The organism is Actinomycetota bacterium, assembly GCA_019347575.1.
In the GTDB taxonomy this organism is placed as follows: domain Bacteria; phylum Actinomycetota; class Nitriliruptoria; order Nitriliruptorales; family Nitriliruptoraceae; genus JAHWKY01.
In genome coordinates this window covers 113330-171000 of record JAHWKY010000003.1, presented here as the reverse complement: position 1 = coordinate 171000, position 57671 = coordinate 113330, and the positions used below count along the sequence as shown (strand labels likewise).

50 protein-coding genes (2 of these 50 running past the window's edge) are annotated in these 57671 nt (G+C 69.9%); 18 read left to right on the top strand and 32 right to left on the bottom strand.

Going from position 1 to position 57671, the window contains the following annotated elements:
• On the bottom strand, window positions 1-382 hold the 5' portion of the coding sequence (locus KY469_03030) for an enoyl-CoA hydratase/isomerase family protein (protein MBW3662049.1). 383 nt of this gene lie to the left of the window's left edge; the window shows 382 of its 765 coding nt (coding positions 1-382); it begins with the start codon at window positions 380-382; its stop codon lies off the left edge, out of view.
• Between the two features lie 76 nt (window positions 383-458).
• Here KY469_03030 and KY469_03025 point away from each other — a divergent pair, with 76 nt between their 5' ends.
• Window positions 459-1277 (top strand): transglutaminase-like domain-containing protein, encoded by an 819-nt coding sequence (locus KY469_03025; GenBank protein MBW3662048.1) that lies wholly within the window; start codon window positions 459-461, stop codon window positions 1275-1277.
• A 110-nt stretch (window positions 1278-1387) separates the two neighbouring features.
• Here KY469_03025 and KY469_03020 read toward each other — a convergent pair whose 3' ends face one another.
• Genes KY469_03020 through KY469_03010 form a run of 3 tightly spaced genes read right to left on the bottom strand, consistent with a single transcriptional unit; the run spans window position 1388 to window position 3788 of the window.
• Window positions 1388-2194 (bottom strand): ABC transporter permease, encoded by an 807-nt coding sequence (locus KY469_03020; GenBank protein ID MBW3662047.1) that lies wholly within the window; start codon window positions 2192-2194, stop codon window positions 1388-1390.
• Complete coding sequence (locus tag KY469_03015; protein ID MBW3662046.1) at window positions 2194-3183, bottom strand: ATP-binding cassette domain-containing protein; 990 nt, start codon at window positions 3181-3183, stop codon at window positions 2194-2196. The genes KY469_03020 and KY469_03015 overlap by 1 nt, the downstream gene beginning before the upstream one ends.
• A gap of 2 nt (window positions 3184-3185) precedes the next feature.
• Window positions 3186-3788, bottom strand: a complete 603-nt coding sequence (locus tag KY469_03010; protein MBW3662045.1) for a TetR/AcrR family transcriptional regulator — start codon at window positions 3786-3788, stop codon at window positions 3186-3188.
• Window positions 3789-3868: 80 nt separating this feature from the next.
• Here KY469_03010 and KY469_03005 point away from each other — a divergent pair, with 80 nt between their 5' ends.
• The 3 genes from KY469_03005 (at window position 3869) to KY469_02995 (ending at window position 6515) form a co-directional block, all read left to right on the top strand.
• Window positions 3869-4498, top strand: a complete 630-nt coding sequence (locus tag KY469_03005) for a CPBP family intramembrane metalloprotease (protein ID MBW3662044.1) — start codon at window positions 3869-3871, stop codon at window positions 4496-4498.
• A 62-nt stretch (window positions 4499-4560) separates the two neighbouring features.
• Window positions 4561-5145, top strand: coding sequence for a helix-turn-helix domain-containing protein (locus KY469_03000; GenBank protein MBW3662043.1), 585 nt, complete (start codon window positions 4561-4563; stop codon window positions 5143-5145).
• On the top strand, window positions 5142-6515 hold the full coding sequence (locus KY469_02995) for an MFS transporter (GenBank protein MBW3662042.1): 1374 nt from the start codon (window positions 5142-5144) through the stop codon (window positions 6513-6515). Before KY469_03000 ends, KY469_02995 begins: the two co-directional genes overlap by 4 nt.
• On the opposite strand, the gene KY469_02990 is transcribed toward KY469_02995, so the two are convergent.
• Complete coding sequence (locus KY469_02990; GenBank protein MBW3662041.1) at window positions 6436-6837, bottom strand: hypothetical protein; 402 nt, start codon at window positions 6835-6837, stop codon at window positions 6436-6438. The two genes, KY469_02995 and KY469_02990, sit on opposite strands and share 80 nt — an antisense overlap.
• 11 nt (window positions 6838-6848) lie before the next feature.
• Window positions 6849-7238, bottom strand: coding sequence for a PaaI family thioesterase (locus KY469_02985; protein ID MBW3662040.1), 390 nt, complete (start codon window positions 7236-7238; stop codon window positions 6849-6851).
• Between the two features lie 139 nt (window positions 7239-7377).
• Between KY469_02985 and KY469_02980 the strand changes: the two genes are divergently transcribed.
• Window positions 7378-8178: a helix-turn-helix transcriptional regulator gene (locus KY469_02980; GenBank protein MBW3662039.1), complete on the top strand. Its 801-nt coding sequence runs from the start codon at window positions 7378-7380 to the stop codon at window positions 8176-8178.
• A 17-nt stretch (window positions 8179-8195) separates the two neighbouring features.
• Here KY469_02980 and KY469_02975 read toward each other — a convergent pair whose 3' ends face one another.
• The 3 genes from KY469_02975 to KY469_02965 form a co-directional block, all read right to left on the bottom strand.
• The gene (locus KY469_02975; GenBank protein ID MBW3662038.1) at window positions 8196-9569 is read right to left on the bottom strand and encodes a PhoH family protein; all 1374 of its coding nucleotides are present in this window, start codon (window positions 9567-9569) and stop codon (window positions 8196-8198) included.
• A gap of 84 nt (window positions 9570-9653) precedes the next feature.
• Window positions 9654-10433: an isoprenyl transferase gene (locus tag KY469_02970; GenBank protein ID MBW3662037.1), complete on the bottom strand. Its 780-nt coding sequence runs from the start codon at window positions 10431-10433 to the stop codon at window positions 9654-9656.
• A gap of 46 nt (window positions 10434-10479) precedes the next feature.
• Window positions 10480-10878 (bottom strand): hypothetical protein, encoded by a 399-nt coding sequence (locus tag KY469_02965; GenBank protein ID MBW3662036.1) that lies wholly within the window; start codon window positions 10876-10878, stop codon window positions 10480-10482.
• Between the two features lie 179 nt (window positions 10879-11057).
• On the opposite strand from KY469_02965, the gene KY469_02960 reads away from it, so the two are divergent.
• Window positions 11058-11519 (top strand): transcription elongation factor GreA, encoded by a 462-nt coding sequence (locus KY469_02960; GenBank protein ID MBW3662035.1) that lies wholly within the window; start codon window positions 11058-11060, stop codon window positions 11517-11519.
• On the opposite strand, the gene KY469_02955 is transcribed toward KY469_02960, so the two are convergent.
• Complete coding sequence (locus KY469_02955) at window positions 11491-13140, bottom strand: hypothetical protein (protein ID MBW3662034.1); 1650 nt, start codon at window positions 13138-13140, stop codon at window positions 11491-11493. The two genes, KY469_02960 and KY469_02955, sit on opposite strands and share 29 nt — an antisense overlap.
• A gap of 220 nt (window positions 13141-13360) precedes the next feature.
• Between KY469_02955 and KY469_02950 the strand changes: the two genes are divergently transcribed.
• Entirely contained in the window at window positions 13361-14047 is a 687-nt protein-coding gene (locus KY469_02950; GenBank protein MBW3662033.1) for a response regulator transcription factor, read from the top strand.
• On the opposite strand, the gene KY469_02945 is transcribed toward KY469_02950, so the two are convergent.
• Complete coding sequence (locus KY469_02945) at window positions 14044-14436, bottom strand: hypothetical protein (GenBank protein ID MBW3662032.1); 393 nt, start codon at window positions 14434-14436, stop codon at window positions 14044-14046. The genes KY469_02950 and KY469_02945 overlap by 4 nt on opposite strands.
• 1 nt (window position 14437) lies before the next feature.
• Entirely contained in the window at window positions 14438-15658 is a 1221-nt protein-coding gene (locus KY469_02940) for an acetyl-CoA C-acetyltransferase (protein MBW3662031.1), read from the bottom strand.
• A 177-nt stretch (window positions 15659-15835) separates the two neighbouring features.
• On the opposite strand from KY469_02940, the gene KY469_02935 reads away from it, so the two are divergent.
• Window positions 15836-17089, top strand: coding sequence for an MFS transporter (locus tag KY469_02935; GenBank protein MBW3662030.1), 1254 nt, complete (start codon window positions 15836-15838; stop codon window positions 17087-17089).
• A 223-nt stretch (window positions 17090-17312) separates the two neighbouring features.
• The gene (locus KY469_02930; GenBank protein ID MBW3662029.1) at window positions 17313-17933 is read left to right on the top strand and encodes a site-specific integrase; all 621 of its coding nucleotides are present in this window, start codon (window positions 17313-17315) and stop codon (window positions 17931-17933) included.
• A gap of 350 nt (window positions 17934-18283) precedes the next feature.
• On the opposite strand, the gene KY469_02925 is transcribed toward KY469_02930, so the two are convergent.
• The 6 genes from KY469_02925 to KY469_02900 form a co-directional block, all read right to left on the bottom strand.
• The gene (locus KY469_02925) at window positions 18284-19030 is read right to left on the bottom strand and encodes a hypothetical protein (protein ID MBW3662028.1); all 747 of its coding nucleotides are present in this window, start codon (window positions 19028-19030) and stop codon (window positions 18284-18286) included.
• 112 nt (window positions 19031-19142) lie between these two features.
• Window positions 19143-20801: a DUF5060 domain-containing protein gene (locus KY469_02920; protein ID MBW3662027.1), complete on the bottom strand. Its 1659-nt coding sequence runs from the start codon at window positions 20799-20801 to the stop codon at window positions 19143-19145.
• A gap of 528 nt (window positions 20802-21329) precedes the next feature.
• Window positions 21330-21878 carry a hypothetical protein gene (locus KY469_02915; GenBank protein MBW3662026.1) on the bottom strand — a complete coding sequence of 183 codons (549 nt, stop codon included), beginning with the start codon at window positions 21876-21878 and terminating at the stop codon, window positions 21330-21332.
• Between the two features lie 58 nt (window positions 21879-21936).
• On the bottom strand, window positions 21937-23139 hold the full coding sequence (locus KY469_02910) for an arginine deiminase (GenBank protein ID MBW3662025.1): 1203 nt from the start codon (window positions 23137-23139) through the stop codon (window positions 21937-21939).
• The gene (locus KY469_02905) at window positions 23136-25673 is read right to left on the bottom strand and encodes a cell wall-binding repeat-containing protein (GenBank protein MBW3662024.1); all 2538 of its coding nucleotides are present in this window, start codon (window positions 25671-25673) and stop codon (window positions 23136-23138) included. The genes KY469_02910 and KY469_02905 overlap by 4 nt, the downstream gene beginning before the upstream one ends.
• A 164-nt stretch (window positions 25674-25837) precedes the next feature.
• Window positions 25838-26431 carry an NYN domain-containing protein gene (locus KY469_02900; protein ID MBW3662023.1) on the bottom strand — a complete coding sequence of 198 codons (594 nt, stop codon included), beginning with the start codon at window positions 26429-26431 and terminating at the stop codon, window positions 25838-25840.
• Between the two features lie 110 nt (window positions 26432-26541).
• Between KY469_02900 and KY469_02895 the strand changes: the two genes are divergently transcribed.
• On the top strand, window positions 26542-27216 hold the full coding sequence (locus KY469_02895) for an O-methyltransferase (protein MBW3662022.1): 675 nt from the start codon (window positions 26542-26544) through the stop codon (window positions 27214-27216).
• A gap of 15 nt (window positions 27217-27231) precedes the next feature.
• Here KY469_02895 and KY469_02890 read toward each other — a convergent pair whose 3' ends face one another.
• Complete coding sequence (locus KY469_02890; GenBank protein MBW3662021.1) at window positions 27232-27678, bottom strand: DMT family transporter; 447 nt, start codon at window positions 27676-27678, stop codon at window positions 27232-27234.
• 43 nt (window positions 27679-27721) lie between these two features.
• Window positions 27722-28699, bottom strand: a complete 978-nt coding sequence (locus KY469_02885) for a peptidoglycan DD-metalloendopeptidase family protein (protein MBW3662020.1) — start codon at window positions 28697-28699, stop codon at window positions 27722-27724.
• 315 nt (window positions 28700-29014) lie between these two features.
• On the opposite strand from KY469_02885, the gene KY469_02880 reads away from it, so the two are divergent.
• The 5 genes from KY469_02880 to KY469_02860 all read left to right on the top strand — a co-directional run bounded on the left by KY469_02880 (window position 29015) and on the right by KY469_02860 (window position 33577).
• Complete coding sequence (locus KY469_02880) at window positions 29015-30940, top strand: protein meaA (GenBank protein ID MBW3662019.1); 1926 nt, start codon at window positions 29015-29017, stop codon at window positions 30938-30940.
• Between the two features lie 85 nt (window positions 30941-31025).
• A complete protein-coding gene (locus tag KY469_02875; GenBank protein MBW3662018.1) occupies window positions 31026-31265 on the top strand; it encodes a hypothetical protein in 240 nt (79 codons plus the stop codon).
• Window positions 31266-31401: 136 nt separating this feature from the next.
• On the top strand, window positions 31402-32151 hold the full coding sequence (locus tag KY469_02870) for a class II aldolase/adducin family protein (GenBank protein ID MBW3662017.1): 750 nt from the start codon (window positions 31402-31404) through the stop codon (window positions 32149-32151).
• On the top strand, window positions 32151-33236 hold the full coding sequence (locus KY469_02865) for an amidohydrolase (protein ID MBW3662016.1): 1086 nt from the start codon (window positions 32151-32153) through the stop codon (window positions 33234-33236). The genes KY469_02870 and KY469_02865 overlap by 1 nt, the downstream gene beginning before the upstream one ends.
• 38 nt (window positions 33237-33274) lie before the next feature.
• Complete coding sequence (locus tag KY469_02860) at window positions 33275-33577, top strand: EthD family reductase (GenBank protein MBW3662015.1); 303 nt, start codon at window positions 33275-33277, stop codon at window positions 33575-33577.
• A gap of 71 nt (window positions 33578-33648) precedes the next feature.
• On the opposite strand, the gene KY469_02855 is transcribed toward KY469_02860, so the two are convergent.
• From KY469_02855 to KY469_02835, 5 genes are all read right to left on the bottom strand, one after another.
• Window positions 33649-41343, bottom strand: coding sequence for a tandem-95 repeat protein (locus KY469_02855; protein MBW3662014.1), 7695 nt, complete (start codon window positions 41341-41343; stop codon window positions 33649-33651).
• A 339-nt stretch (window positions 41344-41682) separates the two neighbouring features.
• Window positions 41683-42192 (bottom strand): hypothetical protein, encoded by a 510-nt coding sequence (locus tag KY469_02850; GenBank protein ID MBW3662013.1) that lies wholly within the window; start codon window positions 42190-42192, stop codon window positions 41683-41685.
• A gap of 355 nt (window positions 42193-42547) precedes the next feature.
• Window positions 42548-44410: a CocE/NonD family hydrolase gene (locus tag KY469_02845; protein MBW3662012.1), complete on the bottom strand. Its 1863-nt coding sequence runs from the start codon at window positions 44408-44410 to the stop codon at window positions 42548-42550.
• 274 nt (window positions 44411-44684) lie between these two features.
• The gene (ilvA, locus tag KY469_02840; GenBank protein MBW3662011.1) at window positions 44685-45836 is read right to left on the bottom strand and encodes a threonine ammonia-lyase; all 1152 of its coding nucleotides are present in this window, start codon (window positions 45834-45836) and stop codon (window positions 44685-44687) included.
• Between the two features lie 59 nt (window positions 45837-45895).
• Window positions 45896-47371 (bottom strand): M20/M25/M40 family metallo-hydrolase, encoded by a 1476-nt coding sequence (locus KY469_02835; GenBank protein ID MBW3662010.1) that lies wholly within the window; start codon window positions 47369-47371, stop codon window positions 45896-45898.
• On the opposite strand from KY469_02835, the gene KY469_02830 reads away from it, so the two are divergent.
• The gene (locus KY469_02830; protein MBW3662009.1) at window positions 47370-48758 is read left to right on the top strand and encodes a class II fumarate hydratase; all 1389 of its coding nucleotides are present in this window, start codon (window positions 47370-47372) and stop codon (window positions 48756-48758) included. The genes KY469_02835 and KY469_02830 overlap by 2 nt on opposite strands.
• A 23-nt stretch (window positions 48759-48781) precedes the next feature.
• Window positions 48782-50059, top strand: a complete 1278-nt coding sequence (locus KY469_02825; protein ID MBW3662008.1) for a hypothetical protein — start codon at window positions 48782-48784, stop codon at window positions 50057-50059.
• Here the strand turns inward: KY469_02825 and glnD are convergent.
• From glnD to KY469_02790, 7 genes are all read right to left on the bottom strand, one after another.
• Window positions 50052-52586, bottom strand: coding sequence for a [protein-PII] uridylyltransferase (gene glnD, locus KY469_02820; GenBank protein MBW3662007.1), 2535 nt, complete (start codon window positions 52584-52586; stop codon window positions 50052-50054). The genes KY469_02825 and glnD overlap by 8 nt on opposite strands.
• A gap of 8 nt (window positions 52587-52594) precedes the next feature.
• The gene (locus tag KY469_02815) at window positions 52595-52933 is read right to left on the bottom strand and encodes a P-II family nitrogen regulator (protein MBW3662006.1); all 339 of its coding nucleotides are present in this window, start codon (window positions 52931-52933) and stop codon (window positions 52595-52597) included.
• 532 nt (window positions 52934-53465) lie between these two features.
• Window positions 53466-53888, bottom strand: coding sequence for a PIN domain nuclease (locus KY469_02810; GenBank protein ID MBW3662005.1), 423 nt, complete (start codon window positions 53886-53888; stop codon window positions 53466-53468).
• Window positions 53885-54103 carry a type II toxin-antitoxin system VapB family antitoxin gene (locus KY469_02805; GenBank protein ID MBW3662004.1) on the bottom strand — a complete coding sequence of 73 codons (219 nt, stop codon included), beginning with the start codon at window positions 54101-54103 and terminating at the stop codon, window positions 53885-53887. Before KY469_02805 ends, KY469_02810 begins: the two co-directional genes overlap by 4 nt.
• 75 nt (window positions 54104-54178) lie before the next feature.
• Window positions 54179-55066 carry a succinate--CoA ligase subunit alpha gene (gene sucD, locus KY469_02800; GenBank protein ID MBW3662003.1) on the bottom strand — a complete coding sequence of 296 codons (888 nt, stop codon included), beginning with the start codon at window positions 55064-55066 and terminating at the stop codon, window positions 54179-54181.
• Window positions 55066-56235 (bottom strand): ADP-forming succinate--CoA ligase subunit beta, encoded by a 1170-nt coding sequence (gene sucC, locus KY469_02795; protein MBW3662002.1) that lies wholly within the window; start codon window positions 56233-56235, stop codon window positions 55066-55068. Before sucC ends, sucD begins: the two co-directional genes overlap by 1 nt.
• A 132-nt stretch (window positions 56236-56367) precedes the next feature.
• A complete protein-coding gene (locus KY469_02790) occupies window positions 56368-56763 on the bottom strand; it encodes a cobalamin B12-binding domain-containing protein (GenBank protein MBW3662001.1) in 396 nt (131 codons plus the stop codon).
• 113 nt (window positions 56764-56876) lie between these two features.
• Between KY469_02790 and KY469_02785 the strand changes: the two genes are divergently transcribed.
• On the top strand, window positions 56877-57671 hold the 5' portion of the coding sequence (locus KY469_02785; protein ID MBW3662000.1) for an acetyl-CoA carboxylase carboxyl transferase subunit beta. 720 nt of this gene lie beyond the right edge of the window; the window shows 795 of its 1515 coding nt (coding positions 1-795); the start codon lies at window positions 56877-56879; its stop codon lies beyond the right edge, outside the window.

Genomic DNA, 57671 nt, shown 5'->3' with positions numbered 1-57671 from the left:
GGGCGGACCGGCCAGCGATGCGGATGTCGCACGCCCCGGCCGCTTCCGCACCGCCCCCGATCGCCGGTCCTTCGACCGCCGCCGCCGTGGGCAGCGGCAGGTTGGACAGCACCTCGTAGAAGACGGTGAACAGCTCCATCCGGCGTACGCCACCGTCGGTGTCGCCCTCGCGAACGTCGGCACCGGCGCTGAAGGTGTCGGCGTCGCCGGTCAGCAGCAGGCCCGTGAGGTCCGCCGCTGCGCTGACGGCATCGAGCGTGTCCAGCAGCTCGGTCAGCATCGCGGTGTTCATGGCGTTGCGAGCCTCGGGACGGTGCATCCGCACGATCCGGACACGACCCTGTTCGTGGTCGCGGTCCTCGACGAGGACGGAAGGGGTCACGCTCGACGCCTCGGATCGGATCGGTGGAGGGGGGGTGTCGGCGAGCCTAGCCATGGCTGCTGGGTAGCCTCGCGGCGTGTCCCGCTCGAGCCGGAACCGCCTCGCGGCCGTCGTCCGCGACCCGAACGCCGACCTCGCCGAGGCCGCACTGCTGTGCGCGACCGAGTCGAACCCCGATCTCGACGTCGACGTCGCGTTGTTGCGTCTCGAGGCGTACGCGGACGATCTGCGGACCCGTGGCTTCCCGGACTCGGACACCGCCGCGCAGGCAGCAGCCGTCGCGGGCTACCTGCACGGCCGACAGGGCTTCGCCGGCGACACCCACGACTACCACGATCCACGCAACTCCCTGCTCGATCACGTGCTCGCGCGCAAGCGTGGACTGCCCATCACGCTGTCGATCGTCTACGTCGCCGTCGCCCGCCGGCTCCGCGTCTCCGCCTTCGGCATCGGCCTGCCCGGGCACTTCGTCGCCGGCATCGGGGACCCCGAGCGTCCGGTCGTCCTCGACCCCTTCCACGGGGGTCGAAGGATCGACGAATCGGAGCTGACGGAGCTGGTCGAGCGCGCCACGGGGGGTCGAGCCCGCTTCGACCTATCCATGCTGCGCCCCGAGACCCCGCCTCGGGTCATCCGGCGTCTGCTCGACAACCTCACGCGGGACCAGGTCACGCGCGGCGACGTGAACGGGGCGCTGCGCACGATCGAGCTGAAGCAGCTCCTGCCCATCCCGGCACCCGAGGACCTTCGCCTGTACGGCGAGCTGCTCATCCAGACCGGCCGCTACCGCGAGGCCGCGACGGTCCTCGACGAGTACATCGCCCGCGCCCCGACCCCCGACGACGCCGAGTCCGCCCGCGTCATCGCCCGACGCGCCCGCGCCAAACTCAATTAGGCATCCAACCAGTCGCCCCGAGTCGCGGCAGGAGGCAGCGGCCGACACCGCGCTGTCGGCCGCGGGTCCCGTTCGATGTCCGGATCGACGACGCGGATGCGGCGTCGCCATTACTGGGAGGCGCGGTGCGTCAGGGCGCGGAAGGCGCCGCCGAGCGTGAGGAAGGCGATGGCGGCGACGGCGACGCCAGCACGTCCCACGGCGGCCCAGTCGTAGTGGCTGGTGGTCAGCGCGCGCATGCCCTCGATGACGTAGGTCACCGGGTTGACCTTGGCGACCCCTTGCAGCCAGCCCGGGAGGAAGTCGAGCGGGACGAACGTCGGGGCAAGGAACACCGTCGGGAAGAAGATGATGAACGAGGCCTGCGTGGCCTCGGCCGACCCCGTCCGGAGCGCGATGATCAGACCCAGCCCGGCGTAGGCCAGGCCGAACGCGAACGCCAGCACCACGACGAGGAGGGCTCCGGGTACGCCGGTCGCGATGCGCGCCCCGATGGCGAGCGCCACGAGCAGGACGATCCCGGCCTGCAGCGCCGCGCGCGTGCCGTCGACCATGAGCCGACTCAGCAGCACGCTGGTGCGGCTGATGGGTGCGAGCAGCAGCTTGTCGAAGTAGCCCGCGTCGATGTCCTGGACCAGCGCCATACCCGACGCGCTGCCGGCGCTCGCCACGGTCATCAGCAGCGAGACCGGCACGAAGAACGCGACGTAGTCCGTCGTCTCGAACACCGGCAGGGCCGTGATGTCGCCCAAGGCCGCGGTGTTCACGACGAGGAAGAACACCGGGATGAACAGCGGTGGGATGACCGCCGAGGGAACCCGGAGCCAGATGCGCATCGACCGCAGGTACAGCGGGAGCAGCTCGTGCCGCAGCAGCGAGCGCGGCTGCTGTGCGGTAGCGGCCGTGGTGGCGGACATCAGGACTCCTTCCCGGATGTGACGAGCTCGGGTGAGGCAGTGACGGACTCGGCACCCTCGAGGCGGTGACCGGTGGCTCGGAGGAAGACGTCGTCGAGGGTCGGCCGGCGCAGGCTGATCTCGGCGACCTCGATGCCGGCCCCGTCGAAGCTACGCACGAGCGCCGGGACCGCGGCCGCACCGTTGCTCACGTAGGCGTCCACCGCGACGGTGTTGCGCTCGATGCGGGTCACGCCGCGGTTGCTCTCGAGCAACTCGACGGCGCGGTCGACGACCGCAGCCTCGGCGAGGGTGACCCGCACGACGTCCTCGGAGATCGTCGCCTTCAGCTCCGACGGCGTACCCGAGGCGACGATGCGGCCGTAGTCGATGATGGCGAGCCGATCGCACAGCGCATCCGCCTCCTCGAGGTACTGGGTGGTGAGGAAGATGGTCGTGCCCGACTCGTTGAGCCGCCGGACCTCGGTCCACACGTTCTTCCGTGACGCCGGGTCCAGTCCGGTCGTCGGCTCGTCGAGGAACAGCAGCTCGGGGTGGTGGACCAGGCCTGCCGCCAGGTCCAGGCGCCGCTTCATACCACCCGAGTAGGTCGCGATCCGTCGGTCGCCAGCGTCGTTGAGACCGACGATGTCGAGCAGCTCCCCCGCGCGCCGCCGGGGCTCGGCAACGGCGTAGAGCATGGCCTGGAGCTCGAGGAACTCGCGCCCCGTGGCCAGCTTGTCGAGGCCAGCCTCCTGCAGCGCGACTCCGATGGCACCGCGGACCGCCGCGGGCTGCTCGACCACGTCGTGACCTGCTACCCGAACGGTCCCAGCGGTGGGACGGAGCAGGGTCGTCATGATGCGGACGGTCGTGGTCTTGCCGGCGCCGTTCGGTCCCAGGAACCCGAAGACCTCGCCGCGGTTGACGTCCAGCGAGATCCCGTCGACGGCGCGGACATCGCCGCGGGCGTAGATCTTGACGAGATCCCGGACCTCGATACTGGTCATGCTCACTCCTCGAGCTGCGGTTCGAGCCCCACCAGGAGGGCGCGGACGCCGCCCCTGACGAGCTGGTCCTGGTCGATGGGTACGAGCTCGGGCGGGAGCCCGAGGGTCAGGAAGGCGTACTGGAAGCAACCGCCGAGGAAGAGCGTGGCGACCGCGGTCGTGTCGATCCGCTTGCGCACGCGGCCCAGGCGCTGCTCCGCCTGCAGGTACTCCGCGACCGCGAGGATCGGCCGGTGGGGCCCGCGCCCGTGCTCCGCCAGTGACTTGAGGTGCCGCGCACGCAGGTCCGGGTCCCCCAGGGTGCTCGCCACCATCGGGGCGATCTCGCGGAAGAAGGCGATGGCCAGCTCAGCGAGTTCGGTGAGGTTGCCGCGCACGGAGCCGGTGCCGGCTCGACCGGGGAGGTCGACGGCGTACTGGATGAACGCCGGGAGCCGTGTGGTCATCACCTCGGCGATCAGGTCCTGCTTGTCCTCGAAGTGGTTGTAGAGGGTCCCTTCGGAGCAGCCGGCCTCGGTCGCGATCGCACGCGTCGTGGCGCCTCCGAGTCCCTCGCGTCTGATCACCCGCTCCGCCGCCGCAAGGAGATCGTCGCGCATGGGCACGGCTAGCCTCCTGGAGGTCGTGAACGAGTGAGCGTTCACTCATTATGAGTGAGCACTCACTCAGATGCCAACGGAGTTCCGTGGACGTCCGCTCCCCGCACGCTCGCGTCCAGGTGGGCACGGCGCTGCTCGCCATCGTCTGGGCGCTGTCGTTCGCGGTGCCCGTCCTCCCGTTCTTCCCCACCGTCCTCGTCGGGGGCGCGATCGCGGGGGCGCTCGGGCTGTGGGTGCGGGCGACGATCGTCAGCCGCCGGCCGCCCTTCACCACGACGCCGACGTGGGTCGTGGTCGGTCTGGTCACAGCCGGCGTCCACTACGTGGTGGGGGTGGCCGCCTTCAGGTTCGTTGCCGCCCGCTGGGACGTCTTCCCCGGCGCCGCAGCCGACATCTACGGGCGCACGGCGGAGGTGCCACTCGCCGCCGCGCTCGTCATGGCGGGTCTGGTCACGGCGCCGTTGGAGGAGGTGTTCTGGCGCGGGGCGGTGCAGCCCGTGGTGACGCGGGCCGATCGGAGCGCGACGAGGCGCATCGTCGGCGGGGCGATCGCCTACGCAGCCTTCCACCTCGTCACGTTCCAGCCAGCCCTCGTCGCCGCCGCACTACTGGGAGGGCTGGTGTGGGGGTGGCTCCTCGAGCGCAGCGGCAGCGTGGCGGTCCCGATGGTGGCGCACGGGGCGTGGACCGCCCTGATGATCGCCTACCCACCCTGATCCGGGCGGGCCCCCGGCCCGTCTCCTCCGCTCCGGTTGCATGATCTCTTTGCAAAGATACTATGCAACTTATGACCGATCCTCGCATCGTCAGGCTCGACCGTGCCTCGCTGCGCTGCCTGGCGCATCCCCTGCGCGCGCGACTGCTGAGCGCCCTGCGGGCCTACGGCCCCGCCACCGCTTCCGGGCTCGCCCAGCGTCTGGGGACCAACAGCGGCGCGACCAGCTACCACCTCCGTCAGCTCGCCGAAGTCGGCCTCATCATCGAGGAGGAACAGCGCGGGACGGCACGTGAGCGCTGGTGGCGGGCGGCCCACGAGATGACGTCGTGGACCGAGACCGACTTCCTCGCCGATCCCGACGACCGCGCGGCCGCCGACTGGCTCGTCGGTCACCACGTCCGGACCAAGACGCGGTGGCTGGAGGACTGGTTGGAGCAGCGCCACGAATGGTCCACCGACTGGCGTGCTGCCGCGGACAGCTCCGACCTGCAGGTCGAGGTGACGCCCGACCAACTGCGCGCCATGAACGACGAGTTGTACGCGGTCATCGAGCGCTACCGCCGGGCGGGGCCGGACGACGACGGGAACGCGCAGAAGGTGATGGTGCTCCTCGACACCTTCCCGCATCCGGAGCCGCGCGTGTGACCGAAGGCGACTCTGATGGTCTACCGCCCTCCGGGCTACTTGAGACCGACGCCCACGCGCTGGACGTCGCCCGAGTGCGTCGCCGCTTCCTCGTCCTACGCGGGTTGCGGTGGCTGCCTACCGGGTTGCTCATCCCGGTGCTCGTCGTGCTGCTGCTCGATCGGGGCCTGTCCCTCGGCGACATCGGTGTGGTGATCGCCGCCCAGGGTCTGCTGGTCCTCGCCCTCGAACTCCCGACCGGCGGACTGGCGGATGCGCTCGGCCGGCGCCCCGTCCTGCTCGCCGCGTCCCTGTTCGACCTGGCGACCATCGCGCTGCTGGTGTTCGCCGACACGGTGCCACTGCTGCTGGTCGCGTTCGGACTCCAAGGTGTCTACCGAGCGCTCGAGAGTGGCCCACTCGACTCGTGGTTCGTCGATACGACGCAGGCGGCGGACGCCGGAGCGAACATCGGATCGGGCCTGGCCGTGGGCGGCACCGTCATCGGGGTCGCCATCTCGGCGGGTTCGCTGTTCAGCAGTGGGCTGGTGGCGCTGGCACCACTTCCCTCCGTCGACCCGCTCATCACCCCGCTGCTGCTCGCAGGCGTGCTGCGCGCGGTCGAGATGGGCGCGATCGCGAAGTTGATGGTCGAGCCCACCGGGTGGCGCACCGTCTCGCTCCGTGCCACGGCGCGCGAGGTGCCGCACGTCATCGCCGCTGCCGCGCGCTCGGTCCGCCGGAGTCGCGCGCTGCTCGCGTTGGCGGTGGTGGAGCTGCTCTGGGGCTTCGGGATGGTGTCCTTCGAGATGTTCACCCCCGCCCGCCTCGAGCAGCTCCTGCCCTCCGCCGGCGCCGCCGCGACGTGGCTGGGGCCGGCCAACACCGCGGCCTGGCTCGCCTCCGCCGTCGGGGCCGCTCTGGTCCCCGCGCTCACCGGCCTGATCGGGCCGGTCCGTGCCGCCGCAGGCCTCCGGGTCGTCCAGGCGGTCACCGTGCTCGGTATCGCTTGGTTCACCGGTCCGGCCACGGTGGTCGCGGCCTACGTCGCGACGCTGGCGGTCCACGGGGCGTCGAACCCGATCCACCAGGGGATGTTGCACCGAGCCGTCACCGACCCACGGCGTCGCGCGACGGTGGTGTCCGCGAACAACATGGCCTCGCAGGTCGGCGGGATGCTCGGGGGTATCGCCCTCGGCGTGCTCGCTGACGCGAGCGGGCTGACGGCGGGGATCGTGGTCGGCGCCGCGGTCCTGGCGGCGGCGGCGCCGCTGTACGTCTTCGCCGGGCCGCCAGCCGCGGAGACGGCAGTCAGCGCGCCGCGCTCCGAACTGGCTCCCGTCGAAGCGACCTCACGCCGAGCAGTTTGGCGATCCCGAACACCGCGCTGAGGTCGGCTACCGCCCCGAGGGTCCAACGGCTCCACGCCTCGGCGGACGTCGGGTCGGCGATCGCGAGCGTCAGCACGACGACCGCGAACGCGAGATCGATCGTGGCCAGCGCCACGACACCGCCAGCGGTTGGTCGTCTGGCCACCAGGAGGTTCTCGAGTCCGTAGGCGACGAGGCCGAGTCCGACCACGACGACCGGCCACGTCGCCGACAGTCCGAGCTGGTCGGCGAGCCAGCCGCTGGCTGCCGTGACGACGGCGCCGGCGAGGACGTTGGCCGCTGCATCCAGGGTCAGGAGTCGTGTCAGGATGTGGCGCTTCACCGTGGCTCCTCTCATCCGAGCTGGTAGGTGACGGTGCCGACGGCGACCGTGTCGCCGTCCACAGTGGCGACCTCGACCTGAACGTTGACGAGCCGCCGACCGCGCCGGAGGACCTGCGCGGTGGCGATCACGTCCTGGCCATCGGCCGGGGCGAGGTAGGTGATCGACAGCGCGACTGTGGCGCCACGTAACTGCTCCGGGACCTCGGCCCCGGCCCACGCGGCGGCCATGGCGGCCGTGTCGATCAGCGTCGCGATCGCGCCCCCGTGGACGACCCGTCCGATCGTGACCACCTCGTCGCGGAAGGGCAGCCTGAGCCGGGCGTGCCCGTCCTCGAGGCGTTCCAGCTCGATCCCGACGTGTCCCACGAACGGGCTGTTCGGCAGGAACTCGCGCATCACGTCGGTTCCGGTCATCTCAGCGGTCGGTGTCATCGGTGCCTCCTCGAGCGGTCGTCCGACACGTTGCCCGGAGACGTGCGCGCGGTCGATTACCTCCGAGGTCATGTCCTGCTTGCACGCGTGGGGTTACCGTTGGGGTATGGACGACACGACCTTCGGCGAGCTGCTGCGGACCTGGCGGGAACGCCGGAAGCTGACCCAGCTCGACCTGTCCGCACACTCCGGGGTCTCGACGCGACACCTGAGCTTCCTCGAGACGGGACGGTCGAAGCCAAGCCGGGACATGGTGCTGGCACTGACCGAGCACCTGCAGATCCCACTGCGCGAGCGCAACGTCCTGCTGACCGCCGCCGGGTTCGCAGCGGTCTACGGGAGGACGCCGCTGGACGCGCCCGAGATGAAGGCCGTTCGCTCCGCGATCGAGCTCGTCCTCAGCGGTCACGAGCCCTACCCGGCACTTGCGGTGGACCGGTACTGGAACATCGTGTCGATGAACCAAGCGGCAGCGTTGCTCGCCGCCGGGATCGCCCCTGAGGTGATGGGATCACCGCCCAACGTCTACCGCATCAGCCTGCATCCTGAGGGTCTCGCCCCGCGCGTCGTGAACTTCGCCGAGTTCGCCCACCACCTCCTGGAGCGGCTCCGCCACGACACGACCGTGTCAGCCGATCCCGAGCTCGCGGCGCTGCTGGAGGAAGTTGAGAGCTACGCGACCGTCCGTGAACTCCCGCGTCCGTCGTTGGAGCACCCCGGCGTCGTGGTGCCCGTGCGCCTGCGCCACCCGCGTGGCGAGCTATCGCTGTTCACCACGATCGCCACGTTCGGTACGCCGGTCGACGTGACCGTGGACGAGCTCGCGCTCGAGACCTTCTTCCCCGCCGACGCCGCCACCGCGCGACGCCTCAACGACCTCGCGGTCGCCAGCGACGGCGCCGCCTGATCGTGACGATCGGGGCGTCAGAGGTAGCGGGCGGCGAGCTCGGCGAGGGGGCTGCGCTGGCCCTTCTCGAGCGTGATGTGGCCGAACAGCTCACGGCCCTTCATGCGCTCGATCATGGCGGCGAGACCGCCGTGTGGTGAGATGTAGGGGTTGTCGACCTGGCTGAGGTCGCCGCAGAACACCAGCTTGCTGCCCTCGCCGATGCGCGTGAGGATCACCTTGAGGGTCGACAGCTCGAGGTTCTGCGCCTCGTCGACGATGACGTACTCGTCGGTGATCGAGCGTCCCCGCAGGTAGGTGATGGCGGCCATCTCGAGCTGGTTGCGATCGACGAGCCCCTGGACCGCCTGCGTGACGCTGCGGTGGCCGTTCCAGCTGCCGCGGCTGTCGCGCCGGAACAGCCCGTAGAGGTTGTCGTACACGGCCGCCATCCAGGGGGCGAGCTTCTCGTCGAGGTCGCCGGGGAGGTAGCCGACCTCCTGGCGCCCGACGGCGACCAGCGGGCGGTAGACCGACAGCCGCCGGTAGCGGTCCTGCTCGAGCACCTGCTCGAGCCCGGCAGCCAGGGCGAGGAAGGTCTTGCCCGTCCCCGCCATGCCCATGAGCGAGACGCACGACACCGAGGGGTCCAGCAGCAGATCGAGCGCGAGCGTCTGCCGGGCATCGCGTGGATGCACCCCGAAGGCGCTGCGGTGGCCGACCTTCGCGATCCGCACGGGGTCGGTGTCGGTGACGCGTCCGAGTCCGCCAGCCGACGGACCGGCGTGCATGACGAGGCACTCGTTGACGAGGTTGTCTCCCGCGGTGAGGGTGACCTGGCTCTCGCGGTGGAACGTGTCGAGGTCGGCGCCCGAGACCTCGAGCTCGCTCACGCCCTCGTAGGCCTCGCTGACGCGGACGGTGTCGCCGCGGTAGTCCTGAGCGGCCACGCCGAGCTGCGCCGCCTTCAGTCTGAGCGCCACGTCCTTGGTGACGAGCGTGGCGCCGATCCCCATGGCCGTGGAGAGGATGCGGTGGTCGGGATGGCGTGGATCGAGGTACGGAGGCAACTCACCATCGACGTGGTTGGTCTCGACCCACAGCCGTCCTCCCTCGGGGAGCGCTACGGGTTCCGCGAGTGTGCCTTCGTTGGCGACGCGCAGCTCCTCGAGCAGTCGGACCGCCTGGCGCGCGTTGGCGCCGACCTCGTCGGCACGGGTCTTCTGCTTGTCCAGTTCCTCGACGACGACGAGCGGGACCACGACGTCGTGCTCGGCGAAGCGGTAGAGCGCCCCGGGATCAGCGAGCAGCACACACGTGTCGAGGACGTACAGGACCGCGGTCTGGGGTGTTGGCGGATCTGCCGGGGTGGTGGTCGTGGATGGCTCGCGTCCGTTCCCCAGCTCGAGCAAGCGGTCGTCTCCGGTCCGTGCCAGCCGCGAGCCTCACGGTACCGGGGGTGCCGACGCGCTCCGAGCACCCGGCACGGAGGCCGATCAGCGGCCGAAGCGTCGGTGCCGCCGCTGGTAGTCCCGCAGCGCGCGGAGGAAGTCGATGCGCCGGAACTCGGGCCAGTACGGGTCGCAGAAGTAGTACTCGCTGTGCGCGCTCTGCCACAGCAGGAACCCCGAGAGCCGTACCTCCCCCGACGTGCGGATGATCAGGTCGGGATCGGGGAAGCCGGTGGTGTAGAGGTGGTCGCCGATGTCCTCGGGCTGCAGGGTCTGGATGATCTCGTCGATGGTGGCACCGGCGCGGGCCTTGGCATCGAGCAGGCTGCGGAGGGCGTCGGTGATCTCCTGGCGGCCGCCGTAGCCGACCGCGAACTGGAGGAAGAAGCGGTCATGGTCGCTGGTGGCTTCCTCGGCGTCCTTGAGCGCGCGCCTCGTCGAGTCCGGGAGCAGGTCGAGCGCCCCGACCGCGGTCACGCGCAGGCTGCGTTCGTGGGTCTTGGGGTGTGCCGCGATGCGGGTCACCGTGTCCTCGATGATCCCGAGCAGCGCCGCGATCTCCTGGCTGTCACGGTCGAGGTTCTCGGTGCTCAGCAGCCACAGCGTGACGTAGGGGATGTTCAGCTCCCAGCACCAGTCCAGGAACTCGTCGATCTTGACCGCTCCCGCAGCGTGGCCCAGTGCCGGGTCGAGCATCCCCATCTGACGGGCGTAGCGGCGGTTGCCGTCCAGGATCACGCCGATGTGGCGCGGCAGCTCGTCGCTGCGGATCTCACGCTCGAGCTGGCGCTCGTAGAGGCGGTAGACGAGGTCGCGGGTGGCCATGGACCGATCGTAACCTCGTCCCGGCCGGTCGGTTCGTGTCGGACGGTCAGCGAAGGGAGCGTTCGCGCCGCGCCTTCCAGTACAGCGCGGCGGTGACGAGCGCGAGCGGCAGATCGGTGGCGACGCCGACGAGGTACCCGCGGCTGCGGGTCCGTCGGTACTGGTCCGCGAGCATGGCGCTGCTGGTCACCTTCGCGGTGACGAGCGCGGGCAACGCCGAGGAGTGGCGCAGCGGATCGCGTGCCGCCACGGCCGCTGTGGTCGCGATGGTCGCCATGTAGGCGACGCTCAGAGCGTTCCACAGCCGTGCGGGTTCGGGGGGGCTGCCACCGACCAGCCCGAGGTCGCGCGCGGTGCCGTCGGGGCGGGCGGCGAAGAGCGCAGCACCGATGGCGTAGGCGATGGCGGACAGGCCCAGGAACCGTCGCAGCTGCCGTTCACCCACCGCACCCTCCGATCCGCGACGCAGACCCCCGCAACCCCACAAGGTAGTCGCGCGCAGCCGCGCGGCTCGGTCTCCGCTGGCCCCGGCGGGTAGCCTCCACGTTCCGACCGACGCATCGCGCACTGCGAAGCACCGCGACGCATCCTCACCCTCATCCCCACCCGAGCAGGAGTCCCGCCGTGGCCGAGACGTGGCTGACCCAGGAGGCCTACGACCGTCTGCAGGCCGAGCTGGCTGAGTTGAAGACGCAGGGCCGCAGCTCGATCACGGCGGCGATCGAGGAGGCTCGCGCCCACGGCGACCTCAAGGAGAACGCCGAGTACCACTCCGCGAAGGAGGAGCAGGGCCGGATGGAGGCCCGCATCCGCCAGCTCGAGGAGCTGCTCCGTGACGCGCGGATCGGCGAGACCCCACCGGCCGACGAGGTCGCCGCGGGGCTGATCGTTACCCTGCTCGTCGAGGGCGACGAGGAGACCTACTTCGTCGGCAGCCGCGAGGACAGCCACGACGAGTACGAGGTGCTGTCGACGTCCTCGCCGATCGGCAAGGCGGTCCTCGGCGCGAAGCCCGGCGACTCCGTGAAAGCCGAGACGCCCGGCGGAGGACTCGACATCACGGTGAAGGATCTGCGCCGCCCGTAGGTGGCGGCTCCGGCCTGAACAGCAGCGGCCGTTCCGCGGCGGCGACGCTGGGCGCGCCTTCCGGCAGAGGTCGGACCGGGGGCACCCGGGGCTGCGATGCTCGCGCCCGTCGTACGGCGCTCGCGATGGCCTGACCGGCGGCCCGGGCCAGCTTGTCGGTCTCGTCGAGACGCGCAGCGAGTTCGGAGGTGCGCGCGGTCAGCTCACGCACCTCGATCGTCAGCGCGCCCTGGGCCCGGACCGACTCCTGCAGCTCGGCCAGTCGCGCCCCAACGCCTTGGGTCTGCTCCACGGCGGCACCGACGCCTCCGGCGAGGGTCGCCAGGTCACGACGGATCGCACCGAGCTTGTCCTCGATCGCTGCGACGCGCGTGTCGTCGACACCGGGCGTGACGGGGTGGTCCATGGCATCGATGCGGGCGGCGAGCTCACGGACCCGTCCGTGCAGGTGGGCGAGACCGGCCGCGGTCTGTTCGTGAGGCGCGATGGCCTCACGCAGCGCGACGACCTCGGCCGTCACGGTCGCGACGCGATCGGTGATGCCGCTGCCGAGTTCCTCCGCCAGCGTCGTGAGGCGCGACTGGGTCGCCTCGAGACGCTTGGTGAGCTCGTCGGCACGGTTGCGGAGCTCCTCGATCGGCCCCTTCGAGCGCGCCGACTCGCTGGCGATCCGCCCGTCGAGCTCGGTGACCCGGGTCGCGAGGTCGTCGGTCTTCATGACCGCTGCGTGGACGGCTTCCTCGCGTGAGACGCGCTCCTCGCGGACCGCTTCACGCGCGGCGGCCGCGTGGTCCTCGACCAGTCGTGCGATCTCGCGTGTCCCCTCGATCCACCGTCGTTCGAGCTCCGCCGCGGCCACGTCGTGCCGCTCGTAGGTCTCCTCCAGTTCGTGGCGCAACGTCTCGACGCTCTCGGTGGCCTCCTGGGCCTTGAGGTTCATCGATGCGCGGAGCTCGCCCGCCGCACCATCGAGCTCACGACGCAGCGCGTCGATCCTCGTCGCCAGGTCGTCGTGCCGCTTCCCGAAGCTGGTCTCGAGTTCGGCGAGCCGCCCGTCGGCGCGCGCCGCGACCTCGGTGAGCGCCGAGTCGAGCGTCTCGTCCCGATCGACCTGCTCGGCGCGCAGCTCCTCGACCGTGTCCTGGAGCGAGGTCCTGGCCTCCGCGACGACGCCTTCGATCGTCGTCACACGACCCTCGAGGTCGTCACGTGCGGCCTGGATCTGTCCGGTGATGCGGGCGACGGTCGTGTCGAGCTCGGCGGTCGCGCGATCGAGCTTGGGGGAGAGGTCGTCACGGACCGTTGTGAGCGCCGAACCGACCGACTCCCGTGTCGCGTCGGCGGCCTCGTCCAGGCGCTCCTCGATCCGTCGCCACATGGAGCTGTGGTCCTCGATGGTCTCGCGCACGAGCTCGAGCGCGTCGTCGACGCGGGCGCGCATGACCTCGAGTTCGCCCGCACGGGCCCGCTCGGCCTCCTCGTTCCTGGTGCCGGCGCGTTCGAGGTCCTGCTCGAGGTCGGCGACCCGGGCCTCCAGACGCGCGACTGCCTCCTCCGCCCCGATCTCGGCCAGCACATCGCTGACGTCGAGTTCCAGGTCGGGTCCGTCCTTGCCGCTCACGCCAACACCTCCAGCCGGGACGTGCGTAGGGTGCCACCCCATCCGTCGACGACGCGGAAGTAGCGTCGCTCGTACTAGTACTAGTTCGAAGTGGCCAGCGTGAGGCCACCGAAACCGTCCTCCTGGGTCGTAGGTCGCGACCGCGTGGCGGGCCACCATCGCAGCACCGGTCTCCCCGCCCCCGCCGGCGGCTGGGCCGACCGCCCGATCGGAGGACCACGTGGCGACAGAGGCACAGCCGGAACGGTTCCAGCGCGTGGCCCAGGCCGCCATCGTCACGACCGTCCTGGCGGCCGACGATCGTCCCCTGATCCACGCCGGCATCCGTGCCATCCTCTCCGGCAGCGAGCACATCGACCTGACCGAGGGTGTGGCCATCAGCGACGCCGTCGCCGCGGTGGAGCGCCACCGCCCCGACGTGCTCATCGTCGCCGTGCGGGAGAACGACCCCGATCCGTTCCACGCCATCGCCACCGCGAAGGCGCTCTCCGAAGATCTGCGGGTACTCGTCCTGGCCGACGGCTCGACCGTGATCGACCTGCGCGAGGCGGTGATCGCCGGGGTGGACAGCTTCCTCCTGACGACAGCCACCGAAGAGGACATCCGTGACGCCGTCGCCCGCACCGCGGCCGGTGAGCGGGTCGTGTCGCCCCAGGTCGCGATGCAGCTGGCAGGTTCGTGGCGTCCCGCGACGGGGGCGGAGGCGCCGGCTTCGGTGCTGACACCGCGCGAGCTCGAGGTTCTCCAGCTCCTCGCCGAGGGCCTGACCAACCAGGGGATCGCCAAGCGGCTCGACCTGTCCGCCAGGACGGTCAAGACGCACGTGCAGAACCTGCTGGCGAAGCTCGACGTTCCCGACCGGACCGGTGCGGTCGCCCGCGGCTTCCGGCTCAACCTGATCCGCTAAGCACCACCGGCAGGGTTGACGTCGGGGTCATCGAGCGGGATGCGCAGCCACGAGATGACCTGACGGAGCTGTTCGTACGCCTCCAGTCGCGCTGCCTCGCTGCCCGCCTCCTCGGCCTGCGCGATCGCCGCGCTCATGCGATCGACGACCGACGGGCCGAGTTCGAGCAGTGCCTCGCTCCCGGCCGCGGCCCACTTCGCCAGCACGTACCGGGCCAGCGCCCCGACCGGCAGGTCGAGGTTGCGCGCCATGTTCCTCAGGGTGAACAGGGGGTCCTGCTGGCTGTAGGCGGCCACCTCACGCTTGAAGTTGGCGTCGGGGTCGTCCGACGCGACCGGTCCATCCCACCGTTCGAGGCGGACCGTCGGATCGTCGGGCCGACCCGGCACGTCAGCTGAGGCGTTCGAAGATCATCGCCATCCCCTGACCACCGCCGACGCACATGGTCTCGAGGCCGATGGTCTTGTCGGTGAAGTCGAGTCCGTTGAGCAACGTCCCGGTGATGCGCGCGCCGGTCATGCCGAAGGGGTGGCCCACCGCGATCGCGCCCCCGTGCACGTTCAGCTTGTCGAAGTCGACGCCGAGGTCGTTCGCCGAGGGGATCACCTGGGCCGCGAATGCCTCGTTGATCTCGACCAGGTCGATGTCGCCGATGGTCATGCTGGCGCGGTCGAGCGCCTGTCGCGACGCCGCGACCGGACCGAGACCCATGATCTCGGGGCTGATGGCGGACACTCCGGAGGACACGATGCGCGCCAACGGCGTGATGCCGAGTTCAGCAGCCTTCGTGTCGCTCATCACGATGACTGCGGCGGCGCCGTCGTTGAGCGGGCACGCGTTGCCGGCGGTGACCGTGCCGTCGGGGCGGAACACCGGTTGCAGCTCGGACATCTTGTCACGCGTGGTGCTCGGGCGCGGTGAGTCGTCCTGGCTCATCGTCTCGCCGTTCGGGAGCTCCACCGGCGTGATCTCGCGCTCCCAGAAGCCGTTGGCCTGGGCCTTGCCGTACCGCATCTGGCTCTCGAACGCGAAGTCGTCCTGCGCCTCACGCGAGACCGCCTTGATCTGTGCCACGTTCTCGGCGGTCTGACCCATCGGGATGTAGATGTCGGGCAGCTGCTTGAGCTCGCGTGGGTTCATCCAGTGGTCGGCGCCCTCCTGGGATCGCTCCTCGGTGCGCGCCTCGGCCTCCGCGAACCTGGGGTTCTTCGTGTCCGGCAGACTGTCGGAGTTCCCCTTCACGTAGCGGCTCACCATCTCGATGCCCGCCGAGACGAAGACGTCGCCCTCTCCGGCCTTGATGGCGTGGAACGCCATCCGCGTCGTCTGCAACGACGACGCGCAGTAGCGGGTGAGGGTCGTTCCCGGCACCTCGTCGAGTCCGAGCATGGTCGCCACGACACGGGCCATGTTGAACCCCTGCTCACCACCCGGCAGGCCACAACCGAGGTGGATGTCCTCGATCAGGTGAGGATCGAGCTCGGGGACCTTGTCGAGCGCGGCCCGGATGATGGTGGTCGCGAGGTCATCGGGGCGCAGCTCGGTCATGGAGCCCTTGAAAGCGCGGCCGATGGGGCTGCGGGCGGTGGCGACGATGACGGCTTCGGGCATGAGGGGCTCCGATCGCGGGTCGGCGAGGCGTAGACACCACAGGCTACTCCCCTCGGTCCTCGCGCCCGTAGCCGACCCCTGACCGCTCAGCGCGCTCCATCCGGGTCGATGACGACACCGCCGGCCGGCGGTGGCAACATCCCGGACTCACGTCCCAGCGCAACCACGAGGGCCGCCGTGCTCGCCGATCCCAACGTGCGACGTCTCGCGCTCGCACGCCTCATCAGCCGTCTCGGAGGATGGGCCGGTTTCTTCGTGGGTATGTGGGGCAAGGCTGCCTACGACCTGCAAGCCACCGCAGGCGAGCTCGCGCTGCTCATGTTCGCCCTCGGTGTCGCGTCGCTGATCGGTTCGCTCATCGCAGGCGTTCTCGTCGACCGGCTCGACCCGCGCCGCGTGCTCCTCTTGGGCGAGGTGGCCTTCGTCCCTGCCGTACTCGCGATCATCCCCGCGCAGTCGATGACGTCGCTGGCGGTGCTCGCACCCACGGCGTGGCTGGCGCACGCCCTCGTCGTCACCGCCGTCGACTCGATGCCTCCGTTCCTCACCGACGACCCCGACGATCTCGCTCGCATCAACGCCACGATCGAGGGCGCCGGCACCGCGGCGTTCATCGCCGGCCCCGCGCTCGGCGGCGTGATCGTGAAGTTCTGGAGCGTCTCGTGGGTCTTCGTCCTGGATGCCGCGACGTCGGTGGTGGCGCTCGGGATCATCTGGGGCATCCACCTGCGCCGGTCCGCGGATCGCGAGCGCGGTCCCGGTCTGCGTCAGCTCCGCGACGGACTCGTCTACGCCTACGGCCACCCATCGATCCGCCTGGTGCTCTTGCTCGGCATGGCCACGTTCGTGTCGTTCGGGGCGTTCGGCGCGCTCGAGCCGCTGTTCTTCCGCGAGGTGCTCCAGACGGGACCCGAGGCGATCGGCTGGGTCAACGGTGTGTTCGGGATCGGTCTCCTCGCTGGCACCGTGACCGTCGAACGCATGGCAGGACGGTGGACGAGCACGCGCGCGATGGTCGTCATCACCGTGCTGAGCGGCTTCGGAGCAGCGCTGTACGCCGGGACCGACGACCTCCGTGTCGTGATCGCCGGGGCGCTGTTGTGGGGCGGGGTGCTCGGGGCGCTGTTCCCGGTCATCCGCACGTTGCTACAGGTCTACACCGAGCCGCGGTTCATCGGGCGCGTCATGGGCGCCCTGAACGTGCACCACCAGGTCGGCGAGATGCTCCCACTAGCGTTCGCGCCGGCCCTCGCCACCGCGTTCGGCGTCCAGCCGGTGCTGGCCGGTGGCGGCTTGGCGCTATCGCTGCTCGCGCTGCTCGCCTGGGTGCCTGCCGGGAGGGTGGACGCGGCGGGGCGCCCCGAACGGCTGGTGCAGGTCGAACCGCTCCACGCCGACGACGCCGCCCCGGTCGCCCAGGGCCCCCTCTAGCTTGTTCCCGTCCAGCAACTCACGCGCGCCGACGTGCAACGCCTCTACCGGACGCTGGCGACATCAGGTCGCGTGCGTGGTCGGGGAGGCCTGTCGCCGTCGTCTGTCCACTCGGTGCACCTCGTCGTGCACTCGGCTCTCGAGTGGGCGGTCGGTCGCCAGCTCGTAGTGCGCAACGTCGCCGACGGCGCCCACCGGCTCTCCGACCTGGCGACCCCGATGCGTGGACGGCCGACGAGCTGTCGACGTTCCTCGACGTCGCTGGGGACGACGAGCTCTTCTCGCACTGTGGCGACTGCTGGCGACGAGCGGGCTGCGCATCGGCGAGGCGCTCGGTCTCCGGTGGCGCGACGTCGACTGGAGCCGCAACCGCATCGTACGACGCACGCGCTCGAAAGGCGTGGAGGGGCGCGTCAGCACCGGCACTCCGAAGACCCAGCGAGGACGGCGGACCGCCGATCTCGACGCCGACACGATGAAGCAGCTCGTCGAGCTGCACGACATCGAGAGACGCAACGCTCCGGGTGACTACGTCTTCCTCGTCCCGGGCACCGACGAGCCACTCCACCGGGACGGCGTAGGAAGTCGGTTCCGCCGTCTCGTGCGTGTCAGTGGCCTGCCGCACCTCTCGCCGCACGGTCGGCGTGATACCCATGCGACGCTACTGCTGCAGCAAGGTGAAGCTCTGCATGTCGTATCGCGTCGGCTGGGTCATGCGAACGAGGCGTTCACCGCTCGGCGCTACGCCGCCGTGCTGCCCGGCCAGCAAGCGGAGGCGGTCGACCGCCTCGCTCGCCGACTCGGCGAGACGTCACCCAACGGACAGAACGGAAACGCTCAATAACGCTCCGAGGTGCACGTAAACGCCGGTTCGTCGTCGCGTCACGTTGGCGCGTTCGACGACGAACTCCGAGACGGTCGTGTGTACGAACGCGGGGGTGGTCCACATGGCTTCGCGAGTCAGACGCGCTCGAGGAAGTCTCGGCTCCGAGTCAGGCGGCGTAGCCCTCAGCAAGAACCGTATGCAGTTGGGGGGGATGCGTGCCTCGAAGTCGGGGATCTCAGACGGGGCGAACGGGCCCTGCTCGCCCCACAAGAACACGAGGTAGCCGAACGAGACGCTGCTCGACGCGTCGGTAACGGTCCTCGTTCACGGCCGACCGGCCAGGAAGGCCGCGCGGGCCGCCCTGCCGCTTATCTGAACGTTCTGAAGGTGACGCGGACGAGTTGGGCGGATGCCTGGGCGTGTTGCGCCGTTCCGTTCGCTGAACGCGCTTCTGCGTGGACGTAGAGCTGGACCCACGCCCGGCCGCTCGTGATGCGTGCGCCGCCCGGGCAGTAGAGCTCCGTGGTGAACTCACCCTTGGTCGGCGGCGTGAGGTCGTTGAAGAAGAGCGAACGGCTCGATGCGACCGGGGATCCGTCGGCGCAACTCGGCCCGCCGGCGCGGACACCACCGTACGCGGTGGCCTGATCGTGTTCGGGGTAGACCCAGACCGATGCGGGGAACGGTACGCGTGCGGCGAAGACTCCTGGGGTGCGAGAGACGTCGATGACCTCGTAGGGCGCGCGTACCTCGATGCGAGCCGACGTGACCGGGATGTCGACGGTGGCGACGACGGTGGCTGTGGCGTTCGCGACCGCGGACGCGATCTGCGATCCGCGTTCGGCGGAGACGTCGACCGCGACCTCGCCCTCAGGAGACCAGCGGTGGCTCGTCGCGGCAGCACCGGTGATGCCTGGTGGACGCTCTCGACAACCGTGGAAGGCGATGACCGGCGACGTGAACGCGTTCGATTCGTTGACGATTGGGACCAGCCCCGTTCCGGCGCACCCGTGTGACCGGCCGGCGAACGTCTCGACCGACTGCTGCTGGCCGGCGTGTGAAGGCGGTGCCAGCGCCACGATGGACAGCACCGCTGCGGCCGTTGCCGAGACCATGAGTCGACTCCTCATACTGACCGACCTCCGATCATGACCAGCGCCCAACGACCGACCTCCGCCGGGCCGCCGCCTGCCGTGGTACTGCTCCGATGAGGCCCCATGGATCGCGTCATCCTCCTGCACGGCGGACCAGGGCGACCCAGTCACGCTGTGGTTCGTCGGGAGGGACACCCAGCCAGAGCCGGTCGCCGACGGCGACAGGGGCGACCGATCCTGGTCGCAGTTGGCCGCCGTTGCGCGGGTCGTACCAGAGCACGTCGAGGTGTTCCGCGGCGGATGGTTCGGTGTCGAGAACGGTGGTGCCGCCCTCCGGTAGGTAGACGGCGTAGATCTCGCCTGGGGATGCGAGGACCCAGGCGTCGTTCCGGTTGATCGCCAGATGGTCGGCATGGGCCATGTCCCAGAACGGCAGGTGCCGTTGGAAGAACTCGAGGGCGTACCGCGTCTGGTCCCACAGTCGGTCTCGGGTGCGGAAGTCCTCCAACGTGAGATCGCCTTCCGGCATCCCTCCGGGGAAGTAGTGCTCCGCTCCGGCACCGCCGGCTACGAGGTTGCCCCAGAGGGTCCGGCTGCGGGGAAGGTGGTGATCGGTGGGATCGACACGGTCGGGCAGCGCTCCGTGCACGCCGAAGCAGCACTCGTCGATGGAGACCGCCCACGGTCGACCGGCCCGTGCCGATGCGTCGATCCACTTGATCGTGACGGGATGCGGCTCGTTCCAGTCCCGTGCCTGGATCGACGCCCCATCGAACGACGGATGACCGAGCAGCGGCCGGTAGATGGTGTCCTGGCTGCCCGGGAACGTGTGGACGACTTGGGGGTGGTCGTACGGGTCGACGGCGCGGAGGTAGTCGGCCATGGCCTTGCGCTGCGCATCGGTCAGTTCGTTGTTCTCCTCGCCGATGTTCCACTGCAGGACCGGATGGTGGGCGAACCGGGCGACGAGCTCGCGCAGGTAGAGCTTCCGGTGGACGCCGGTCTCCCCTCCGTCGAGCAGGTGCACGTTCTCCAGCTCCTGCAGGAACACGTGGAGCTGGACACCGCGTGCGGTCATGTGTGAGAACAGGATCTCCCACTGGTCCAGCTTGCTCACGTCGAACCGGGTGAACTCGGTGGGTGCGGTCCACGGCCACACGTCGTTGCCGTCGCCTGCGACGTTCATGGTGAGGAAGTACTGCGAGTTGGCGCCCTTGCTCGCCAGGTAGTTCACGACACCGATGATCCCTCGACCCTTGCGTCCCTTCCACTGCGGGTCGCCGGGCTTCCAGTCGCGCTCGTGTGGCTGGTACCGGTGGGTGCCGGTCGTGCCGTCGAAGTCCGCGTAGGCGAGGAAGTTCTCCGGGCTGCCGGCCCCACCCTTGAGGAACCGTTCTCCGGTGCCGGCGAAGCGCAGGTATCGCTCGCCCGCGTAGGCCAGCAGACCCTTGCCGCGGAAGTCGCGCCCCGACTTGTCCGATCGAGCGACCACGAAGGACCCCTCAGCGCCGTCGAAGCACAGCGGCCTGCCGCCGGTCAGGCCGATGGCCACACCCTTGCCGGTCCGGAAGGATGCCTGCCAGTGCCACCTCCCGCGCTCCCAGGGTGTGAGGTGCGCACGCCAGACGTTGCCAGCCTCCGCGCTGGTCTGTGCGGCGTGACCGTCGGCGGCGAAGAAGCCGGGGACCGTGATCGACCTGCCCGAGGGTGACTCGAAGCGGACCTCGAGGCGGTAGTCCAGGAACGGGTTGGGCTCTGCCTGTTCGGTTGACGACGGTCCGGCGAAACTCAAGGTGACACGGTGCCACCTCTTCAGCTCACCGGTGACCTCCACGGTCGGCGTCGCCGCGTCCGTCTTGCCGGCGTCACACCGGGCAGCGCGGTGCGGACGGGAGTCCCCCGCTGCGCGGCCGCTCGCCGGAGCACGTCCCTCCGTTGGCTCGCCACCGCCTGCTCCATCAGTCTGCTGCCGACCTGGGGCCTCCACGTCGAGGTCTCCGCCGGGACCGACGTCGCCCCCTTGTGCCTCCCCTTGTGCCTCAGGAACCCCCGGTAGGCTGAGTTCGTTTTCGCCGACACCGGCCGTGGCGCCGGGAGCAACCGTGCCTTGAGGGGCGCCCTGCCTGGCTGCTTGCGTAGTGGAGTCGCATGCGGCAGCGGCAAGGACGACGGTCACGAGGAGCGCGAGCCTTGCTGACGGACGCATTGCTCACTCCTCCGTCGTGGCTCCGCTTCAGCCGCGGGGACCCATACTAACTAGCTAGCTAGCCGCGACCTCCCGGCGTTGAAGCGTTGAGTACGCCACAGCGCACCCAACACTTCAAGCTCGACGCCGGACCCACAGGGCCAGCGCCCCGAACATCGCCAGGGACCCGGTGATGGCGCCCGCCAACGGCAGCCAGCCGTCCACACCGCGCTCGTCGCCGGGGTCAGGGTCGTCCGGTGGCAGCGGGGTCGGGGCGGTCGCGGGCCCGGCCGTGAGGAGTTCGTCCGCGTCGTAGGTCGAACAGAGGTTGCCGTGCCAGCCGGCATCGCCGGGGTAGAGCAGCAAGCCGAGGCGATCGCCCGCGGTGGCGCTGAGTCCACACGATGCGGAGTCGGCGGACGAGTGGACCTCGAGCCGCTCGGGGAGCTGACCGGCGAGGACCGCCTCTACCTCGAGCGCGTAGGTCACGGCAGCGTCGAAGCCCACGCCGGGTCCCTTCGCGACGTCCACGACCGTGCCGACGACGGCCGCGTCAGCGGTCCGGAGCGCCTCCGCCGGCGTCTGCAACGCGCACGAGCAGGCGCGTGCCGGGGCGGGCAGGAGCACGACGAGGGCGAACGCGGCGACCAGGAGCATCGGTAGCGCTGCGGTGAAACGTTCCAAGATCCACCTCCCGAGTACCGTGTGGGACGCCCGTACCGGTGCCGTGGTTCCCCGCCGCCTACAGGGGGTCGCGCAGGATCGGGCACGTCATGCAGCGCGGACCGCCCCGGCCCCGGGGGAGCTCGTAGCTGGGGATGGTCCGGACCGTGATCCCGGCGTCGCTGAGGATGCTGTTGGTCGCGACGTTGCGCTCGTAGGCGACCACCTCCCCGGGGCGGACGGCCAGGGTGTTGTTGGCGTCGTTCCACTGCTCGCGTTCGGCCTGCACCGAACCGAGGGCCGGCTCGATGCCGCGGGCGTGGTCGAGCCCCGCCGCCCAGGCCAGACCCTGTAGCAGCCCGTCGGCTTGCTCGACCCGCAGCGCCTTCTTCGTCGGGGTCACCTGGAAGGTGCGGACCTCCGGGGTGATCGATGGGTAGACGATGAACGCATCGACGTCGACCATCGTGACCACGGTGTCGAGGTGCATGGCTGCGCGGACCTTCGGCAGATCGACGGCGAGGATGCGATCGACCACGTCAGCCTCGAACAGCCGCGTGGCGAGGGCTTCGACCCCCTGCGGCGTCGTGCGCTCCGAGATACCGATGGCGAGCCCACGGTCACCGACGACGAGGACGTCGCCGCCCTCGACCGTCGCGGGGAAGTACTCGCGCCGTTCTCCTCCGAACCACACCGGCGTGTCCACGAAGCGCGGGTGACGGTCGTAGACCAGCCGGAGCAGATCGGCTTCGCGGCGTCGGACGAGCCGGTTCATCGGCGAGAGGAGGACACCCTCACCGACCCAGGCGGAGGAGTCGCGCATGAACACCAGGTTCGGCAGGGGTGCGAGCAGCATCTCGGAGGGGGCCAGGATACGCGCCACCAGGCCGGCTCCCGAGCCGACCTCCTCGACTGAGACACCACCGACGAGGTGGCGGACCAACTCGTCGGTGGGGCCCTCCAGGAGGAAGGAGCGGACCCGTGCCGCGAGTTCGGGCCCGCAGGCGTCATCGGTCACGTGTCGAGCGACCACCTCGGCGGCGAGAGCGTCGTCCTCCAGCACGTCGGTCAGCAGGTCCTGGACGAACAGCACCTCGGCCCCGCTCTCGCGGAGCACGTCGACGAACGCCGCGTGCTCCTCCCTCGCGCGATCGACCCAGAGCAGCTCGTCGAAGAGCAGCTCCTCCTTGTTGGATGGGGTGATCCGCCGCAGCTCGGTACCGGGGCGGTGCACCAGCACCTGACGCAGCGCCCCGACCTCCGAGCGGATCGAGCCGGTCACGGCAACGTGGGGATCGCGGTCGGACTCGGTTCGGGCTGGGGGGCGAAGGGGTCGGGCGCCCACGTCTCGGGATCGTCCTGGTGTGGACCGGCGGACGCGATGATCGAGCCGATGGCATCCACGACCTCGTCGTCGACCGCCTCGGGCCCGCCGCTGATCAGGCCGTGCGCGAGCGTGACCGCGTTGTCGGTGAGCCACTCCTGGACCGCGGCCGAGCGCCCGACCTCGGCGGCGTGGACGAGCAGGAACACGGCGTTGCGACGGTCCGCCGCGGCACCGGCCCCGAGCGCATCGGGCCAGTTGAGCCCGGACGAGAGCACGACCTCGAGGCCGGTCGGGTCGTCGTTGGGGTCGGGACCCTCCTCCTCGATGCGCTCCTGCCACCGCCGCAGGGTCTCCTCGGCGGCGAGTCGGCTGGTGTCGTAGCGGTCGGCGCCTGCGAAGCGGAACACACCCGTCCCGCTGGCCGCGTCCCGGGCGGCGTCCGCGACCGCGGCGCTCACCGCGGCCTCGCCGCCGAACACGCGGATGCCGTCCTCCCACGGCCGGCTGGCGAGGACCTCCCGGGTCCGTGCCGGCAGGAACGTGCCCTGCGTCAGCAGGACCGGAAGGTCGAACTCGGCCCCGAACGCCCCGGCCGAGAGCGCGTCCGGGAAGGCGCGGGTGTCATCAGGGTGCGCACCGAGGGCGAGCAGCACCTCGGTCGGGTCCTCGCGGGCGATGACGGTCTCGGCGACCGCGGCGGCGGTCTCGAACCGGTCGATGCCTGCCCGACGGTGGATCGCATCTGCTGGCACGCGCGTCTCGCGAACGAGCTGTTCCTCGACCTGCTTCGAGATGCGAGCGGTCCCTCCGACGATCCAGGCCTCGTCGGCTCCGAGCCTACGGATCTCCTCGATCACCACCTCGGGCACGACCTTGCGGTCGACGAGCAGCACGGGTCCGCCGAACGAGCCCGCGAGTGGTGTGGCGACCAGTGCATCCGGGTAGGCCGATGCCGCAGCGATGACGACGCGGCGCGCGCTCGGGAAGGCCCACCGTGACAGCTCGACCGCGGTCTCGATGCGCGTCTCGCCACCGCGCCGTTCTGCCGGTGGCGTGACCTCGATCTCGGTCGTGACCGGTGTGATCTCGTCGGTGCCGAGCCGGGCCTGCAGCTCCGCCACGTAGGCGCCCGGTGGGACGGGCGTCCCGGCGGCATCACGCAGATCCCACACCAGGTCCACCTCGGACTGGTGGACACCTCCCGTGGAACGCACGAGCTCGCCGGTCTCCTCGTCCCGGATCGTGAACTGCCAGTCGAGGTCGTCGGTGAAGACCGCCGCGACGTTGGGCCGGTTGCCCACCTGTGGCTGCTCGCGGGCAGCCGGCAGGCCGCCGTAGGCCTTCGGCAGCCCGATGGCCTCGACACGGTCGGCGATCGGGTCGGACCCGATCACGTGGTCGAACAGCCGCTCGCCCGGACAGGTGGTGTGGTTGTTCGTGCGGTGCCCGATGATGGTCGGGAAGGTGACCCGGTCACCGCGGTCGTAGCGGTTGCTCGAGCCTCCGCCGGCGATCTCGGTGGTCTCGCCGTGCGGGTTGATGTGGTGCACATCGAGTTTCCAGGCGAGCAGGCGGTCGAGCGCGTCGAGTGACGCCTGGGTCGGCTCGGTGGAGGTGAAGTCGCCCATCACCGCTACGCCGAACGAGCCCTCGTTCCAGCCGGCGGCGTGCGCCCCGATCACCGCCTCCGTGATGCCCCCGGAGCGCCCTTCGTAGATGGTCCCGTAGCGGTCGATGAGGAAGTTGTAGGCGATGTCGTCCCAGCCGCGACTCTCGACGTGGTAGGAGTAGATCGCTCGCACCACGTCGTCGGCTTCCTCGCGCGAGTAGCTGTTCGAGCCAGCGGTGTGGTGCACGACCGCGAAGCGGGCGTCCCCCGCGTACAGCGGCACGTACTTGCGGATGTCCTCGTTGGCGCCCCACGAGGCGCGGCTGAGGATCTCGGGTTGGGTGGTCGCGGCGTGCGCGGTCCCCGAGCCACGGTGCAGCTGGGGCGGCGTGTACGCCAGCCCGTCTCCGCCGCCCACCTCGACGAGCGTGAGGTCGACCGGCCGCTGCAGCTGACCTCGGACGCGCACCTCGATCTCGTCGGAGGGGCCGAGCCACACCGGGTCGCTGACGGTCGCGCTCACGGCACGTTCCGCCTCGGTGGAACCGGGATCGGGTCCGTGGTCGTCGGGCAGGTGCAGCTCCTGCCAGGGATCCCAGCGCTGGCCCCGACGGGCGCGGACCTCGACCTCGACGTCGTGGTCGCCGCCCCAGTCGGCACCGACGAGGACGGCGTCACCGGCGTCGATGCGCTCCGCGATCGCCCATCGCGCCGCCCCCGTCTGCCCGGGCGGCGCGACGGTGACGTGGCGGGTCCGGGTGCTCGGCGGCTCGCTCGACGAGGGCGCGAGGGGGAGGACCCACGCGACCGCTGTCAGGACGAGCAGGAGCAGGATCGTGGGCGTCCGCGCCCCGACCCCACGCTGCGTTCTCGCACTCACAGACCACCCTCGTGTCATCGTCCCCCACCACCATCGTGCTACCGGCCTTCGGCCTGCTTGAGCACAGGAATCACCGAGCGTCCCTGATGCTCGGTGGAACCGCAACTGTGCCGCACGGAGCGCCTGCGGTCACGTACCTGCGGCGGCAGGAGCCACCCGCGACGTCAGGCGACGTCCTCCCCGACGGCGACACCCAGCGTGCCCGTCGGCTCGAACCAGCGGCCCTCGTCGGGCAGCACCTCGAGGTTGATGCGTGGGAGCGCCTGCTCGAACAGACCGGGGATGTCCTCGAGGTCCACGAAGGTGATGAGATCGCTGGTCGACAGTCCGCCGGCGTACTCGGTGAACCCCAGCGCGTGGACCGCCACCTCGTCGCCTGCGAGCGTCTCGAGCGGCTGGAGGAAGTTCCTGGCGTCGTTCGAGCCCACGTAGACCGCACCGAGGTCGCCATCCGCTGCTCGGGCGTGGATGTGCGCGAGCATGTCCTCGTCCACGTCGCTGTCGCCGACCTTCGGCCTGGCGAACACGCGGTAGCCCTGCTCGAGCAGCCACAGCACCCAGCCGCGCAGGGGCCCGGCGACGTGCGGGGCGACGTTGATGAAGACGCACGCCTCGACATCGCCGCCCGCAGCGCGGTCGACGAGCCACTTGCCGAGGACGTGCAGGTCCGGACGTTCCTTCGAGGTCGGCTTGCCGTCGATGATGTTGGCGACGGTCATGTCGATGTTCGGTGCGTCCCACAGCAGCAGGTGGCGCATGCGCTCCCTCGAGGAGATCTGGCACGAGGGTACGCCCGGGCGGCACGCGCGAGATCCCACTCTGGGTCAGATGCTGGTCGCAACGGCCACAACCCCGACCCGCGGATAGCGTGAGTGACGACCAGGAGGCGACGGTGACCGGGCTACTCGACGAACAGGTCAGCGACTACCTGACCGCTCTCGCAGCGGTACAGCACGGCTCGGACGTGCTCGAGGACATGGAGCAACGGGCCGAGGAGCACGGCTTCCCGATCGTCGGCCGAGCCGTCGGACGTTTCCTCGAGACCCAGGCACGCGCCATCGGGGCCGAACGGGTGATGGAGTTGGGATCGGGGTACGGCTACTCGGCCTACTGGTTCGCCCGCGCCGTCGGGGCGGACGGCGAGGTGGTGTGCACGGACGGCGACCCGGGGAACGCTCGCGACGCCGAGGGCTACCTCACACGCGCGGGTCTGTGGGACCGTGTCCGTTACCACGTGGGTGACGCGCTGGAGTCGTTCGCGACTGAGGATGGCACCTTCGACATCGTGTACTGCGACGTCGACAAGGACGGCTACCCCGACTGCTGGCGCGCGGCGCGGTCGCGCATCCGCATGGGCGGCTTGTACCTGTGCGACAACACGCTCTGGGACGGCCACGTCGTCACCGGCGACGACCGACCGGGCCTCGAGGGCTGGACCGCCGCGATCCAGGAGCACAACCGGCTCGTCACCGAGGACCCCGACTTCGTCTCCAGCATCGTGCCCATCCGCGACGGGGTCCTCGTGGCGCTGCGCGTGGCCTGAGCTCAGCCTGGCGGATCAGCCCTCGCCGCGCCCGAACACCAGCAGCACGCCGACCACGATCAGGCCCGCGCCGAGCACCCGCTGGAGGCTCAGCTCGACCGTGCGTTCGAGGATCCCGGAGGCATCAAGCAGGAGCGCGATGAGCAGCTGCACGCCGGTGAGCACCGCCAGCGTGGTGCCCAGACCGAGGTAGCCCACCACGGCACCGATCGACGCGACGATACCGACGCCGGCCACACCGGCGAGCAACAGCCACGGGGCGCTGCGGAGCTCGGTGATGCCCAGCTCGTAGCGGCCGAAGAGCACGACCGCTCCGGCGAACACCGCCCCGGCGACGTGGACCCACAGCGCCACGACCATGACGTTGCGGACCCGGTCCGAGAACGGGCCGAGCAGCGCCCCCTGCGTCGCGATGAGCGCGCCCCCAACCGCCGCGAGGACAACCGCGAGCGGTGTCGTCACCGGTGGCGTCCCGATCGATAGCGCGGTTGCGCCTTCGCCAAGATCAGAAGCACGCGGGGCTGAGCCACGGGTAGGGATTCACGGCACCGCCACCACCGGGGTGGATCTCGAAGTGGATGTGCGGGGCGCCACCGCGCGCGTTGCCGGTGTTGCCGTTCAGTGCGATCCACTGCCCAGCCTCGACGCGCATGCCGACGTGGACGCCCGGGGCGTAGCCGTTGAGGTGGGTGTAGAAGTATTCGACGTCGTCGTCGCCCCACAGGTACACCGAGATGCCGCCGAGGCCGCCGTTGCTCAGCCGCGAGATGCGGCCGTGGGTGAAGGCGTAGACCTGGGCGTTCATCTGGCCCATCACGTCGGTGCCCTTGTGTCGACGTCCACCCGACCGGGGATGTCCCCAGGTGTCGCGGAAGTGGTAGGGCGCCGCGATGATGCAGGCGTAGGTGCCGTTCTGGACGCCGTTGGAGATGGTCCGCTGCCGCTCGCGACGACTGCGCAGCTCGGCTTCCTTGACCTTGACCGACGACAGGCGGCCCTCGAGGTCGGCTTGGATCGCGGCCATCTCCTCGCGCAGGCTGGCGAGCTCTGCCGCCTTGTCCTCGAGCAGGGTGCGGGACTGCTGCAGCTGGACCTTGAGGTTGGTGGCGCCCTCGAGCTGGCCGCGGTCACGGCCCGTCAGGGCCACGAGGAACTGGGCACGTTCGAGCGCTCCCTCAGGGCCCTCGGCTCCGAGCATCGTGGTCAGCATCGACCCGTCGCCGCGCTTGAAAGCGGCGCGGGCACGGTCCGCGAGGGCGGCGTTGACCTCCTGGGCCTCGGCCTCGAGGGCCGCGACCCGGGTCTCGAGCTGGGCCAGCTCCTCCTCCGCGGTCGCGAGGCGAGCGACCAGATCCTCCCAGGCGGCGACGGCCTGATCGAGCTCGGCCTCGAGCTCCTCGCGCTGCTCGACGACGTCCTCGAGGTCCTGGGCCGTGGCCGAACCGGTCAGCGACAGGGCGAGCACGAGGAGGGTGACCACCACCCGCCGCACCGCACGGGCGCGGGGACGTGACAGCGTGCGTGTACTCAGGTCGGACTCACCAGCTCGGGGTCAGGTGGTTCGCGCCTGGGGACGGGACGCGGGCGGTCCACCAGAGGGGAGGGGTGGACCTGGCCACGGAGCCTATACGACATCCGGTGTGACAACACCTGCGAGCGATGCGGGACGCGCTGACGTCGCAGCGAACCGGACGGATCGGGCGGTTCGGTCATACCGGTCGCACGGGAGGCGGGCCAGGGCGTGCCCGGCGGTACGCTCGGAGCCGTCCTGGAGGTAGCTGTGGACCGTCCCTGGATCATGCGGACCTACTCGGGTCACTCCTCGGCAGCGGCCTCCAACGAGCTGTACCGGACCAACCTCGCGAAGGGCCAGACGGGCCTGTCGGTGGCCTTCGATCTGCCCACCCAGACCGGCTACGACAGCGACCACGTGCTCGCGCGGGGCGAGGTGGGCAAGGTCGGGGTCCCCATCTCGTCGATCGAGGACATGCGTGCCCTGTTCGAGGGCATCCCGCTCGAGCAGATGAACACGTCGATGACGATCAACGCCACGGCGATGTGGCTGCTCGCGCTGTACGTCGCGGTCGCGGAGGAGCAGGGCGCCGACACGCGCGAACTCCGGGGCACGACGCAGAACGACATCCTGAAGGAGTACCTGTCGCGCGGGACCTACGCGTTCCCGCCCCAGCCGTCGATGCGGCTGACCGCGGACGTCATCGAGCACACCGTCGAGCACATCCCCGCCTGGAACCCGCTGAACATCTGCAGCTACCACCTCCAGGAGGCCGGCGCCGCGCCGGTGCAGGAACTGGCCTTCACCATGGCCAACGCGATCGCCGTGCTCGACACGGTCCGCGAGCGCGGCAACGTCCCCGATGACCGCTTCCCCGAGGTGGTGGGCCGCATCTCGTTCTTCGTCAACGCGGGCATCCGGTTCGTCGAGGAGGTCGCCAAGATGCGCGCCTTCGTCGAGCTGTGGGACCGCATCACCCGCGACCGCTACGGCGTTCAGGACCCCAGGTACCGACGCTTCCGCTACGGGGTGCAGGTGAACTCGCTGGGGCTGACCGAGCAGCAGCCCGAGAACAACATCAGCCGCATCCTGATCGAGATGCTCGGCGTGACCCTGTCGAAGGACGCGCGCGCCCGGGCGGTGCAGCTGCCGGCGTGGAACGAGGCGCTCGGGCTCCCGCGACCCTGGGACCAGCAGCTCAGCCTGCGGATGCAGCAGATCCTCGCCTTCGAGACCGACCTGCTCGAGCACGACGACATCTTCGAGGGATCGGTCGTGATGCAGCGTGAGGTCGAGCGCCTCGTCGACGCGGCCCAGTCCGAGCTCGACGAGGTGCTGGCGCTGGGCGGGGCGCTCGAGGCCGTGGACCACATGAAGTCCGAGCTCGTCCGCTCCAACGCCCAGCGGATGCGCCGGGTCGAGTCGGGCGAGCAGACGGTCGTCGGGGTGAACCGCTTCACCGAGGCCGAGCCCTCGCCGCTCGTCGACGAGGAGGGCGGGATCCTCGTCATCGACGACGCCGCGGAGCGGGACCAGCTCGAGCGTCTGGAGGGGTGGCGTGCGGGGCGCGACGATGCAGCGGTCGGCGCGTCGTTGGACGCGCTGGCCGAGGCCGCTGCGGGCGACGCCAACCTCATGGGGCCATCCCTGGAGTGCGCACGGGCGCGCGTGACGACCGGCGAGTGGGCCGGGGTGCTGCGCGAGGTGTTCGGCGAGTACCGCGCCCCGACCGGCGTGTCGGAGCGCGCGCTGGCGTCGGGCGGACCGCTGGCTGACCGGCTGGCGGCTGCCCGGAAACGTGTGGCGGCGGTGGAGGAGCGTGTCGGGCGCAAGCTGCGCATCCTCGTCGGAAAGCCCGGGCTCGACGGGCACAGCAACGGGGCCGAGCAGGTCGCCATCCGCGCCCGCGACCTCGGCATGGAGGTCATCTACGAGGGCATCCGCCTCACGCCGGAGCAGATCGTCCGCACGGCCGTCGACGAGGACGTCCACCTGGTCGGGCTGTCCATCCTGTCCGGATCGCACCTCGGCCTCGTCCCGCAGGTGATCGAGGGGCTTCGAGGCGCGGGCCACGACATCCCGGTCGTCGCCGGCGGGATCATCCCGCCCGCCGACGCCGACAAGCTCCGCGAGGCCGGTGTCGCCGCCGTCTTCACCCCCAAGGACTACGAACTCACCGAGGTCCTCGCCCAGGTCGCCGAACTGGTCTGAGCTGAACACCGGTCGTTCGTCCATCACGGCGCCCCGTCATCTGCGCCACCCTCGGGAGTAGCGAACCCCGATGGAGGACGGAACCATGGCGACCTGCGACACCTGTGGCAACGACTACGACCGCGCGATGACGATCGAGCTCGACGGGCAGACCCACACGTTCGACTCGTTCGAGTGCGCGATGCACCGCCTCGCCCCGACGTGCGACGTCTGCGGCGTCCGGGTGGTCGGGCACGGCGTGCAGGCCAACGGCACCGTCTACTGCTGCGCGCACTGCGCCGAGCGTGCCGGCGTCGAGGGCATCGAGGATCGCGTCAGCGCCTGATCGCCCGCGGTCCTCCCTCGCGACACGTTGTACGCTCCCCCCTGACGCCCGCGTCAGGGACGCGCGGGGGGGAGGGACGAGCGTGAGTGCCGAGACATCGACCGAGACGACCGCCTCCGAGCAGCCCGAAGGCGGCGTGCACCTGTTCGACCAGACCAACCCGCTCGGACCGTCGATCCCCGAGCTCACGTCCCGCCAGGAGGTGGCGCTCCTGGCTCGCATCCTGCACCGCGAGGGCTACGACGATCACCTGGCCGGCCACATCACCTACCTGCAACCCGACGGCACGCTGCTCACCAACCCGTTCGGGCTGATGTGGGACGAGCTGCGCGCATGCGACGTCATGCGCCTGACGGTCGACGGTCACGTCCTCGAAGGGCCCTGGACGGTCACCCCGGCGATCGAGCTGCACCTGGCGATCCACGAGCAGCGCGACGACGTCGTCGTGGCGGTGCACAACCACCCGTCGTGGGGCACCGTGTGGGCCGACGCCCGGCGCGTCCCGCCGGTCTACGACCAGACCTCGGCGCAGGTCGCGGACGACCTTGTGCTCTACGACAGCTACGACGGCAACGTCGCCGACAAGGACGCGGCACGGAAGGCCGCCGGCGGTCTCGGAGACGCCCGCTACGCCCTGCTGGCCAACCACGGTGTGCTCGTGGTCGGCAAGGACATCCAGCAGGCCCACCACCGCGCCGTGTTCCTCGAGTGGCGCTGCCGCATGGCGTGGCGGGTGGAGCAGATCGGGGGCGGTGTCCCGTTGCCCGACTCGTTCGTGCAGGAGTTCGGCGGCATCTTCGACCACGTCCCCTTCCCGCACCTGTGGGAGGCCGAGGTACGCCGCGAGCTGCGGCGCGACCCATCCGTCCTCGACGAGAGCCTGTGATGGCGGTCATCGACGCCGACGCCCACATCAACGAGAACCCGACCGCTTGGACCGAACTGTCGGAGCGGTACCCCGAGTGGCTGACGTTCGGCGAGGTCGAAGGCGGCGCGGCCGCCATCATCGAGGGACGGCCCTACCCCCGGCAGGCGGGGCGCGGGCGGGGCGTGCCGATCGAGAGCGCGCTGCACCCCGATGCGATGGAGGGGGCGTTCGACCTCGATGCGCGGCTGCGCGACATGGATGCCGAGGGCATCGACGTGCAGGTGCTCTACGGCGGCCTCGCCATCGGCACCACCAGCTTCGAGGACCACGGCTTCGCACGCGACTTCGCGACCGCCTACAACGACTGGCTCCTGGGTGACGTCTGCGGCCACTCGGACCGGTTGAAGGGCGTCGCCGTCGTCGCGCTGCAGGACGTGGCCGGCGCGGCGGAGGAGGTCGGTCGCGCCGCGGGTCGGGGCGCGGTCGCCGTGACGATCCCGCCGGCGGTGCGCCTCTCCCCCGGCGAGCTGCCCCGACCCCTCCACGATCCCGCTCTGACTCCTTTCTTCGAGGCCGTGGCTGACGCCGGCTTCGCCGTCGGGGTGCACAACGCCCCGGGGATGAACAACCCCCTGCCCGCGGCTGACCTGTTCGACAACTACGCGCAGGTGCACCAGATCAGCTTCCCGGTCGACCAGATGGTCGCGTTCACCGCCCTGACCATGGGCGGCGTGCTCGACCGCTTTCCCACGCTGAGGGTGGCGTTCCTCGAGTGCGGCGTCGGCTGGGTCCCGTACTGGATCGACCGTGCCCACGAGCACCGCGAGAAGCGCGGCGACCTCATCCCCGGCATGAAGGCCGACCCGCGCGAGTACATCGAGCGGGGCCAGTGCTACTTCAGCTTCGAGTGCGAGGACCCCTTCGTCGCCCACTTCGTCGAGCACCTCGGGGCGGATGCGCTCATCTGGGCCAGCGACTACCCCCACTGGGACTGCGAGTTCCCCGGCAGCGTCACGACCACACGCGAGGTGAACGCCGCGCTCGGCGACGAGGTGCTGGACAAGGCTCTCGATGCCAACCCGCGGCGGCTGTACGGGCTCTAGGCTCACCGGGACCGAGCCGGACGAGCTAGGAGCAGACCGTGCCGCATTTCGTCGCCTTGTGGACCAAGCCCGAGACCGACGTGGAGGGCTTCGAGGAGCACTACCGCACGACCCACACCGAGATCGTGCACCGGTGGACGGGCTTCAAGAGCGTGCAGACCCTCCGAACCCCGAACTCACCCTTCGGCGATCCCGCCTACCACCTCGTGACCATCATCGAGCTCGAGGATCTAGGCGAGGGGCTCAACTCCGAGGCCGCCAAGGAGGCGCTCGACGATGCGAAGCAGCTCCAGGAGAAGCACGGCACGACGATGACCGTCCTGACCGGCGACGACCTGTAGTCGTCAGGTGAGACAGGACAGCCCCGTCCGGGGCACCGGAACGGGGCTGTCCTTGCGGTCGTCAGGCTGACCTAGGACCCTGCCGCCGCGATCGCATCGGCGATCTGGCCGGCGACCGTCTCGGTCACCGCCTTGTCGCCGCCCACCAGGGCGACGCGCGCGATGCTCGCCGCCTGAGCCTCGATGTACTCCAGGCTCGCTGGTGCGTTGTCCAACGTCTGACCGTGGACCAACACCAGCACGCCCTTGGTGGCGGCGACCGCCGGTCCTGCCGCGAGCGCGTCGGGGAAGTTGAGGCCCGTCGCCACCCAGAGGGTCGCCGGATCCATCCCAGCCACGACCGCCCACTCTGCGACCTGGCGTGAGGTGTCGTAGCGGTTGGCTCCGGCGATGCGTCCCACCTCCACGTCGTGCTGAGTGATCTGTCCGGCGACCGCGGCCGAGACGGCAGCCTCACCGCCCACGATGGTGGCCTGCGTGACACCGAGCGCATCCAGGACCGCGGCGCTCGCACCAGGCAGCACGTCGCGCTCCGCCAGCACGATGGGCCGTTGCTGGAACGCCGCCAGCCCGGATACCGCCACCGCGTCAGGCCAGCCGCGGCCCTCATCGGCGTTCGCACCCTCCGTCACGTAGACGGCCCTTCCACCGACCTGCTTGGCGATCTCCGCAGCGGTGTCGAAGCGCGTGTTGCCCGCGATCCGATCGACCGTAGCGACCCCCAGAGCGAGGAGCTGGTCGCGCACCACCGGCGACAACGCGGTCTCACCGCCGAGCAGGATGGCGCGGTCGGCACCCAACCTGTCCACCTCCGCGGCCACCGCTGGGTCGAGGACGTCCGAGGTGGTGAGCAGGATCGGCGCTGCCAGCTTCGCAGCCAGCGGGGCGCCCGCGAGCGCGTCGGGGTACTTGTCCGACCTGGCGATAATCACCGTGTCCGCGGCCGTGAACGTGTCCGCAGAGATGGCAACGGCGGTCTGGATCCTTCCGTCACCGGAGAGCCGCTCGAACTCGACGTCGGTCTGCTCACCGAAGTTCCAGGTCGAGGCCTTCGAGGTACGGACGGTGATGACCCACTCCTCGCCATCCTTGACGATCGACGCGGTGCAGGGGTCGGGTTGGGCGGAGGTTGGGTGCGTGCACGGGTTCGGCACGCGCCGCCCGTTGCGGAACACCGTCAGACTGCGTGCACCGTCCGGGACCTGCGACTCGTGGACGCGGAACACCAACAGGAGCGGCTCCTCGACCGTGGCGTCGGGGGCGTGGATCTCGACCTGGACGTCGAACATCCGGTAGCCCGACGGGGCGCCCGTGGTCCGCTCGCCCTCTTGGACGGTGACCTCACCACCAGTCGGCGACGTGACTGCGGTCACGACGGGGTTGTCGGACGTGGCCGTCGTGCCCTCGGTGGACGCCGTCCCGCCCGGTTCGACGGTCGTGTTCGTGGATGTCGTCGACTGCTTCACGGTCACGCTTACGGTGGCGGTGTTGGAGTCGACCGCTCCGTCGTTCACCTTGAAGGTGAACGAGTCGGTGCCGCTGGTTCCTACGTTCGCCGTGTACGTGACCTGGTTGCCCGACACCGACGACAACGTCCCCTTCGACGGCGATCCTCCGACGCTGAAGGTGAGTTGCGAGCTCGTGTTGTCCACGTCGGTCGCAGGCAGCGTCACCGTGACCGACTGGCCGGCACTCACCTCCACCGCAGTGTCCGTCGCCGTCGGCGGATCGTTGATCGGAAGGACGTCGAGACCGATCGTCGCCACGTTCGAGTCCGCCTCGCCGTCGTTCACCTTGAACGTGAACGAATCGACACCGTCGTAGTCGGCGTCCGGCGTGTAAGTCACCTCGCCACCTGACACTGACGACAGCGAACCGTGGTCGGGGCCAGCGACGATGGAGAACGTCAACGGATCGTCCTCGACGTCGCCAGCCTCCAGCACCACCACGACCGATGAGTCCTCATCGACCTCGTAGGTGTTGGGTGCCGCCTCCGGGGCGTCGTTGACCGGCGTGACCGTGATGTCCACGGTGGCGACGTTCGAGTCGGACAGCCCATCGTTCGCCTTGAACGTGAAGGAGTCCGTCCCGTTGTAGTCAGGGTCCGGGGTGTACGTGACCACGTTGCCGACCAGCGCTCCGAGGTCGCCGTGCACGGGCGCGGACACGATCGACCAGGTCAGCGAGTCGTCATCCGCGTCCGATGCCGGCAGCGTCAGTTGCTTCGCAGTGTCCTCGGCAGTCGACGCCTCCACCGCTGAAGCGACCGGCGCGCTGTTCTCGAGAACGGTGACCGACACGGTCGCACTGCCGGAATCCACGGTCCCGTCGTTGGCCTTGAAGGTGAACGAGTCAGGACCGAAGTAGCCGTCGTCGGGCGTGTACGTCACCTGGTTCCCCGAGACGGGTCCCAACGTGCCGCTACTCGGGCCGGAAACGATCGAGAAGACCAAGGGGTCGTTGTCGACGTCGGCACCGACGAGGATCACCTGGACCGGAGAGTTCTGGCTGGTCCCGACCTCGACCTCGTCGACAGTCGGGGCGTCGTTGACCGGGGTGACATCGATGCCGATGGTGGCGACGTTGGAGTCCAGCCCGCCATCGTTGGCCCTGAAAGTGAACGAGTCCGATCCGCTGTAGTCCGCAACAGGTGTGTAGGTGACCTGATTACCGTCCACCACCGACAGCCCACCGTGCTCCGGGCCGGCCACGATCGAGAACGTCAGCGGATCGTCCTCGACGTCTCCCGCCTCCATCATGATCACCACGGAAGCGTCCTCCTCCACGACCCACGCGAGGTTGTCCGCGGCCTCAGGTGCATCGTTGACGGGCGTGACCGTGATGGACACCGCAGCCACGTTGGAGTCCGCTACACCATCGTTCGCCTTGAAGGTGAACGAGTCCGCGCCGTTGTAATCCACGTGCGGCGTGTACGTGAAAGCCTCACCCACACCCAGCACCACCTCACCGTGAGCAGGCGGAGCCACGACGACGTAGCTCAGCTCGTCGCCGTCGACATCCGTGGCGAGCAGTGCACCCTCCAGCGGCGTGTCCTCCGCCGTCGTCTCCTCCGCAGGGCTCGCCACCGGCGCGTCATTCACCGGCGTGACGTCCAGGGTCACCGTCGCGATCGGGCCATCGTCGGCATCCGAGGCGCGGTAGGTGAACGAGTCCATCCCGTTCGCGTCCGCGTCGGGCGTGTAGGTCACGACCGAGGCCCCAGCCCCGATGGGCGACAGCGTGCCGCTGGCCGGCCCGACGACGATCGAGAACACGAACGGATCGCCCTCGACGTCGTTGGCCGTCAGTGTGACATCGACCGCGGTGTCCTCGTCGGTGATCGCCCCGAGGTCGTCGGCCACCGGCGCGTCGTTGACCGGGTTCACCGTCACCGTCACCGTGGCCGTGTCCATCGCACCATCGGCGTCGGAGAGCGTGTAGGTGAACGTGTCCTCGCCGAACCAGTCCGGGTCGGGCGTGTAGGACACCGACTGCCCGTCCACGGCGATCGACACCGTGCCGTTGGCGGGATCGCTGACGCCGGTAACCGTGAGCGTGTCGCCCTCGTGGACGAGGTCGACGTCGGAGTCGTTGGCCAGCACGGCCACGTCGACCGCGACGTCCTCGTCCGTGCCCTCCCCGTCATCGACCGCATCGGGGGCATCGTTGACCGCCGTGACGTCCAGGGTCACCGTCGCGATCGGGCCATCGTCCGCATCCGAGGCGCGGTAGGTGAACGAGTCCATCCCGTTCGTGTCCGCAGCGGGCGTGTAGGTCACCACTCCGGCCACGATGGGGGACAGGATGCCGCTGGCCGGCCCGTCGACGATCGAGAACGTGAACGGATCGCCCTCGACGTCGCTGGCGGTCAGCGTGACATCGACGGGCGTGTCCTCGTCGGTGGTCTCCCCGAGATCGTCAGCCACCGGGGCGTCGTTCACCGGGGCGACATCGACGTTGATCGTGGCGCTGGCGAACCCACCGAAGGCGTCGGCGATGGTGTAGGTGAACGGGTCCTCCGTGCCGAACCAGTTCGTGTCAGGCACGTAGCGCACCTGGCCGCTGACGATGGTGGCCGTGCCGTGTGCCGGGTCGTCGACCGCCACGATCGTGAGCGGGTCGAGGTCGGCGTCGCTGTCGTTGGCGAGCACATCGATGTCGACGTGGGTGTCCTCGTCCGTCGCCGCGGTGTTGTCCTCAGCCTCGGGCAGCGCGTTGACACCTGCGGTGCAGCCCCCCTCCGGGTCGCTCTCGACGTGGAGATCGTCGACGAACGCGGCCGAATCGTAGATGCCGTCGCCTTGGTCGAAGATGGTCAGGAACAGGCTGTGCTCACCCGGGGTGACCGGAGTCTGGACGCGCAGCTGCGCGGTCATGCCGTCGTAGGTGGTGCCGTTGTCGACGATGGCGCGAGCGCCGTCGAAGAAGACGCTGTTGATGGAGAGCAGGTCTCCACCGGGAGCCAACGCGAAGTTGTCGGGAGCGGTGATGACACTGTCGCTCACCGACCAGGTGGTCGCGTCGAGCTCGGCGAGGAACGCGTCGTTGTACCCGCTCCCCACGTACTCCGGGTACTCCTCGGACATGAACGCGACGTGCATCGCGAGGCACGTGCCGCCGTCGGGGACATCGAGGTCGAGCCGCAGTATCGACGGGTCGTTCGCGCCGCGCGCGCTCCAGGCGTTGTCCCGCCCGTCGCCGCCTCCGTCGTTGGCGGTCGGGGCGAGCGCCCGGTCGCCGCTGGTCATCAGTCCCATGGAGTCACCGACCACAGGGAAGTGGCTGGTGACCTGGGGGCTCAGGCCGTTGGCATCGATGGCACTGCACTCGACCCACTCGTAGCCGGTGACGAGTCCAGCGTCGTCGATGCCCGGCGTGAGGTCCGGGCAGTCGGCGACGGTCACCGTGATGGTCGCGGTGTCGGTCCCCCCGAAGCCGTCGTCGACGGTGTAGTCGAAGGTGTCGCTGCCGAGGAAGCCGGCCGCGGGCACGTACGTGATCGTGGAGCCGTCGTGGGAGACCACGCCGTGCTCGGCCGCGTCGGCCGTCTCGACGGCGGTGATCGTCAGCCCATCACCGTCACCATCGGTGTCGTTGTCGAGGGGCGAGAGGGTGGCCTGACGGTTCTTCAGCACGTCGAAGACATCTTCCACCGCATCGGGCGCGACGTTGTCCGCGAACAGGCTCTCGGTCACGTCGGTGACCTGGCCGCCGATGACGGCGACCTCGGCCGCGCCGGTCTGGTCGGCTGCGTCGTCGTACCACTCGTCGTGGTAGCGCATGCGGGTGCAGTCGCTGAGGAACAGCTGGTAGTCCCCGGCTGGCAGCACGCTGCTCTGCCAGGCGCCGTCCCACCCCGTCCAGGCGCTGTCGCGCGCCACCGGGTCGCCGGTGTCGTGGATGTCGATGCAGATGCCGTCGACGCCGTTGCCGGTGAGATCCGAGAGCACGGTGCCTCCGAGCCGACCACCTGCGACGAGGTCCTCGTCCACGGAGGTGGTGACGCCTTGCACCACGGACACGGGGGTGGCGGACGTCTCGTCGGCAGCGTCGGCGTACCACTCGGACAGCCAGTAGTCGTCGAGGCAGTCCTCGAAGAGGACCTTGTAGTCACCGTCGGGCAGGCCCGTTATGAGGTATCCGCCGGACTCGTCGCTGGGGTTGGCCCCGTACCAGCCCCCGCCCAGGACGTCGACGGCCCACGCGCATACGCCCTGGGCTGGCGTCACGCCGTCCGCGGCATCCACCAGGGTGCCCGCGATGCGGCCGAGCGCCACGAGGTCCTCGTCGATCGTGACGGTCTGGTTCTCGCCAACCGGCTGGAGGTGGGCGCTGGCCCAGTCGGGCTGCTCGTCCCAGTACTCCTCGTGGTAGCCCAGGCCACCGCAGTCGTAGAAGTGGATGCGGTAGTCGTCGGCGGGGAGCCCGCCGATGGAGTAGTGGCCGTCAGCACCGGTGGCGTCGAACCCGTAGTGACCGGTCAGGTTGCCGGTGACGTCGACGCAGATGTCGACCAGGGTGTCCGTCGTTCCGGCGTCGGTGATGACACCTTCGATTCGCCCACCCGAGCTCAGGTCCTCTTCGACATGCGTGAGCATGTTCGCGAAGACCTCCACGGCGTCGGCCGTCTCGAAGGTGGTCTGGTCGTTGTACCACTCGTCGCCGTAGCCGCCGCCCCCGCAGTCGGAGAAGTGGACCTTGTACATGCCCGGGTACAGCGCCGGCACCTCGTAGTGGCCAATCATGTCGGTTACGTCCGAGCCCCAGATCCCGGCGTCATCCTCCACCGACACGCACACGAACTCGATCGGGTCTCCCGTCGTGGTATCGGTGACGTGACCCGTGATGGTGCCGCCGAGGCTGAGATCCTCGTTGATCGCCTGCATCTGCCCCAACGCGAGCGAGACGAGATCGGAGTCGAGCCAGTCGCGGTGCTCGTCGTAGTACTCGGTGAGGTAACCGACACCGGAGCAGTCGATGAACTCGAGGCGGTAGTTGTCCGCGGGCAGGCCCTCGGTCTCGTACTGACCGGCCTCGTCCGTGTACGCGGTGGTCCACACCCCGGTGTTCTCGCCGTAGACGTGTACACAGACGTTCCCGATGGCGCCACCCCCGCCCGCGGCGGAGACGATCCCATGGATCACGCCTCCGCGCGACAGGTCCTCGTCGACCTCCGTCGCCGCGCCCGAGCTCACGGCGACGCGGGTCGCGGTCGTCGCGTCGGCGGCGTCGTCGAAGTACTCGGGGATGAACGGCCCGGTGTCGCAGACAGTGAAGTACACGGTGTACGACCCGTCCTCGACGCCACCGATGACGTAGTCACCGTTCGCATCGGTGGTGCCGTAGCTCCACAGACCGAGGTCGGGATCGTGGGCGGTGACGCACACGTTCTCGATGCCGGTGGTGGTGCCAGCCTCGGTGACCTGGCCGAAGATCGACCCCCCAGTCGACAGGTCCTCGTTGACCGTGACGTGCTCGCCGTCGCCGAGGACGACCAGCGTTGCCGACTCCCAGTCGGGCGCGTTCTGGTGGTACTCGGCGATGTAGCCGCCACCACCGCAGTCGTAGAGGTACACGCGGTAGCTGTCGGGGGAGAGCCCGCCGAGCGTGTAGGAGCCGGTAGCGTCGGTGACGTCGGAGCCGTAGCCGATGGTGGTCTCGCCCCACGTTTCGACGCAGATGCCCGCGAGCAGCGCCCCGGTGGCCGCATCCGTGACCGTGCCCGAGATCACGCCACCCGGCGCCTCAGCGAGGTTCAGGGTCAGCGCTCCGGTGTCACCCGACCATCCGCCGACCTGGATGCGGTAGGTGGTTCCGGACGTGACTTCGACCGTGACCTGCGACTGGAGGTCGTGGAAGTCGTCGTTGCAATCGATCAGGTGCGTCGGGGCGCTGGGATCGCCGGCGAAGGGGTCACCGTCGAACACGGCGAGAACGGTGTCGAAGCCGCTGCCGACCGTGTCGATGACGACCACGCCCGACGTCGAGGGCGTGAACGCGTACCACAGGGTCGCGTCCATGTCGCAGTGCAGGGGCTCGTCGGGCTCGGTGGTCGCCCCGACCGTATCGGCGGACACCGAGGTCGGGATAGCCGGACCGACAGATGCGGCATAGGCGAAGGCGTCGTTGCCGGGTACCGCTTCCGCACGCCACGCTCCGACCACGAGCAGAGCACCCGCCGCGAGGAGCACGATGAGGGCCCGTCGGAAGCCGGTCAGGAGGGGGAAAGGTGCGTACGCGAAGGAGAGGTTCGATGCTTCAACCATGACATGTGCCCCGGTACGAGCGACCCCGAGCGGGTCGTGAAGAGCGCGGACGGTACGTACGGTGGGGACACGACGGCAAGCGAATCCGACGATGGTGTGACGCCACCACCGATCGCACATGAGGCGGCCACCGTCCGAGCCGGCTAGCCCGAACGGCCCACACACCCGACGACGTGCGGACACCGAAGACCGCGCTCACGCGGTCATACCAGCAGTGCTGATCCCCGCGGACTAGAGGGTCGACCGCCCAGCGCGCCAACCGCCGACGACGAAATCGCGATCGTCCGGTGTGCGCTCCACGCTCAGAGCCAGCACGTGCAGAGCGGTAGCGGCGGGTGGTCAGGCCGCCTTGGCGGACAGCTCCACCGTCCACCGGGCCGATGGATCGACCGTGTCGACCGCCAGCACGTACGTGTCCGACTCGAGGGCGATCGTGTGAGTGCTCCGTCCTGGAGCGTCGATGGCCACGGGTTCGATCGACCGTGAAGAGGTGACCGCGAGAGGCTGCAGCACGAGCCGTCCCTGGCCCGAGAACTGCACGGTGACACTGACGCTGTCCTCGACCAGGAACGGAGCCGTAACGGTCGTGCCGTTGCCGTTCAGGCGTGCGGGCAGGGGGCGAGCGTCGTCAGGTCTTACCGGGCTCACACCGAGCTCCCAAACACCTTCGGCCGCGACGTCGAACAGATGCTCGCCGGGGTCGCGGACGTAGAGGGCCACAGAGCCGGCGCCCCGAACCCGCTCGGCGATCAGCTGTCGCCGACCGTCCGGTCCCTGCACCTCGATGCGCATCGGAGCGGGACCGTCGCTGCGGAAGTCGACCCGGACCAGTCCGGGACTCAGCTCCACAGGCTCTGTCGTGCCCGTAGCCTCCCCTTCGAGGCGCAGGGCGTCATCCGGGATGCTGGGACTCGACGTTGCACGAGGCCTGGTCGTTACGTCATCTGCTGGCTGTACGGCATCCGTGGGGGTCGGTCCTTCGCCGTCCTCCGTTGCGCACGCCGCGACCGGCAAGGTCGCGAGCAGCGCTCCGATGGCGATCCGGTTGATTAGGCACATGGCGAAGGAGCCTCGGGTCTCGACCGGGTGTTCCGCAGCATGTTGGAACATACCCACATCGCGCTGGCCCGAACCGTGCGAACGGCCCAGCGCACGGAGGGCGGGGCATCGCCCCCGCCCTCCGCCGTGGCTCAGTGAGTCCCGATCACTGCTCCCGCAGCGACACGTCGGGGTGGATGACGGCATCCTCGACGACCGGCAGCAGCATCTTCGTGTGGTCCGGTCCGGTGTAGATCGTCACCTGTCGTTCGCTGCCGTGGGAGGCGAAGTGCTTCCCGTTCGTCCCGATCGTCAGCAGGAGTTGCTGGCCGGCCGGCACGTGGTGAGCGACGGTGAAGCACTGCGGGTGCAGCGTCATCGCCTGATCGGGGACGATCGGCGAGAACGTCGAGACCGAGTCACGCAGGCTTGGCTGGATCCCGCAGTACCCGATGTCCTGCACCTGACCCGTCGCGGGGTCGCGCCGCGACAGTGTCGCGACCAGATGGACGACCTGGCTGTTGCGGACCGACGCCGTCAGCTGCATCCGCATGAGCCCGAGCGTCACCAGATCCTCATCGAGCGGGTCAGACAGGAAGGTCACCGACCCGCTGCCGACGTGGGCCAGCACCGCGTTGGCGTTGGTCGTGAACGTCCGCGACTGCTCGTCGGACGGCTGCGCGAAGCTCAGCGCTTCGCCGTCGGCGTGGAGCTCCACACGGTGGTCAGGGTGACGCCAAGCGGTGTCGGTGATCGCCGTGCGACCCCACTCGGGACTCATCGGGTCGAGCGGGTCGTTCGTGGGTGAGTTGGGGTTGCTGCCAGTCGGTCGGGCGCTCTCGGCGTTCAGGAACGCCTCGACGGCGGGGCCGGTGTCCACATCCATCTGCTTGAGGTGCTTGTCGAACCAGGCGTGGATGGCGTATTTCATCTGGTCGAAGCGGCACGTGGGGTGCGAGACCCGCTTGTTGTCCACGTCGCCACAGCGGCCGTTCGTCGAGCCGTGGTCCCACTGCCCGATCCAGACCTTATCGCCGGGGCGCATGAACCGGTGGCCGAAGAACCACTCCGCGGCGGGGATGCGCGCGGCGTTGTCGTTGACCCCGTGGATCATGAACACGGGGATGTCAGCCTCGGATGCCAGGGCACGCCAGTCACGCTCGGCGTGCCAGCGCTCGTACTGGCCGGTGTACTGACCAGGGCCGGACAGGGCCGCGGAGCTCTTCCAGCCGCAGCCGGTGTCGGTGGGGTGGTTGCCGAAGTCGTCGCCGGTGTCGCCCCTGCTGATCACCGGGGGCGCGGGCGCCTGAGACGGCATGTGGCGCTGCGTCGCCAGGGTGGCGTAGGCCGCCTGGGGACCGACGTACTGCAGCAGCCACGGCACCCCGTAGAGGAACTGGTGGTCGTACATCGACGCGAGGCCGGCCGACGGGATGATCGTCACGAGGCCGTCGGGGCGCTGCGCGGCCGCGACCGACGGGGTGGATCCCACGTAGCTGTGGCCGGTCATGCCGACGCGCCCGTTGCTCCACTCCTGGCTCGCGAGCCATTCGATGGTGTACTCGAGGTCCTTGGCGTCGTTGGGACCCAGGTGGTCCAGGCACCCGCCGGAGCGCCCTGTACCCCGCAGGTCCATCATGGCGACCGCGTACCCACGGGGCGCGAAGTAGCCCGTGAGCCCGGCGCTGGAGCCGTCAGGGTTCTTCGGATCGGGGAACATCCGGTCGCCGATGCGTGTGGCGATCGTGCCGTGGTACGGGCTGGCCTCGAGGATGACCGGCCACGGCCCGTCGCCGTGCAACTCGGGATCGGGCTTGGTGATCTCGACGTAGATGTCGACGTCGTCGTGCGGCACGACGAGCTGCTCGACGACCGTCACCGTGTCCGGGTAGTCCGGTTGTGAGAGCTGGTCGGCCATCGCGATGAAGTCCGCCGGTGGCCCGGCATCGCGGGGCGCGTCGTGGGCGGCCAGCAGGCTCGCGGCCAGGACCGGCGCCAACAGGCCGGAGAGTGCGGTTCGCAACCTCATGAGCAAGCCTCCAGGTGGGTGCCCCGGGAAGGAGGGGTATCGGGGCTCTGGAAGAGGTTCGACACGAGCGGGGCCGTTCCCTGCCTCCGCCCGCCCCACCCACCACCGCGCATCCAGAACCACCGGATACGCGGGTTCTGGGGGCCCACGGCCCGCCCCACCCACCACCGCGCATCCAGAACCACCGGATACGCGGGTTCTGGGGCTCACGGGCCGCCCCGCCACCCACCACACCAGGAACCACCGGATACGGGGCGTTCTGGTGCAGGGGTCCTCAGAAGGACACGATCGGGTAGCCGGCGTCCTGCAGGACCTGACGGAGGTGGGCGATGTGCTCGGGTCCGCGGGTCTCGAGCTCGACGACCACCTCGACCTGACCCAGGCGCAGTCGGCGTCCGAAGCGGTGGTGCTCCACACCGACGATGTTGCCCCGTTCCGCCGCGATCAGCCCGAGGATGCGATGCAGCGCCCCGGGGCGGTCGACGATGCGGGTCCGCAAGGTGAAGTAGCGCCCCTCTGCCGTCAGGCCCGAGGTCACCAGGTGCTGCATGACGAGAGGATCGATGTTGCCGCCCGACAGCACCGCCACGATCGGAGGCCGCAGGTCGAGGTCGCCGTCGAGGAGCGCCGCGACACCCGCGGCGCCGGCCGGCTCCACGACGAGCTTGGCCCGTTCCAACAGCAGCACGACGGCTCGGGCGATGGCGTCATCGGAGGTGGTGGCGACCCGATCCACCCGATCGCGGACGTGGGCGAGGGTCAGCTCGCCTGGCTCCTTGACGGCGATGCCGTCGGCGATCGTGTCTACCTCCGTGACCGCACGGGGAGCGCCTCCCTCGAGCGAAGCCGGGAAGGACGCCGCTCCGAGCGCCTGGACGCCCACCACGGTCACCTCGGGACGGCGGGCCTTGATGGCGGTGGCGACACCCGAGATCAGCCCTCCCCCACCTACGGGCACGACGACGGAGCCCAGCTCGGGCATCTGATCGAGCAGTTCGAGGCCCAGCGTCCCCTGGCCAGCGATGATGTCGGGGTGGTCGAAGGGGTGGACGAAGACCAGGCCCTTCTCCTCGGCGTACGCGATCGCTGCCTCGAGGCTGGCGTCGAAGGGACCCGCGACGAACTCGACGTGCGCCCCGTACGCCGCGGTCGCCTCTGCCTTGGGTAGTGGCGCCTGCTCGGGCATGAACACGGTGGCCTCGACGCCCTGGAGGCGAGCGGCGAGGGCCACCCCCTGGGCGTGGTTGCCGGCCGACGCGCATACGACACCGCGCTGGCGCTCGTCCTCGGTGAGCTGGGCGATGCGGTTGTAGGCGCCCCGCAGCTTGAACGAGCCGGTGCGTTGCAGGTTCTCGCACTTGAGCACCACCTCGGCGCCCACGAGCTCGGTCAGCGCACGCGACGGCTCGATCGGAGTGGGTTGCATGACCGCTGCCAACCGCTCACGCGCGGTCTCCACGGCGGTCACGTCGACCAGTTCCACGCTCACTCCAGCATGTCGCGCACGGTGCGCAGCCACAGCTGCGTCGTGAGGTCGAGCGATCCGACGTCGATGCGCTCGTCGTCACCGTGGAACATCGTCGCGAAATCGTCGAAGGGGATGCGTTCGGTGTAGAGCCCGAAGCCGTAGCAGATGGCTCCGAGCCGCCGCAGGTAGCGCGAATCCGTCGCGCCGGGGAGGAGGAACGGCACGACGTTGGCCCCCGGGACGAGCTCCGCGGCCCGCTGCGACAACACGTCCCACAGCGGCGTATCCGTGGGTGATGCTGACGCGACCTGATCGAACGCGAACACGATCTCGCAGCGGTCGGCGAGATCCCCGAGCGCCTCTTCGAGCATCGCGCGGATGTCGTTGCTGTCGTGGCCTGGCAGCGCGCGCACGTCGACCTGCACGGTGGCGCGGTCGGGGATGACGTTGACCTTGGTGCCCGACACGACCACGTTGGGCGAGAAGGTCGTGTGCGTGCACGCGTGCGCGAAGCGAGCCAGCCCGATATCGGGCAGCTGCTCCAGCACGTCGTCGAGCTGGAGGGGGTCGAGCAGCATCTGCCGCAGCTCCTCGGGCAACGCGAGCCCCGACACGAAACCCTGCCACACCTCCGTGAGCACCGCAGGGGGTCGGTAGGCGGCGACCCGGGCGACCACCTCCGCCGCCGTGACGGCCGCGTTGTCCGTCCGCAGCGGCATCGACCCGTGTCCCGGTGTCCCGGTCACGTGGATCTCGGTCCAGTGGGGACCCTTCTCGGCGACGGTGATGGGGAGGGTGGGTGGTCCGTCGCCCAGGGGGAAGCGCTGACCACCGAACTCGGTCACGACGTAGTCGGTGCGTACCGCGTCGGGCTCGTGGTCGACGAGCCACTCCGCCCCGTGCGTCCCGCCGGCCTCCTCGTCCGCCACCGCGAGGTAGACCAGGTCGCCGCGGGGACGGAACCCGGTGCGTGCGAGCTCCTTGACGGTCACGGCCATGGTCGCGGTGAGGTTGAACATGTCGACCGCCCCGCGGCCCCACACGAACCCGTCGACGAGCTCGCCGCCGAACGGATCGTGGCGCCACCGGTCGGGGTTGGCGGGGACGACGTCGGTGTGGCCCATCAGCATGAGCGAGGGCGCGGCGGGATCGCTCCCGGCGATGCGAGCGACGAGGCTCGGCCGCCCCGGCACGGGCTCGTACGTCTCGAGGTCGAGCCCCGGCCCGTCGAGCAAGCCACGCAGCACGTCGACGTTGCGCGCCTCATGGCCGGAGTCACGTGACCCGTCGTTGACGCAGGCGTTGCGGATCAGGTGCTGCAGCAGATCCGTGACCTCATCGACGATCGTGCTCACCGCGCCCTCCGGTCGGAGGTCGAGGCTAGTCGTCCGCCGTACGGCGCTGTACGGCGAGGTCCGGGGCGCAGCCGCTGGGTAGGGTGAAGTGGTCCCTACCCCGAGAGCCACACCTCGACCGAGGAGAGCCGCCGCCATGGCCGAGTACCGCACCGCTCACGACACCATGGGCGAGATGCAGATCCCCGCGGACGCCCTGTGGGGCGCCACCACGCAACGCGCGGTCGAGAACTTCCCGGTCAGCGGCCAGCCGGTGCCAGCCGACGTCGTCCACGCTCTCGCGATCGTCAAGTGGGCATCCGCGACGGCGAACGAGGAGGACGGCGTGCTCGACACCGAGCTCGCGAAGGTCATCCGCGAAGCTGCCGAGGAGGTCATCGCGGGGCAGCTCGACGACCACTTCCCGATCGACACGTTCCAGACCGGCTCGGGCACGTCCACGAACATGAACGTGAACGAGGTGATCGCCAACCGGGCCAAGCAGCTGCTCGGCGAGGACCTGGACTCGACGCGGGTCCATCCCAACGATCATGTCAACGCCAGCCAATCCTCCAACGACACCTTCCCATCCGCGGTGCACATCGCGTGCGCCTCACTCGTGGCCGAGGAACTCGTCCCTGCGCTGGAGCACCTCGCCGGGGCGCTGCGATCGCGAGCGGACGCCTGGTCCGACGAGGTCAAGCCCGGCCGCACCCACCTCATGGACGCGACACCCGTCACGCTCGGGCAGGAGTTCGCCGGCTACGCCCGGCAGATCGAGCTCGCGGTTGAACGGCTGCACCGCTCACTCCAGAACGTGTACGAGCTCGCGCTCGGCGGCACCGCCGTCGGCACCGGACTGAACTGCCCACCGGGGTTCGCCGCGCGGACCATCGAGTTGATCGCCGAGCGCACCGGCCTGCCCTTCCGCGAGGCCGAGGACCACTTCGAGGCGCAGGGCTCGCGGGATGCGCTCGTCGATCTGTCCGGTGCACTGCGCACCATCGCGGTGAGCCTGATCAAGATCGCCAACGACGTGCGCTGGCTGTCGTCGGGCCCGCGGACCGGCATCGCCGAGATCCAGCTCCCCGCGATCCAGCCCGGTTCGTCGATCATGCCGGGGAAGGTCAACCCGGTGATCCCCGAGTCGGTGCGTCAGGTCGGCGCGCAGGTGATCGGCAACGACGCAGCGGTCACCGTCGGGGGGCTCTCGGGCGAGCTCGAGCTCAACGTCATGATCCCGTTGATGGCTCGCAACGTCGTGGAGTCGACCCACCTGCTCGCCAACGTGAGCCGCCTGTTCGTCGACAAGTGCCTCGCCGGTACGCAGGCCACGGGGCGCGGCCGCGAGCTCGTCGAGCGCTCCCTCATGCAGGTCACCGCGCTGGTCCCCGAGATCGGCTACGAACGCTCGGCCGGTCTCGCGAAGAAGGCGCACGCCGAGGACCGGACGCTGCGCGACGTCGCGATCGAGGACGGTGTTCCGGAGGACGTTCTGGACCGCGTTCTCGACTACAGGCGGATGGCGGAGGGCGGCATCCTCTAGCGATCGCGCGCACGGTGCAGACCGTGGACCATGACCGTCGGAACCACGTGGCGCTCACGGTGCTCGCGGTGTCGTTCGTCTACCGACTCGTCTGGGTGCTCGTGGCCGCCGATCCGATGGAGCCGGGTGACGCGACGCTGTACCTGGACCTGGCGGGCCAGTTCCGCGAACAAGGGTTGCTCAGCCCAGAGGTCCAGCCGCTGCCGTACTGGCCTGCCGGTTACCCGATCTTCGTCGCGGCCATCCTTGCGGTGACCGGCTCGACCATCGCGATCGGGGTGGTGCAGCTGACGATCCTCACGGCGTCCGGCTGGTTCCTGTACGAGTTCGCATCGAGAGCCTTCGGCTCCCTCGTCGCGTGGACCGCCCTGGTTGTGTTCGCCGTGCACCCCTCGATCACCGGCACGGCCGCGTGGATCGCCTACGAACCGATGATGCTGGCCTTGCTCGTCATCGGCGTGGCCCTGATCCACCGGGGCGTGACGGAGCGAGCGGTGTGGGCCCTGGTGGTCGGCGTGCTCGTGCTCGGGCTGGCGGTGACGCTGCAGAGCAAGGCGCTCACGGTGGCCGTGCCGCTCACGGCGTGGGTTGCGTGGCGGCAGCGACAACGCCCCGCGATCGTCGCCGCACTCGTGGTGGCCCTCGCGGTCGGACCGGGCGCAGCCATCCTCCGCAACCAGGTGGCCACGGGGCATCCCGTCCTGTCGACCAACCTGGGCGCGAACGTCGTGCTGGGCAACAGTCGCGTGGCGACCGGCAACTACCCGGGCAGGGTCCTCGACGACGCGTGCGACCGCGAGTGGGGCAGCAACCGCTCACGGACCCCGAGTCAGGATCGCGAGCTGCTGCGGTGCGCGATGCGATGGGTGCTGGCGAACCCGATCGATGCCGTCGCGTTGTGGCCCAAGAAGCTGTGGTACTACACCGCCCCGTTCACCGGCCCACTCAGCACGACGAGCACGCACGGGGTCGATCCGCGGCGCGTGGTCCCGGAGTCGGTGCGGGAAACGGACGTCTTCACCGCCCTCGATCGCGGGATCAGCGCGGCGGTCTACGTCGTGGCGACGCTGCTGCTGTTCGCTGGCGCCGTGATCGCGCTCCGCGACCCCGCGACCCGCATCGGCGGCTTCCTAGCGGTGTGGCCCATCGTCGCGTTCGTGGCGCTGACCCTGGCGACGTTCGGCGATGCCCGCTTCCGCCTCCCGACCGTCGGGTTCGTCATCGTGCTGCAGTCCGTGGCGCTGGTGAGCCTGGTGACCGTGCTGCGGCGACGATCCCGTGATCGCCCCGCCGTCAGTTGAGGACCGCTTCGAGGGCGAGGATCACCTCGGCGCCGTGGTCGTCGTCGAGCGGCTCGCCGGCCGCGTCGCGGACACCGAAGACATCGACGGCCTGCGGTCCCAGCGTGGTGATGCGAGCGAAGACGATGTCCAGGCTGAGCTCGGCGAAGGCGGAGGCGATGCGGAACAGAAGACCGGGCTGGTCGGGCGCGTGGACCTCGACGACGGTGGTGCGCCCCGACTCGTCGGCGTAGACACCGACGCGCGTCTCCACGTCCGGCGCCGGCCGTGATCGCGCTCGCTGCCTCGCGGCCTTGGCATCGATGCGAGCCCGGAGCGCGACACGTCCCGCGGCTGCCTCCCCGAGGTCGCCTTCCACCGCGGCCCACCAGGCGCTGCGGTCGTCTCGGGGACACGCGACGGTGAAGGTGTCGACCGCGACTCCGTCACGACGGGTGAACGCGTGCGCTCCCAGGACCGATCCGTCGTGGATCGCCAGCACGCCCACGACGCGAGCGAACAGCCCGGTGCGATCGCGGGCGACGACATCGAGTTCGTCGTACTCGGCTCCGTCGGCGCCGGGCGTGACGCGGGTACGGATCTGGGTCGCGTCGAGGGGGGTGGCCGCCATAGCGGCGTGCCGGATGGCCGCGCGGGGCGTGACGGCGGCGGCGTAACGGATCGGGAGGAGGGTGAGGTGTTCACGGATCACGTCCTCGGGGACGCCGAGCCCCGGGGCTAGCTCCTGGGCCTCCACGGCGGTCCGCTCGGCGGTGTCAGCGTTGAGGTCGGGGTGGGAGGTTTCGAGCACGGTTCGCACCTTCAGTACGAGCTGACGGACGAGGGTCGCCTTCCAGTGGGTCCACGCGGTCGGGCCAGTGGCGGTGCCATCGGCGGCGGCGAGCAGGTGCAGCGCCGCGAGGGTCTGAGCGTCGCCGACGGTCTCGGCGACGGACTCCACCAGACCCGGCTCGGCGAGGTCGCGTCGCGTCGCCACGTCGGGCAGCAGCAGGTGGTGGCGCACAAGCGTCGCCACGAAGTCGGCCGTCCGGGGCCCGTAGCCGAGCCGCTCCACGATGCCGCGAGCGACCGGTACGCCGGTCTCCGAGTGCGGCTCGCCGTGTGCCTTGCCCACATCGTGCAGCAGCACGCCGAGCATCAGCCCATCACGGTCCTCCACCGCTCCGAGCGTCGCGGTCGCCCATGCTTCGTGCCGGACCAGCTCGGCCAGGTCGGCCGAAGCGTGGAGCGCGTGGCGGTCGAGGCTGAAGCGGTGGAAGGGGTTGCGCTGCGGCCTGCCCCGTAGCGCCGCCCACTCTGGCAGCAGGTGGGTGAGCAGCCCCACGTCGTCGAACTCGGCGAGCGGAGCGAGAGCCACGTCGCCCCGCCACAGCACGCGGAGGAACGCGTCCCGCGACGCCGTGGTCCAGACGAACGGTTCGGCCCCCTCGACGTTGCGTGCCAGGCGCGCTGCGGTCGTGCGGTCGAGGACGGCACCCTCAGCAGCGAGCACCTCCAGCAGCTGGATCGGCATCGTCGGGTCGTCGTGGATCGCGGGCTCCTCGACGCGCAGGACGCCGTCCACGATCCCGAACGGGCCGACGCGCTGCTCCGAGGTGCGACGGAAGCGACGGCCCCGTAGCGCATCCGCACGGAGGACCGTCCACGCGCGAAGGTGGATGTGATCGATCGTGCGGGCTGCGAGGAAGACGTCGTGGAGCAAGGCATCCGCACCGCCGGTGCCGCCTGGGTCGTAGCCCAGGCGGTCGGCGACGCGCGGTTGCAGATCGAGCCGTAACTGATCGAGGGGGTGCTCGGCCTCGAGGTGGAGGGCGACGCGAGCGGCCAGCAACGTCTCGTACGCCCGCGCGAGACGGCTGCGATCCGGCGCCCCGATGTAGCGCGCACTGACCAGTGGGTCCAGCGCCGCCTCGCCCAGCAGTGCGGCGGCGGCCCAGCGCAACGACTGCACGTCCCTGAGCGTCCCCGCGCCCCTCTTCAGGTCGGGCTCGAGCACCTCGGCCGCGTCGCCAACGCGGGCTCGACGCTCGGCATCGGCACGCTGTAGCGCCTCGAGGAAGCTCGCCGGCCGCCGCCTGAGCTTGCTGATCACCGTCGAGCGGGCGTCGTGCAGCAGCTGGGGATCGCCGGCAACGACGCGTGCGTCGAGCAGCGCCGTCGTGACCTCGACATCGTCGAGGGCGATCGAGACCGCCTGACGTCGGTCACGCACGGCGTGACCGACCTTCAAGCCGGCGTCCCACAACGGGTAGACGACGGCGCGGACCGCGCCCTCGAGGTCCTCGTGGCTAACGCGGTCGTGCAGCAGGAGCACGTCGATGTCGCTACCGGGGCACAGCTCGCGGCGTCCGTAGCCGCCGACAGCGACGACGGTCAGACGACCGAGCAGCTCCAGCGAGCGCCACAGCTGAACGAGGCCGTCGTCGACCGCACCCGTCCAGGCCTCGCACCACTCGCGCCCGGCTGGTGGGCCGTGCTCGCAGAGCTCCGCCCGCGCCTGGCGCAGGGTTGCAGCGACGTCGGCCACAGCGGCTCTCAGAGCGCCTCGTGGTCCTCCTCGCCGGTCCGGATCCGCACGACCCGCTCGACCGGCGAGACCCACACCTTGCCGTCCCCGACCTGGCCGGTGCGGGCCGAGGTGATGATGGTCTCGATGACCTCGTCGACCCGGGTCTCGGCGACGAGCACGTCGAGGCGGGCCTTCGGGACGAACTCGACCTGGTACTCGGCGCCGCGGTAGACCTCGGTGTGGCCACGCTGACGGCCGTACCCGCGTACCTCGGACAGGGTCAGGCCCTCGATGCCCATCTCCTGGAGGGCGTCCTTGACCTCCTCGACCTTGTGGGGCTTGACGATGGCGGTCACGAGCTTCACGTCGTCTCCTCGAGCGGGGCCGGTGGGTCACCCGACGGCGGGCCGCAGCGTGCCGGATGGCAGTTCCGCGGGTGTTGCTGCTCGGTTTCGCCGTTGTTACGCCGGATGTGCCCGTCGGGGCGGCCATGCGGCCGGAACCGTGCGCCGACCGCACCGGCAGGTCGGCCAGGTGGGTCCTGCTCGGAGTCACCTTCCCTCGCCCGCCCAACCTCGTTAGGATGGGGTCACGACGGTCACCGACGACTCGGGTGCGCGTCCCCGACGCCACCCGTGCGTTCGCCGCACAGGGGGGCACAGGTTCCGCTTCCGGCTCGTTGGTAGGGGTGATGACGGATCACCCCGTCCGTCGCGGACGTGCCCATCAACCCGGCGCCCCACCGGCTGGGCACGGAGAGGCGATCACCAACCCCCCTGGTGACGCCCGAACCGGTTGACGCTGTGTGCCCCACGCGTCCCGGTTTCGAGCCCCGGCCGTCGCCCCAACGGCCGGGGCTCACCCACGCGCGGGGTCACCTGCGGAGGGCCCTGCGGATCAGTCGATGGATCCTCGCTGCACGACCCATTCGGTGGTCTGTCCAGTCACGCCGGCGATCAGATCGAAGTCGCTGTCGTAGTGCAGAACCGTGAGTCCGTCGATATCCGCGATGGCGGCCAGCAGCAGGTCGGGGATGCTCACGGCGCGGTGCTGACCCAGTCGCACCAGTTCGAACTGAAGCTCGCGGGCGCGCTGCTCGGCGCGGACCGGCATGGTCACCGGGATCAGATGGTCGATGACGTCCTCGCGCGTCGACCGGTAGTCGTCGTGCGACCGGGCGGAGAACCCGACCTCGAGCTCGGTGACGAGGGACACACCGACCTCCCCGGCGCGGATGCGAGGTAGGACGGCATCGGCGACGGCCTCGAGGTGGATGCGGGCGAGGACGGACTTGTCGATCAGCCACGACGCGGGCGTCACCGCCACGCGGCAGCCATCACGTCGTCATCGAGCAGATCGCTGGTCGCCTGGGCGAAGCGCTTCAGCGCAGCCCGGTCGACCACCTCGCGCCGTGCAGCGGAGTGGACGGCCTCACGCAGGGCGGTGTTGACGGTGTCCTTGATGGTCGCCGTACCGAGCACCTGCCGTGCGGACTCCAGCACCTCGTCATCGATGTCGACCAAGCGCTTGCTCACCACGACCTCCGTATATACGAACTAGCCGAGTATATACAGGCGGGCCGAGGCAGTCCCATCGGAGGTGTGCCTCGATCAACCCAGTCGCTGGATCATGAGCGAAGCCGCTTCGGAGGGGTTCATGGCGACGGCGATGCCGAGGGACTCGAGGATCTGCTTCTTCTCGGCAGCGGACTCGCCGCCGGGGCCGCCCTCCTTGACGATGGCGCCGGCGTGGCCCATCTGCTTGCCGGGCGGCGCCTCGTAGCCGGCGATGTAGCCCACCACCGGCGTGTCGGGGATGTTGGCGGCGATCCACTCGCCGGCGCGCTGCTCCTCGCTGCCGCCGATCTCGCCGACGAACGCTATGGCCTCGGTCTCGGGGTCCTCGGCGAAGGCCTCGATCACCTCGATGAACTGGGTGCCGATCACCGGGTCGCCCCCGATGCCGACGCACGTCGAGATGCCGATCCCGGCCTGCGCCAGCTCGTGCATGATCTGGTAGGTGAGGGTGCCCGAGCGCGACACCAGGCCGACCTTGCCCGGCATGGTGATGTCCGCCGGGATGATCCCGACGTTGCTCTTGCCGGGGCTGATCAGCCCAGGGCAGTTGGGACCGATGAGCCGGCGTCCCCCCCGCCGTACCACGACGTCGTAGACCTCGGTCATGTCGTGGACCGGCACACCCTCGGTGATGACGACGATGGTGTCGATGCCAGCCTCGTGGGCCTCGAGCACCGCGTCCTTCGTGAAGGGCGCGGGCACCATCACCATCGAGGTGTTCGCGTCCTCGGCCTCGACCGCCTCCTGGACCGTGGCGTACACCGGTTTGCCGAGCTCCTCCCAGGTCGTCCCGCCCTTCTTGGGGTGGGTACCGGCGACGATCTGGGTGCCGTAGTCGAGGTTGCGCTTGGCGTGGAAGGTCCCCTGGGAGCCGATCCCCTGGACCACGACCTTCGTGTCACTACCGATGTAGATGCTCATCAGCTGGCTTCCTTCGCGAGGGCGACGGCCAGCTCGGCGGCCTCGTCCATGGTCGGGGCGGAGATGACGTTGGGCAGGTCCGCTTCCTCGAGGATGCGACGCCCCTGCTCGGCGTTGGTGCCGTCCAGGCGGATCACCAGCTTCTGAGGGAAGTCGCCGAGGCGCCGGGTCGCTTCCACGATACCGTTGGCGACCTCCTCGCCACGCGTGATGCCGCCGAAGATGTTGACGAAGACGCTCTTGACACTGGGGTCCTTCAGGACGAGTCCGAGCGATGCGGCCATGGCGTCTGCGGACGCACCACCACCGACGTCGAGGAAGTTGGCGGCCTGCCCCCCGTGTTGTGCCACGACGTCGAGCGTCGCCATGACCAGGCCGGCGCCGTTGCCGAGGACCCCGACCTGGCCGTCGAGCTTGACGTACTGGATGTCCTTCTCCTTGGCCTCCGCCTCGAGCGGATCGTCGGCCTCCAGCCCGGCGACCTTCCACTCGTCGTAGTCGCCGTGGCGGAAGGCAGCGTTGTTGTCGAGGCTGACCTTGGCGTCGAGGGCGATCACGCGGCCATCGGGGGTCTTGATCAGGGGGTTGACCTCGCAGAGGGTCGCATCCTCCGCCCGGAACGCGTCGAAGAGGGTCACGAGCAGATCCGCTGCCGCCTCCCTGCCGTCCTCCGGGATGGCTGCCTGGGTCAGGATGTCGAGGGCGCGGTCGCGTTGGAGACCGTCGGTGGTGTCATTGGGGGTGAGCGAGACCTTGACGACGGCGTCGGGATCGGTGCGGTTCACCTCCTCGATGTCCACGCCGCCCTTCGCGGAGCAGATGACGAGGTAGCCCTTGTTCACGCGGTCGTGCATCACCGACAGGTAGTACTCCTCGGCGATGTCGGATGCCGGCTCCACGTAGACGACGTTGACGGTGTGCCCCTTGATGTCGAGCCCGAGGATGTCCTCGGAGACCGAGCGCGCCTCATCGGCGTCGTTGGCGAGCTTGACCCCTCCCGCCTTGCCGCGCCCCCCGGTCTTCACCTGCGCCTTGACGACGACGGTGCCGCCGAGCTCACGCGCGGCGGTCTCGACCTCGTCGATGGTCCGGCACACCCGGCCCTCGGCAGGGACCGGGACGCCGTTGCGGCGGAAGAGTTGTTTGCCTTGGTACTCGACGAGGTCCACGAGGCCCTCCTTGATCTCTGTGCTACCGGCCTTCGGCCTACTTGAGCACTCTGGGTTGTGCTACCGGCCTTCGGCCTACTTGAGCACTCTGGGTTGTGCTACCGGCCCTCGGCCTACTTGAGCACTGCACGGTCAGCTGCGGTCGGGAACGTTGTCGCGCACCCAGTCGACGATGGCCTTCATCGGCGTGCCCGGGGTGAACACCTCGGCGATCCCCTGCTCCTTGAGGAGGGGGATGTCCGGCTTCGGGACGATGCCGCCTCCGAACACGATGACGTCCTCGGCGCCGGCTTCGCGCAGGAGCTCGACCACCTTCGGGAACAGCGTCATGTGCGCCCCGGAGTGGATCGACAGGCCGACCGCCTGCGCGTCCTCCTGCAACGTGGCGCTCACGATCTGTTCCGGCGTCTGGTGCAGACCGGTGTAGATCACCTCGAAGCCGGCATCCCGCAGCGCACGAGCCACGACCTTGGCGCCTCGATCGTGCCCATCGAGGCCGGGTTTGGCCACGACGACGCGGACGGCCACGTTCGCCTCTCCTGTCGCGGGTCTGGAAGGATGCGGGGTGGCGCGGCGGGCGCCGACCCCGCCGGAGCTTAGTCGAGGTCCTGGAAGCCGAGCAGGCCGCAGGTTGGAGGCCGATGGTGACAGAGGATGTGACCCCCGGGTGGGACCCCATCCAGCGCGCCGCGGCACGCATCGGCGCGCGGGAGTTCCTGTGGTGGCTCGTGGAGAGCCCCGTGTTCCGACAACCACCAGCGTGGAACCCTGATCCCCTGCGTTGGCCGGGCTACCCCCAGAAGCGAGAGGAGGCGCGCCAAGCGACCGGCCTCGACGAGGCGGTGTCGGTCGCCACGGGGCGCCTGCGCGGCACCAAGCTCGAGGCGGTGTTCCTCGCCGGCGACTTCGGCTTCCTCGGCGGGTCGATGGGGACGGTCGTGGGCGAGACCATCGCGGAGGCGTACGACCACGGCAGGTCGCAGCAGCTCCCGGTGGTGCTCCTGACGACGAGCGGCGGGGCGCGGATGTACGAGGGCATGGCCGCGCTCGTGCAGATGCCCAAGACCATCGTCGCCGCCGAGCAGCATGCGCGCGCCGGGCTGCTCCAGATCGCCGTCCTGCGGGACCCGACCACGGGAGGGGTGTTCGCCTCCCACGTCAACCACGCGGACATCCTGCTCGCTGAACCCGGTGCGACGATCGGCTTCGCCGGTCCTCGGGTCGCGGCCGCGATGACCGACGGCCGACTCCCGGAGGGGTCGCACACCGCCGCGGGAGCGGAACGGGCCGGGCTGGTCGACGCGGTCGTCGCACGCCCCGACCTGCCGACCGCGCTGGAACGCCTCCTGCGCTGGGCGCAGCCGGACGCCGAGCACGAGCAGCCGCAGCGCTTCGACGACCCACACGTCGGCGAGCAGGACGCGTGGACGCAGGTG

What these genes read in the sequence shown, in the direction of transcription:
- KY469_02940 (MBW3662031.1), bottom strand. Translation starts at nt 15,658, where the DNA reads ATGCCCGAAGCCGTCATCGTCGCCACCGCCCGCAGCCCCATCGGCCGC.
- KY469_02875 (MBW3662018.1), top strand. Translation starts at nt 31,026, where the DNA reads ATGGCGACCTGCGACACCTGTGGCAACGACTACGACCGCGCGATGACG.
- KY469_03020 (MBW3662047.1), bottom strand. Translation starts at nt 2,194, where the DNA reads ATGTCCGCCACCACGGCCGCTACCGCACAGCAGCCGCGCTCGCTGCTG.
- KY469_03000 (MBW3662043.1), top strand. Translation starts at nt 4,561, where the DNA reads ATGCAACTTATGACCGATCCTCGCATCGTCAGGCTCGACCGTGCCTCG.
- KY469_02865 (MBW3662016.1), top strand. Translation starts at nt 32,151, where the DNA reads ATGGCGGTCATCGACGCCGACGCCCACATCAACGAGAACCCGACCGCT.
- sucD (MBW3662003.1), bottom strand. Translation starts at nt 55,066, where the DNA reads ATGAGCATCTACATCGGTAGTGACACGAAGGTCGTGGTCCAGGGGATC.
- KY469_02855 (MBW3662014.1), bottom strand. Translation starts at nt 41,343, where the DNA reads ATGGTTGAAGCATCGAACCTCTCCTTCGCGTACGCACCTTTCCCCCTC.
- KY469_03015 (MBW3662046.1), bottom strand. Translation starts at nt 3,183, where the DNA reads ATGACCAGTATCGAGGTCCGGGATCTCGTCAAGATCTACGCCCGCGGC.
- KY469_02970 (MBW3662037.1), bottom strand. Translation starts at nt 10,433, where the DNA reads ATGGCCACCCGCGACCTCGTCTACCGCCTCTACGAGCGCCAGCTCGAG.
- KY469_02845 (MBW3662012.1), bottom strand. Translation starts at nt 44,410, where the DNA reads ATGAGGTTGCGAACCGCACTCTCCGGCCTGTTGGCGCCGGTCCTGGCC.
- KY469_02980 (MBW3662039.1), top strand. Translation starts at nt 7,378, where the DNA reads ATGGACGACACGACCTTCGGCGAGCTGCTGCGGACCTGGCGGGAACGC.
- KY469_02835 (MBW3662010.1), bottom strand. Translation starts at nt 47,371, where the DNA reads ATGGCGGCGGCTCTCCTCGGTCGAGGTGTGGCTCTCGGGGTAGGGACC.
- KY469_02925 (MBW3662028.1), bottom strand. Translation starts at nt 19,030, where the DNA reads ATGGTCTCGGCAACGGCCGCAGCGGTGCTGTCCATCGTGGCGCTGGCA.
- KY469_02830 (MBW3662009.1), top strand. Translation starts at nt 47,370, where the DNA reads ATGGCCGAGTACCGCACCGCTCACGACACCATGGGCGAGATGCAGATC.
- KY469_02900 (MBW3662023.1), bottom strand. Translation starts at nt 26,431, where the DNA reads ATGCGCCACCTGCTGCTGTGGGACGCACCGAACATCGACATGACCGTC.
- KY469_02880 (MBW3662019.1), top strand. Translation starts at nt 29,015, where the DNA reads ATGCGGACCTACTCGGGTCACTCCTCGGCAGCGGCCTCCAACGAGCTG.
- ilvA (MBW3662011.1), bottom strand. Translation starts at nt 45,836, where the DNA reads ATGCAACCCACTCCGATCGAGCCGTCGCGTGCGCTGACCGAGCTCGTG.